The sequence below is a fragment of the Nonomuraea sp. NPDC048881 genome (assembly GCF_040649795.1).
Lineage (GTDB): Bacteria > Actinomycetota > Actinomycetes > Streptosporangiales > Streptosporangiaceae > Nonomuraea.
Genome location: NZ_JBEZGC010000006.1, coordinates 209,485 through 265,006 on the forward strand (window position 1 = coordinate 209,485; position 55,522 = coordinate 265,006).

Below are 55,522 nucleotides of genomic sequence, written 5' to 3' on the forward strand. Positions count from 1 at the left end.
CGCGGCGCTCCGGCTCGCGCGGCGCTCCGGCTCGCGCGGCGCTCCGGCTCGCGCGGCGCTCCGGCTCGCGCGGCGCTCCGGCTCGCGCGGCGCTCCGGCTCGCGCGGCGCTCCAGCTTGCGTGGCGCCCCGACTCGCCCATCTTGCGCGGCGCCCCGGCTTCTCAGTTCGCCCTGCCGGCTCGGTTCTTCGGCTCCTTGGTTTGCCCGGCTCTTGCGTAGCTCGCTTAGTGCCGGGTGATGATTGCTCGGCAGCTTCGTTCGCGTCGAAGTCCCGCGGCTGGGGTCGCGCCTGGCGGGTTCTGTTCAGCCTCGACCTCTTCCCGGGTCGGGCCTCGGGGGGCGGCCCTTCACGTCCCACGCCCTAGGCATCCGTCTCTGGAGGGGTGAGTGGACGCGTTTCACGTGAAACGCCTGCGGGACTCCGGCCGGGGGGGTGTTTCACGTGAAACGGTGGCGGCGGAGGCTAAGGGGTGGCTGTCTTGTGGAGGGCGGCCAGGAAGTCGTCCACATGTTGTTCGGTGGTGTCGAAGGCGGTCATCCAGCGGACCGTGCCTGCGGCCTCGTCCCAGTAGTGGAAGAGGTAGGTCTCCAGGAGGGATTCAGAGATCGCGTGGGGGAGGGTGGCGAAGACGGCGTTGGACTCCACGGGGTAGGCGAGGGTGACGCCGGGGACGTCCGCGAGACCGTCCGCCAGACGGAGTGCCATCTGGTTGGCGTGGGAGGCGTTGCGGTGCCAGAGGTCGTCGGTCAGGAGAGCGGAGAGCTGGGCTGAGACGAAGCGCATCTTGGAGGCCAGCTGCAGCGACTGGCGGCGAAGGTAGGGGACCGCGTCCGTCAGGGACGGGTCCAGGACGACCACCGCTTCGGCGGCCATGGCGCCGTTCTTGGTGCCGCCGAAGCTGAAGACGTCCACGCCTACGTCCGTGGTGATGGCTTTCAGGGAGCAGTCCAGGTGGGCGGCGGCGTTGGCGAGGCGGGCGCCGTCCACGTGGAGGCGTAGGCCGGAGGCGTGGGCCGTTTCGGCCAGGGCGGCGATCTCGGCGGGGGAGTAGCAGGTGCCCAACTCGGTCACCTGGGAGATGGAGACGACCGCCGGTTGGGGCTCGTGGTGCTGGCCGATGAGGTGGAGATGGGCCTTGATGTCGTCCGGGTGGAGCTTGCCCTGAGGGGTGGGGACGGTTCGGAGCTTCACGCCCAGGAGGCGTTCCGTGGCGCCCGTTTCGTGGGTGGCGATGTGGGCGGTGTCGGCGCAGAGGACGGCGTCGTAGCGGCCGAGCATGAGGGCCAGGCCGACCATGTTGGCGCCGGCTCCGTTGAGTACGGCGAAGCCTTCCGCTGCGGGGCCGAACGTTTCCTTGATTTTGTGCTCGAAGGTCGAGGTCCAGGTGTCGTCGCCGTAGGCGGGGGCGTCTCCCTGGTTGGCGGCGGTCATGGCGTTGAGGATGTCTGGGTGCACGCCGGCGTGGTTGTCGCTGGCGAAGCTCTTCGGGTGAGCGGGATTGATCGGCACACCGTAAGGCTATGCAAGGCGCTTGGGCGGAGGCTGTGAGGGGCGCGGCCGCCGGGGCGGTTCTCGCGGATGCCTCGTGAGTCGTTGGCGGTGATGTCTCCCGTCGGCGTCGCGCTGATGCTTCATCCGGTGGCCGTTGGCGAAGGTTCTGGAGCAGTGCGGGTGCGACCGGTCGCCTGTGCGGCATGGCGGCGGTTGGCACGGCGGGGAGGTCGACGGTGTCCGCCAAAGGATCCACGGATGCTGTCCATGAGTTAGCGGCCGCAACCAGTCGAGGCATCGAAAGGAGGGCGGGGCCGCCCCGTCGGGGAGTGGGGCGGCCTGTGGGGAGGGGAGGAGGAGCGGTCAGGTCGAGGCATGCGGCTCCGGCGCAGTAGAGCACAAGGGAAGCAGGCCCTCAAGAAGGCGCCGTCAGTTCGGCGCGCGAGATGGTGGGCGCGGGGACAGGAGCAGCATCATGCGGAGCACGCGAGCGGTAGTGGCCTGGCGGACGAAGAGAGTTGTCGTGCGGCGGATTACGGGAGGCACGACGCGGGCGACAAGAGAGTGGCAGCCGTGTGGGAGAAGCGAGCGGTGGTCGCCTGGTGGGCGAGGGGAGGCCGCCGCACAAGGGGCGAGAAAGCAGCAGCCCCGCAGCGGGACGGTAGTGGTAGTCGCCTGACGGAAAAGGGGGGGCTGTCGTGTGGCGGGCAACGGGCGGCGCTCACGGCACGACAAGAGGGCAGCAGCCGCGCGGGGATGAGGGGACAGCTGTTCAGGAGACGAGGGCGGTAGTGGCCTGGCGGGAAGAGAGCTGCCGTGCGGCGGATTACGGGAGGCGCCGCGCGGGGGACAAGAGAGCGGCAGCCGTGTGGGAGAAGCGAGCGGTAGTCGCCTGACGGAATAGAGGGGCTGTCGTGCGGCGGGCAACGGGCGGCGCTCACGGCACGACAAAGGGCAGCAGCCGCGCGAGGATGAGGGGACAGCTGTTCAGGAGACGAAAGCGGTGGTCGCCCGGCGGACGAATAGAGCTGTCGTGCGGCGGGCAACGGGAAGCGCAGCACAAGGGGCCAGGGAGCGGCAGCCGCGCGGCGGGACGGGGGCGGTAGTTCCCTGACCGACATGGGGCTGTTGTGCGGCGGACAATGGGCGGCGTAGCACGAGGGGCGAGGGAGCGGCAGCCGTGCGATGACGGGAGCGGTCATCGCCTGACGGGCCAAGGGGGCTGTCGGGCCGCGGGCAATGGGTGGCCCCCGCGGCCCGACAAGAAGGCAGCAGCCGCGCGGCGGAGAAGACCAGTCGCCGTGCGGCGGAGGAGAACATCCGCCGTGAGAGGAGAGGGGTTAGGGGCGGGGGCGGTGGGCGGCGTTTTGGAGGAGGGTGCGGCAGAGGTCGCCGAGGTCGCGCCCCGCTGCCTCCGCCGCCATCGGCAGCAGCGACGTCTCCGTCATCCCCGGCGCCACGTTCACCTCAAGGAAGTGCGGATCGTCGGACGCGTCCACGATCAGGTCGGTACGGGAGATGTCCCGCAGCCCCAACGCCGTGTGCGCCGTCACGGCCATCCGGGCGCAGGCTTCGGCGGCGGCCGCGGAGAGGCGGGCGGGGGCGAAGAACTCGGTGTGCCCGGCGGTGTATCGGGCGGCGTAGTCGTAGACGCCGGCGTCGGGGACGATCTCCACGGCGGGCAGCGCCACCGGCCCCTCACCGAGGTCGACGACCGAGACCGACACCTCGACGCCCTCGACGTACCGCTCGATGAGGGCGGTGTCGCCGTAGGCGAAGCAGCCGACCATGGCGGCGGGCAGCTCTTCGGCCGTGCGGACGATGGACGCGCCGAGCGCCGAGCCGCCGCGGGCGGGCTTGACGAACAGGGGAAGGCCGAGCCGGTCGATGATGCGGCCGAGCACGACGGTGGCGCCGAGGTCGTGGAAGGTCTCCCTGGGGAGGGTGACGGACTCGGGGGTGCGCAGGCCGACCGAGCGTACGACGGCCTTGGCGGTGGGCTTGTCGAAGGCCACGCGACAGGCGTCGGGGCCGGCGCCGACGTAGGGCACGTCGAGGAGTTCGAGCACGGAACGGATCGCGCCGTCCTCGCCCGCGCCGCCGTGGAGGGTGACGAACACCGCCTCGGGCGGGTCGGCGAGGATGGCGGGCACGAGGGAGGCGTCGGTGTCGCGGGCCTCCACGTCGATGCCCGTGGCGCGCAGCACCTCGCTCACCCGGCGGCCGGAGCGCAGGGACACCTCCCGCTCATAGGAGAGGCCCCCGGCCAGCACGAGCACGTGGCCCAGATCGCTCATCACATCTCCTCCGCTGATCGTACGCGTCCAACCGTACCGGCGGCTGGCGGCGAATGGTGTAGGTGAGGCCCGCACACGAGTACGGCCGGCGTCCCCGTCCCCGGGGAGCGCCGGCCGTACCGAGGAAAGCTAGGCCAGTTCGGGCCCCGGCGTGTCAACGCCGGCCCGCTCGGGACCGGAGCCGGTGCCGAACATGTCCCGGAGCTGCATCTCCTGCTCGATCACCCCGGACAGGCGCCGGACGCCTTCGCGGATGCGGTCGGGCTCGGGGAAGCAGTAGGACAGTCGCATGTGCCGGGCGCCGCTGCCGTCGGAGAAGAACCCGGTGCCGGGCACGAACGCCACCCGCTCGGCCACGGCCCGCGGCAGGATCGCCTTGGAGTCGAGCCCTTCGGGCAGGGTCGCCCAGACGAAGAAGCCGCCGGCCGGCCGGGTCCAGGTGACCTCGGGCGGCATCAGGGCCTCCAGGGAGTCCAGCATGGAGTCGCGCCGTTCGCGGTAGAGCTCCTTGAAGGACTTGATCTGCTCCCGCCACGGCTGCGTGGCCAGGAATTGGCCCACGGCGAGCTGCGTGAACACCGAGTGCGACAGCACGGCCGACTCCATGGCCAGGATCAGCTTGTCGCGGATGGCGTGCGGCGCGAGCGCCCAGCCGACGCGGAAGCCGGGGGCGAGCGTCTTGGAGAACGACCCCAGGTAGACCACGCCGTCGGGGTTGTCGGCGCGCAGGGCGCGCATGGGCTCGCCGTCGAAGCCGAGCAGCCCGTACGGGTTGTCCTCGATGATGAGGATGCCGGCACGCTGGCAGATGTCGAGCACCTGCTGCCGCCTGGCCAGGTTGAGCGTGACGCCGGCCGGGTTCTGGAAGGTCGGGATCGTGTAGAGGAACTTGACGGGAGCTCCGGCGGTCTCCAGCGCGTAGATGGTCTGCGCCAGCGATTCGGGCACGATGCCCTGATCGTCCATGGCGATGTGGACCACTTTGGCCTGGTAGGCGGAGAACGTCCCGAGGGCCCCGACGTACGAGGGGCCTTCGGCGAGCACGACGTCGCCCGGGTCGATGAAGATCCGGGTGATCAGGTCGAGCGCCTGCTGTGAACCGACGGTGACGACGACGTCGTTCGCCCCGGCCTCGATCCCCTCCAGCCGCATGACCTCGCAGATCTGCTCGCGCAGGTGCGGGTCACCCTGGCCGGAACCGTACTGCAGCGCGACCGTGCCGCGCGTGGTGACCAGGTCGGAGACCAGCTCGCCGACCATGTCGAGGGGGAGCGCCGTGACGTACGGCATGCCGCCGGCGAGCGAGACCACCTCGGGTCTCGACGCGACGGCGAAGAGAGCTCGGATCTCGGAGGCGACCATCCCGGTAGCTCGCGCGGCATACCGGTCGACGTAGGCGTCGATGCGCGACCCTTGGGTCGCGGGTGTCTGACCGTGATCCAGCTCTTCCGTCACGGCCCACCTCCTAGGTGTCATATCGGACCGAAATACCAGATTACGCCAGTCGGACATGTCCTTCGTGACCGGGCTCGACCGTCGTGGTATCCGCTGGCTGCATCTTCACTGAGCTACCATGCCACCAACGGACGCGGTTTTCGCGCGCTTTTCTGGGTCGACGATAGGGGCCGTAGTTGTCGCGCCGGCTGGTCAACATAACCCTGGACAATCTCGAAGATCTGCCACGCCGCTGCCGGCGGTGCGTGTTCTGGGAGCTCGATCCCGTCAGCGGCGAGCGTGCCATCCATTCCGGCGACTCCGGGCTGGAGAAGGAGGCCTGGATCTCCGGCACGCTGCTGGAATGGGGGAGCTGCGGGAAAATCGTCTATGTCGACGGGGTTCCGGCCGGGTTCGTCCTCTACAGCCCGCCGCTCTACAGCCCGCGTTCGCTGGCCTTCCCCACCTCGCCGGTGAGCGCCGACGCGGTGCTGCTGATGACGGCCCACATCATCCCCGAGTTCTCGGGCGGCGGGCTGGGCCGGATGCTGATCCAGGGCGTGGCGAAGGATCTGACCCGGCGCGGGGTGAAAGCCATCGAGGCGTTCGGCGACCTGAAGTGGGAAGAGCCTAGTTGTGTAGTTCCTGCTGAATACTTGCTTTCTGTGGGTTTTAAGACGATTCGACCGCATTTGCGGTTTCCGCGCCTGCGTTTGGAGCTGAAGAGCGCCATCTCGTGGCGTGAGGACGTCGAGGTGGCCCTCGAACGCCTTCTGGGGTCCATGAGCCCGGAGCGCGCCCTTCGTCCCGTCTGACGGCTCTTGGGGGCCGAAGAAGGGCAAACGAAAGCCCCCCGCGGGCACCGCCGCAGGGGGCTCTCACATGAGGGCGACTAGATGATGCCGTCGAGCTCGCGGAGCAGCATGGCCTTCGGCTTGGCGCCGATGATCTGCTTCACGACCTCGCCCCCCTTGTAGACGTTCATCGTGGGGATCTGGAGCACGCCGTACTGGCGGGGAACCTCGGGGTTCTCGTCGATGTTCAGCTTGACGATCTCAAGCTTGTCGCCGTGCTCGTTCGCGATCTCCTGCAGGATGGGCGCGACCTGACGGCACGGGCCGCACCACTCGGCCCAGAAGTCGACCAGCACGGGCTTGTCGCTCTTGAGGACCTCGGTCTCGAACGTGGCGTCGGTAACTGCCTTCACGGTGCGCTCCTTACTTCTCGTTGTTGGCCAGCCAGCGCTCGGAGTCGAGCGAGGCGGCACAGCCGGTGCCGGCCGCGGTGATGGCCTGGCGGTAGGTGTGGTCGACGACGTCGCCGGCCGCGAACACGCCGTCGATGTTGGTGGCGGTCGACGGCGAGGCGACCTTGACGTACCCGTCGTCGTCGAGCTCGACCTGGCCCTTGACCAGGTCGGTGCGCGGGTCGTGACCGATGGCCAGGAACAGCGCGTCGGTCGCCAGCTCGCACTCCTCGCCGGTCTTGACGTTGCGCAGCTTGACCGCCTCGACCTTGGTGTCGCCGAGCACGTCGACGACCTCGGAGTCCCAGACGAACCGGATCTTCTCGTTGGCGAACGCGCGCTCCTGCATGATCTTGCTGGCGCGCAGCTCGTCACGGCGGTGGACGACCGTCACCATGCGCCCGAACCGGGTCAGGAACGTCGCCTCCTCCATGGCGGTGTCGCCGCCGCCCACGACCACGATGTCCTTGTTGCGGAAGAAGAAGCCGTCGCAGGTGGCGCACCAGGACACGCCGTGGCCGGACAGGCGCTTCTCGTTCTCCAGGCCGAGCTCGCGGTAGCCCGAGCCCATGGCCAGGATCACCGACTTGGCGTAGTAGGTGTCGGTGTGGGTCTTGACGACCTTGGGGTTGGCCTCCAGGTCGACCTCGACCACGTCGTCGGCCACCAGCTCGGCGCCGAAGCGCTCGGCCTGCTTGCGCAGGTTGTCCATCAGGTCGGGGCCCATGATGCCGTCGGGGAAACCGGGGAAGTTCTCCACGTCGGTGGTGTTCATGAGCGCACCGCCCGCCGTCACGGAGCCCTCGAAGACCAGCGGCTTGAGTTCGGCGCGCGCGGAGTAGACGGCCGCGGTGTAGCCCGCAGGGCCCGACCCAATGATGATCACGTTACGAACGTCGCTCAACGCTCCCACGCCTTCCTCGTCTGCTGTTTGCTTCGGGCTCAACAGATCCTAGGCCGCGCTGATTCCCGGCCCTGCCCGCAAAACGAAAGAGCCCGCCGAAGCGGGCTCTGACGTGGGCTTTCGATTACCAGCGGCCCAACGTGGGCTTGCGCAGGTTCTTGCAGTTGAACGGGTCGACGATGTCGATGCGCAGCTTCTTGGCGGCCTGGTCCTTCCAGGAGGCCACGATCAGCGCCTCCTGGCCGTTGTACTGGCCCTGGTCGACCGCGAACGTCTTCAGCTTCGATCGGGCGGCCACCTTGCCGACGCATCGGTCGACCCTGGCGGTGTCCGTGGGGCCTTCGAGGGCCGGAGCGGCGCCGAAGTACCCGAGCAGCGGCTGGCGCAGCTCCCGGTCGCTGTAGTTGTAGTTGCTGTCGGTCAGCGCGTAGGCCCTCGCCCGCTGGTGGGACGGCTTCGACGGCGACATCGGCTGCGCCACCGTGGGCCCGGACGAACCGCCCGGTCCGCCCCCGCCGGCCAGCAACCCGCCCGAGACCGCCAGCGTGCCGACCACCACCGCGGCCGCCGCCGACGCCGCCACGGCGGGCATGGCCCACCTGCGCCGCCGTACCGACCTGGTCCGGGCCGGGACGATCGTGCCGTCGTCGGAGACCACCCCGAGACGTACCGGCTCGGGCGTCTCCGCCGCCGGCTGCTCCCACGGGGAGTCCCGCATGAGCCTGTCCCAGTCCGGTGCCTCCACGAGGTCGACGCCCCCGCGGCGGGACTCCGCCTCGGCGGCCAGCGCCTTGTCGATGCGCAGTGCGACGCCCATCGGCATGGCCGGTGTTGGGGTCGCCGCGAGCACCTCGCGAACCGCCGCCAGGTCTGCCAGCAGCTCCCCACAGGGGTCGCAGACCGCGAGATGCTCGCGGACCCGGCGTGCCGTCGCGGCGTCCAAGAGATCCTCTGCCAGCTCGGCCAGGACCTCAAGATCGTAGTGCGTATCACCCGTCACGAAGTTCTGCTCCCTTCGCGGATGAGACGCGATTGAGGTCCGAACGGTTCCGCAGATGCGAAAGAATTGGGGCAAGTTTCGCGCGCCCCCGCGCGCATCTGCTCTTCACGGTGCCGCTGGGCACCTGAAGCACCTGAGCTGCGTCTTCGACGGAATACCCCATCATGTCCACGAGCACGAGAGCCGCCCGCTGGTCGGCGGGCAGCAGTTTCAGAGCGGCCGAAACCTCCATCGAGACCTCGCGCTCGACGGTCTGGTCGGGGAGCGGGCTGTCCCGCTCGGCGGCCTCGATCAGTTCGTCGTCGGCCACCGGACGGACGGACTTGCGCCGCATCCGGTCGAGGCAGGCGTTGACGACGATGCGGTGGAGCCAGGTGGTGACGGCCGCCTCACCTCGGAACGAGGCGGCCTTGCGATATGCGGAGACGAACGCGTCCTGAACGGCGTCCGCCGCCTCGTCAGGGTCACCGAGAGTACGCAGCGCCACCGCCCACATGCGGTCACGGTGCCTTTTGACGATCTCGCTGAACGCGTGTGGATCCCCGTTGATGTGCGCGGTGAGCAGCTCGGCGTCTGTGATCGCCGGCCGCTCCGCTGGTGAGGGTGTCTCGGGTGGGGAGTTCACAAGAGAGATTCCTGATTTATGCCGATCCGGGAGAATGCACCACTACTTCATAGATGGTGCCACGAAACTGGCCCGCATCTGCCGGAACGCGCGTAAACCAGATCAAAACGTACCGACCGCTTGCCGGGTCGTCGGGGGTCAGGGTGGTCTTGCCCGAGGCGCTCTTCTGGGTCGCCACGGTCTTGAGCGAGCCGAGCTCGGGGGAGTCGCCGACCTTCAGCTCGACGCTCGCGCCGCCGGCCTTGCCCAGCGTAGCCACCACGTCGCTGATCTGCATGGACTTGCCCATGTCGAGCAGCAGGCCGACGCCCTTCTTGAGGTTTCCCAGCTCGGCGTTGCCGTAGCTCTGGGTCGTCCAGGCCGTGCTGGGCTTGCCGTCGATGGCCAGCTCGGCGATGTCGGACTTCTCGTCGCCGTCGTCGCCGAGCGGGTCGAAGCCCTTGGCCTTGTCGGGCTTGACGGCCTGGGCCGAGGCCGAGGCGGAGGACTTGCCGGTGGTCGGGCTGACCGACGCCTCGGGGGTGGCGGGGCTGCCGAGGCTGCGGCCTATCGTCCAGGCGCCGACGCCCACGGCGGCGATGACCAGCAGCACCACCAGCGTCATCAGCACCCGGTTGAGCACGCTGCCGCCGCCCTGGTTGGGCGGCCGGCGCGGCACGGGCGGCGGTGGCGGCATGGTGCGCTGCTGCCGGTGGGCGACGTCGAGGCCCTCGGTGTGCGAGGCGGAGGCGACCGCCGGCGTCGAGGGGTAGGAGATGGCGATCGGCATGGGCCGGGCCACGTCGGCCAGCGCCTCGGCGACCTCGGACGGGCTCGACAGCGCACCCTGGCCCTTGCGCGACTCGGGAAGGCAGGCGCGGACCGTGACGGTGTCCAGGTAGTTGGGGACGCCGGCGGTGACCTGCCGCGGCGAGCAGAAGTGCCCGTCGATCATGGGAGCGGCGGGCAGGCCGCCCTCCTCCTCGTCGCCGGGCCAGTGGCCGGTCAGACCGGCGTACAGCAGCCTGCCCAGCCCTTCGGCGTCGTCGAGGGCGGGCTGGTCGGTGGTGAGCCCGGACAGCGCGGCGTCGACGGCCACGCCGAGCACCTTGACCGTGTTGCCCGTCGTCCAGACCAGGTGGGACGGGCGCAGGCACAGGTGGTAGAGCTTGGCCTCGTGGGCGTGCGCCAGCGCCTCGGCGGCCTCGGCCACCAGACCGGCCGCGCGCTCGGGCTCCAGCGGGCCGGCGGCGAGCAGGTCGGTCAGCGTCTCGCCGGTGACCCACTCGCTGACCACGTAGGAGTGCTTGTCGTCCTCGGCGGCGTCGAACACCTGCGTCAGGCGCGGGTCGGTGAGCCGGCTCGCGGCACGGGCGGCGGTGACGACCTCGTGCACGCGCGGGAAGTCGGGACCGAACGTGTGCACCGCCACCGGGCGCGCGAGGATCTCGTCGATCGCCTTCCACAGGGTCGCGCCGTCGGACTCGCTGACGCGGTCCTCCAGCCGGAAGCGCTCGGCCAGTCGGGTGCCGGGTTCCACGGCCGACGTGCTCACAGGCTCTCTCCGCTAGGCCGATCGGGCGTGCTCATGACTCGACTCACCTGCGTGGTGGTGTCCCACGTAGGCACGCTATGCCGGGTGGATCCGCCCACGCCCCTCCTGCTTCCATTCGCGCGTGTCGGGCACCATGGTAGTGCCGAGTCGATTCCGCCCGCGTTCTTTGCCAACGGGAAACTCGTCAGCCGTCGTGGTCAAGTCCGTCCATATGCCGGATTTCCCAATTACTACCGACCTACGCGTCTGGCGACCATACCAACGAGTGAGTTGACCTCCGCTATGCGCATCCTGTGGGCGACGGCGAGATAGAGCAACAGTCCCAGCCCACCACCCACGGCCAGGACAATCAGCGAGTTGACGAAACCGAGACCACCGAACAGCTGAGTGACCACCCAGACCGTGAGCAGCCCCAGCACGGCCGTGGGCAGCGAGGCCAGGTACATCCTGGTCAGCGCCGTGCCGATGGTCCAGCCGCCCAGGCCCTGGACGCGGCGGCTGGCCAGCGTCCAGGCCAGGACCGCGCCCAGCCCGTACGCGACGGCGTACGCCAGCGCCAGGCCCATCACCGCGTAGCGGGCGGGCAGCAGCACGAAGAAGATCACCATGAGCAGCGCGTTGACCGCGGTCGTGCCGGCCCCCACGAACACCGGCGTACGGGTGTCGCCGAAGCTGTAGAACACCCGCAGCAGGAGCTGGAACACCGCGAACGGCACCAGCGCCAGGCCGTAGACCTGCAACACGTTCCCGATGTAGACGGCGTCGGCGACGCTGTTGGCGCCGTGGCCGTAGATCGGCACGGTGATCGCCGGGCCGAGCACCATCAGCAGCAGCGAGACCGGCACCATGAGCGAGCAGATGAGCCGCACGCTCGACCCGAACTCGCTGCGCACGTCGTCGAGCCGGCCCTCGCCCACCGCCCGGCTCATCCGGGGCAGCATCGCCGTGATCACCGACACGCCGATGATCCCGTACGGAAGCTGGAAGAGCTGGAACGCCAGCGTGTACGGGCTGATGCCGTGGCCGGCCACCTCGTTGCCCGCCGAGCTGGCCAGGTTGGTCGTCAGCATGAACCCGAGCTGGGTGACCACCACGTAGCCGATGGTCCAGACCCCGGCCCTGCCCATCTCGCCCAGCCGGGCGTTGCGCACGTCGAAGCGCGGCACGAACGAGAACCCCACCCGCTTCAGCGCGACGATCAGCACCACCGCCTGGGCGACGATGCCCGCCGTGGTGCCGAGACCGAGCAGCGCGAGGTCGCCGGTGGTGACCGCCTCGATGTCGGACCCGCTGCCGACCACGGCGTAGGCCACGAACACGCAGATGACGACCAGGTTGTTGAGCACCGGCGCCCACATGGGGGCGCCGTAGCGGTCGCGGGTGTTCAGGATGGCGCCGGCGACCGCGCCGATGCCGAAGAAGGCGAGCTGCGGCAGGATGAACCGGGCCAGCATGACCCCGGTCTCGAACTTGATGCTGCCGCGGTCCCAGTCGGTGTACAGGTCGATGAGCAGCGGCGCGCCCAGCACGGCCAGCACGGCCACCACGACCAGCACGGCGGTGGCCAGCGTCAGCAGGCGCTGCTCGTAGGCCCGGCCGCCGTCGGCGTCGTGCTGCTGCGCCCGGACGATCATCGGCACCACCACGCTGCTCAGCACGCCCAGCAGCAGCAGGTCGAGGATGCTGTACGGGATCGCGTAGGCCGCGTTGTAGGAGTCGCCCAGCGCCGCGGTGCCGATGGCGTAGGCCAGCACCATCGTGCGGGCGAACCCGGTGACCCTGGACACCATCGTGCCCGCCGCCATGATGGCACTGGCCCGCAGCATGCGGCTCATACGGTCTCACTCTCCCGGGATTTGCCCGCTCGCGCGAGCCGTCGCTCGGACCGGCGGCGCAGGATCCGCGTCACGACGGCGGCGAGCATCACCGTCAGCGCGGCGCCCACGATGACCAGGGCGATGCCGGTGTAGCCGGTGGTGCGGATGGTCAGTCGCTCCGGCTTGCCGTAGGGCAGGCCGTCGATCGTGCGCAGCTGCACGGTGACGGTGGCGTCGCCGCTGGTGCTGGCGTCCATCTTCACCTGCAGCGTGCCGCTCTGGTTGCCGCCGATCACCAGCGGATCCGGCGGCACGGGCTGGATCTGCAGCCGCCTCCGGTCGTTGGACTTGACGTCGATGTACAGGGTGACGGGCTTGTCCAGCGAGTTCTTCACGCTGATGGGGACCACGCCGTTGCTGCCGGCCAGCGTCCGCGGCGCGTCGGTGATCTGGATCTTGTCGATGCGCTCGTCCACGGCCGTGCCGACGAGCTTGGTCACCGCGCGGCCGGCGCGGGTGTTGTTGCGCCAGGCCGACGAGGTGAGCCTGAGCACCGCGGCGTCGAAGGCCGAGGGCGTCCTGGTCCCGGCGACCGAGGCGGTGACGGAGGCGGTGAGCTGCGCCTGCGTGGCGACCTCCTTGACGGGGGCCAGGTACTTGGCGCTCAGCTCCTCCTTGCGGTCCTGCTCGGTGTAGGTGAGCTCGGCCCGCGGCGTGGCCGCCTTGCTCGGCTTGATCGATTCGAGCTTGGTCAGCGAGAGCCACGGCAGCTTGTCCGCGGTCTTCAGCAGGCTGGTGACCAGCGTCGGGTTGGGGTCCCAGCGGCGCGACGGCGCGACGACCAGCGACCGCGGCTCGACCTGCCCGGCCTCGGCGGCGATCATCGCGGTCTCGGCGATGAAGCGCTGCGTGCTGAGCAGGACCGTCGTGGGCGCGGTCGGCTCGAACAGCCGGCTCAGCTCGGCGTCGGCGACCAGGGCCTTGATCGGGCCGGCGACGCTGTCGACGGTGGCGGCGGCGTCGGGCGTGTGGGCGACGGGCGGCTGCGGCGGCAGGTTGGTGGAGTTGAGCAGGACAGTGGTGACCTTGCCGGGGCTGACCGAGAGCAGGTCGAGCGCGTCGGCGTCGAGCACGCCCGCGGGCGGCCAGTTGATCGAGGTCTGCGCGTTGCGGTTGAGCAGCGCCCGGGCGGTCTGGCCGCCGAGCTCGATCGCCCGGCCGGGCTGCGCGTCGAGCCCCTGATGGGCCAGGGCCGCCACGTCGGGGTCGCCGTAGGGGGTGGCGATGACGGGGGAGGAGGCCAGCGCCGTGCTCATGGTGGACAGCCAGGTGCCGGCGGTGTCGTTGGCCGGTTTGCCTTCTGTGCCGTTCTTGGTCTTGACGTGGTAGCCCTTGGTCATCGCCTTCAGGTCGTCGAGCAGCGACGGCTCGACGAACCAGGTGACGCTCTTCGGCGCCGTCTGCGCGATGCGGGCCAGGTCGGCCAGGCGGCCCTTGCCGCTGAGCGACTGGCTCAGCTTGTCGTCGACGAACAACGTCTCGTCGGAGCCCCGGTGGGGCTGGTCGATGACGGGCAGGGCGACGGCCAGCTTGTTGCGCGGCAGCTTCGGCGTGGTGGGCGGGGCATGGGTGAGGAATGTGCGCTGCGCCGAGATCGGCACTTCGTTCTGGGAGACGTCGACGGCGATCCGGTAGACGCCGAACGCGCGGTAGCCCAGCTGGATCGGGGTCGCCGTGAACGTCCAGGTGGCCTGCCCGCCGACGGCCAGGGCCGGGATGTCCATGGCCGAGGTGCGGGAGACGTTTCCGGGCAGCGTGGCGTTGTTCTGGTCGCTCTGGTACGCCGCCATGGAGGCGCGGTCGTAGAAACGCTCGCTGGTGTAGCGCAGGCGTACGCGGAGGGGGCCGAGCGCGGTTCCGGTGTCGTTGCGGACCGTGCCGGTGAACTTGATCTCGTCGGTCGGGCTGCGCGTCACCTGTGGCGTGATCGACGTGATGGAGACCGAGAGCGTCTCCCGCGCCGCCTCCACCGTGGCAGCAGAGTTCGGCGCCGCCGCCACCATGGGGGCGAGCGACGCGACGGACATCACGGCGAGCAGCGCGATCTTACGGATCACACGCATGCCAGAGCTGGGGTACGACGGCGCACGCCCGCAATGGTACGGGTTCAGTGCCGCGGCGCGACCGCCTCGCGTGTTCCCCGCGGTCGGGGCGTACGCAGGTCGACGGTCTTGCCGGTGAGGACATTCAGCAGGTCGAGCGCACGAAGACAGAGCGCGGTGTGCCGTTCGCCGGTGGCGGTGAAGACCGCCATGTCGTCGGCGACGAGCCGGTCGTCGATGAGCACCGGAAGCGACTCCGGCAGCAGCAGCGGGCAGACGAGCCCGTCGGTGTAGTCGGTGGCCGAGTTGACCAGGAAGGCCGGCGCCGGCCGCACCTGGCGGGCGCCCAGCAGGCCCCCGACGACGCCGGGCTGGGGCGGGGTCGCCGCGGTGGCGACGACGGCGACGACGACCTCGCTGCCGATCCTGGTGGCGACGTCGAACACGGTGACCACGACGCACCGCCCGGGCTCCGCGCGGACCGTCTCCGGCAGTTCCTCCGCGCAAGTCATGGGGCGCGGAAGGCGTACGATCTCATGATGGACCTGGTGTGCGAGGAGCCAGCGGTGGATCGCGAGGGCGTCCTTCATGAAGTCCTCCTCCGTCTCGCCCTGTTCCATGGCCCCCGACGGTCCCCAGACCGAAGGTAACCCGGACCTGATGTGGCTCGGGGGATATGTTCCGGAATCGAAGGACCGACAGGGTTTGTCCGACTCAACAATGACCGAAAGCCAGCAGCGGGCGATGCACGACCTGTTCCGCAAGATCGCACCGGTGGCCGACGAGCTCGGCCGCCTGTTCGCCGACCACGGCCACGAGCTGGCCCTCGTCGGCGGCCCCGTGCGCGACATCCTGCTGGGCCGCGTCGGCAACGACCTCGACCTGACCACCGACGCCAACCCCCACAGGGTGCTCGACGTCGTCAGGGACTGGGCCGACTCCGTGTGGACGATCGGCATCGACTTCGGCACCGTCGGCCTGCGCAAGGGCAACTGGCTGATCGAGATCACCACGTACCGGAGCGAGTCCTACGACCCCAAGTCGCGCAAGCCCGAGGTCGTCTACGGCGAGACGCTGGAGGCCGACCTGGAGCGGCGCGACTTCGCGGTCAACGCGATGGCGGTGCGCCTGCCCGGCCACGAGTTCGTCGACCCCTACGGCGGTCTCGACGACCTGCGCGCCAAGCGGCTGCGCACGCCCGGCACCCCCGAGCGCTCGTTCGCCGACGACCCGCTGCGCATGCTCAGGGCCGCCCGGTTCGCCTCCCAGCTCGGCTTCGGCGTCGACCGGGCCGCCCTGGCGGCGATGACCGCGATGGCCGAGCGCATCGAGATCGTCTCGGCCGAGCGCATCCGCGACGAGCTCGACAAGCTGCTCTGCGGTGCCAACCCGCGCGAGGGCCTGCGCCTGCTGGTGGAGACGGGCCTGGCCGCGCACGTGCTGCCCGAGCTGCCCAAGCTGCGCCTGGAGATCGACGAGCACCACCGGCACAAGGACGTCTACGAGCACAGCCTGACCGTCCTCGACCAGGCCATCGCCCAGGAGGAGGACGGCAAGCCCGACCGCATCCTGCGCTGGGCCGCGATCATGCACGACATCGGCAAGCCCAAGACCCGGCGCCACGAGGCCGGCGGGCGGGTGTCGTTCCACCACCACGAGGTCGTCGGCGCGCAGATGACCAAGAAGCGCATGACCGAGCTGAGGTTCCCCAAGGACGTCGTGGCCGACGTCTCCCAGCTGGTCGAGCTCCACCTGCGCTTCCACGGCTACGGCACGGGCGAGTGGACCGACAGCGCCGTGCGCCGCTACGTGCGCGACGCCGGCCACCTGCTCGGCCGCCTGCACAAGCTGACCAGGGCCGACTGCACCACCCGCAACAAGCGCAAGGCGGCGGCGCTGTCGCGCACCTACGACCAGCTCGAAGAGCGCATCGCCCGGCTCGCCGAGGAGGAGGAGCTGGCCAAGATCCGGCCCGAGCTCGACGGCAACGAGATCCAGGCCGTGCTCGGCGTGGGCCCTGGGCCCGTGGTGGGCCGGGCGTACAAGTTCCTGCTCGACCTCAGGCTGGACAAGGGCGTGCTCGGCAAGGAGGCGGCCACCCAGGCGCTGCTCGACTGGGCGCGGTCAAACGGCCTGGGAGCGTGACGACGACGTCGTGACCATCCGGTAGGCCAGCGCCGCCACGGGGTAGCCCACCGTGATGATCACGACCGCCGGGTACGACTTGCCGTTGGGCGGCAGGATCGCCGCCGAGAGCGCGGCGGCCAGCACGTACATGCCGTTGAAGAGCATGTCGTAGAGCGAGAAGGCACGGCCGAGATAGGCGTCCTCGACGTCGCGCTGGACGGTCGTGTCGGCGCAGATCTTGACGCTCTGCCCGGCCACGCCCAGCACGAAGCCGGCCACCGGCAGCCCCCACGTCTGGAACGGCAGGACCAGCGCGCCCGCCAGCACGCCGGCCGAGGACAGCGCGATGACCACCCAGGGGCCGATGCCGAACCGCTCGGTCGCGTACGGGGTGATGATCACCGCGAGGAAGTAGCCGAAGCCGGAGGCGGCCACCACCAGGCCGATCCCGCGCAGGGCGGCGTCGGGGTCGCCGTCGGTGAAGTAGTAGCGGTAGAGGATGATGCCGAGGGCGGTGGCCATTCCGTACAGGAAGCGGTGGGCGGCCATCGCGCCCATGGTCGCGGCTGCCTCGCGGTGGCGTGCCAGGTGCCGGGCGCCGTCGACCAGGCCCACGACCACGTTGCGCAGGGCCTCGCGGGCCTGGGGCTGGTCGGGGTCGTAGGAGGGGCCGAGCAGCGCGCGGTCCATCGTGCGGGCGACCAGGGCGCTCAGCCCGAACATCACGCCGGACACGGCCAGCAGCAGCCCGATGCCCCGGTCGCCGTCGCCGAGCACCTCGCGCAGCAGGAACCCGACGCCCGCGCCGACGAACGTGACCACGGTGCCGCAGGTCGGCGTCACCGCGTTGGCCGCCATCAGCCGGTCGGACGGCACCACGTGCGGCAGCGAGGCGCCGAGCGCGGCCAGGAAGAACCGGTTGACCCCGAGCACGCCGAGCGCGGCCGCGTAGAAGACGGGATCGGGCGCGTCGGAGGCGACCAGTGCCGCCGCGACCAGCAGCAGCCCACCGCGCACGAACGGCGCTATGACCAGGATCTGCCGCCGCGACCACCGGTCGATGAACACCCCGACGAACGGCCCGAGCACGCTGTACGGCAGGAACAGCACGGCCAGGCCGGCGGCCACCGCCAGGGCCGTCGTCTGCTTCTCGGGGCTGAAGAAGGCGAAGTTCGTGACGCCGAACTGGAAGATCCCGTCGGAGAACTGGGAGACCAGCCGCGTGCCGAACAGCCGTCGGAAGTCACGGCCTTGGAGGACGACGCGGAGATCGGCGACGAATGACACCCCGTCAGCCTAGCCGTGCGCACCGCGGCATAGGATGCGCCGGAGGCGGCCGGGCGGGTTCCGAACGCGCATGGCGATCTCGTACGCTTCAAAGCGTGACCACTGAGGAACACGTTGTGCTGGTCGACCGCGAGGGGCACGCGCTCGGCACCGCGCCCAAGACGTCGGTGCACGGCCGGGAGACCCCGCTCCATCTAGCCTTCTCCAGCTACGTCTTCGACCCCGAGGGCCGCGTGCTGCTCACCAGGCGGGCCAGCCACAAGATCACCTGGCCCGGCGTCTGGACCAACAGCTGCTGCGGCCACCCGCTGCCGGGCGAGCCGCTCGGCCGGGCGGTCATCCGCAGGCTTTCCTACGAGCTCGGCCTGCACGCCGGCGGCGCCGATCTCATGCTGCCCGGCTTCTCCTACCGCGCCGTCATGGGCAACGGCATCGTCGAGCACGAGCTGTGCCCGGTCTACCGCGTCACGGTCGACACCCCGGTGGCGCCCAACCCCGACGAGGTGGGCGAGGTGCGCTGGATGCCGTGGAAGGAGTTCGCCGAGGGCGTGCGCAGCGGCCTGCTGGCGATCTCACCGTGGTGCAGGGAACAGGTGCCGCTGCTCAGCGAGCTGGGCGCCGACCCGATGGCCTGGTCTCCCGCCTCCGACGACGAACTGCCCCCCGCCGCGCGCGGCTGAAGCCGCGGCCGCGAGGGGCCCACAGGTCAGCGCTCGACCTCGCCCCTGATGAACTTCTCGACGTACTCGCGGGCCTCGTCGTCGGAGTACTGCTCCGGCGGCGACTTCATGAAGTACGACGACGCCGACAGGATCGGGCCGCCGATGCCCCGGTCAAGAGCGATCTTGGCCGCGCGCACGGCGTCGATGATGATGCCGGCCGAGTTGGGGGAGTCCCAGACCTCCAGCTTGTACTCCAGGTTCAGCGGGGTGTCGCCGAACGAGCGGCCCTCCAGGCGCACGTACGCCCACTTGCGGTCGTCGAGCCACGGCACGTGGTCCGACGGGCCGATGTGCACGTCGGCCTTGCCCATCTCGTGCGGGATCTGCGAGGTGACCGACTGCGTCTTGGAGATCTTCTTCGACTGGAGCCGGCTGCGCTCCAGCATGTTCATGAAGTCCATGTTGCCGCCGAAGTTGAGCTGGTACGTGCGCAGCAGCTCGACACCGCGGTCCTCGAACAGCTTGGCTAGCACGCGGTGCGTGATGGTGGCGCCGACCTGCGACTTGATGTCGTCGCCGACGATCGGCACCCCGGCCTCGGTGAACTTCTCGGCCCACTCGGGGTCGGAGGCGATGAAGACCGGCAGCGCGTTGACGAACGCCACCTTGGCGTCGATGGCGCACTGCGCGTAGAAACGGTCGGCCTCCTCCGAGCCCACCGGCAGGTACGACACCAGCACGTCGACCTGGTTGTCGCGGAGCACCTTGACCACGTCGACGGGTTCCTCGTCGGACTCCTCGATGATCTCGCGGTAGAACTCGCCCAGACCGTCGAAGGTGTGGCCGCGCAGCACGGTCACCCCCGTGGGCGGCACATCGGTGATCTTCACGGTGTTGTTCTCGCTGGCGACGATCGCCTCGGACAGGTCGCGGCCGACCTTCTTGGCGTCCACGTCGAAGGCGGCGACGAACTCGACGTCGCCCACGTGGTACTCACCGAACTTCACGTGCATCAGGCCCGGCACTCGTGCGGCCGGGTCCGCATCCTTGTAGTAGTGGACGCCCTGGACCAGCGAAGACGCGCAGTTGCCGACGCCGACAATGGCCACGCGAACCGAACCCATCGCACTCGCTCCCTTACTCATCAGTTGACGTGGTATCTCTCTCGGGCCCTTCCGAGGCCCGCCGCTCCGTGGCGATCAGCTCGTTCAGCCAACGCACCTCGCGTTCGACCGACTCGAGCCCATGGCGCTGCAGCTCGAGCGTGTAGCTGTCGAGCCGCTCCCTGGTACGGGCCAGCGCCGTGCGCACGCTGTCGAGGCGCTCCTCCAGGCGGCTGCGGCGGCCTTCGAGGATGCGCAGGCGCACCTCGGCCTCCGTGTGCCTGAAGAAGGCGAAGTGCACACCGAAGCTCTCGTCCTCCCAGGCTGACGGGCCGGCCTGGGTCAGCAGCTCCTGGAGGCGTTCCTTGCCCTCCGCGGTGAGCTTATAGACGATTTTCGACCGGCCGCCGACGATCGTGGCGGGAGCGGGCTGCTCCTCCACGATGAGGCCCTGGGCCAGCAGTGATCGCAGACAGGGGTACAGCGATCCATAGGAGAACGCACGGAACATGCCCAACAGGGCGTTGAGCCGTTTGCGCAGCTCATAGCCGTGTAGCGGCTGTTCGTGCAGCGACCCGAGCACGGCTAGCTCCAGAACTCTGCCTTGTCCGCTGGCCACTGGAACCGCCCCCTCTCGCGTCGATGTATCGAGTCGATACATCCAGAGGATACGTCGATTCGCTATAAGGCCGCAATCAAAGGATTTGCCAAGCCGTTGGGATGATTCGGTAAAACGCCGTAGTCTGGCGCTCATGTGGTCACAGCGGAGGGTGGTGGACTACGGCCTCGCCAAGCGGGCAGCGGTCCGTTCCCTGGAGGTGGGCCGTGCCTCGCGCGGGGACCTCTGTGACGCACAGCCGTACCTCCTTCGCGCGGCCCGCGTGTTCGGCGAGCCGACCGAACGTCTCTGCCCGGTGTGCGAGAGGGAGAACGTCACCAACGTGACCTATGTCTTCGGCGATTCGCTGGGACGGCATGCCGGTCAGGCAAAGGCCACGTCAGAGCTTGTCGAAATGGCCCATGATTACGATGAGTTCCGGGTGTACGTCGTCGAGGTCTGCCAAGGTTGTTCCTGGAACCACCTGACGGTCTCGTTCGTCCTCGGCAACGGACCGCCAGACCTCGTCGGCCAACCGTGAACACCGAGGGCGGCGAGTCACCTCACGCCCATACGCCGTTTTTATCCGACGACGATGCGAGGACGTGTGAGTAACAGCATGAATGAGGGGACGGCCCGCCCGGGAAGGCGCCGTCGCTCCAACTCATCCCGTTCTGTGCCCCCAGGTTCTCCTCCCCAAACCGGCGATTCCGATTGGGGTGCCTCGCAGCAACAGCGTCGTCCTGAAGCCGCGTACGAGCAGACGGGCGCGATGTCCGCGCAGCCGTACGGCGACCCCGCCTCCGGGCGGCAGCCCCAGCGCGGGGCGCCCCAGGGGCGCGAGGAGCCGGCGCCGCGCAGCCGCTCCCGGGCCCGGCAGGACACGCGTTCGCTGAGCAACCAGGAGACGATGGTCAGCGACGCGCCGCCCAGGCGCTCGCGCCGGGCGAGCGGGCAGGGCGAGCCCCCCGAGCCGCCCGGCCCGCCGGACAGGAAGCGCGGCGGCTGGCGCCGGTTCGTGCCCAGTTGGAAGATCGTCGTGGCCAGCGTGGTCGTGCTGGCGGCCGGCATCTTCGGCATGATCATGGTCGCGTACAACCTCACGCCGGTGCCCGAGGGCACGCAGGCGTCGGCGGTCGCGCAGCAGAGCACGCTCTACTACCGCAACGGCAAGGTCCTCGCCAAGCTCGGCGTGCCCCGGCAGACCGTCACCATCGACAAGATGGCGCAAACGGTCAGGGACGCCACGGTCGCCATCGAGAACAAGACGTTCTACGAGGACTCCGGCGTCTCCCTCTCGGGCATGGCCCGTTCGGTGTGGATGACCGCGACCGGCCAGCAGCTCCAGGGCGCCTCGACCATCACCCAGCAGATGGCCCGCGGCTACTACGACGGCCTCAGCCAGGAGGTCTCCGTAAAGCGCAAGCTCAAGGAGATCTTCGTCGCGGTCAAGCTCAACCAGTCGCTGTCCAAGGAAGAGATCCTCGCCCGCTACCTCAACACCGTGAACTTCGGCCTCGCCTACGGTGTCGAGGCCGCCTCGCAGGCGTACTTCGGCAAGAGCGTGCACGCCAAGGACCTGACCCCCGAGCAGGGCGCCTACCTGGCCGCCCGCATCCAGCGCCCGAGCTGGGGCCCCGACGACCCCGGCCTGCGCGACCGGTGGAGCACGACCATCAAGTACATGGCCGAGCAGTGGCCCCAGAAGTACGGCGACCTGCCGGCGAAGGCGAAGTTCCCGAAGATCCGCAAGGGCGAGACCAAGGAGGTCTACGCGGGGCTGCGCGGTTACATGATCACGCAGGTGCTGGAGGAGCTGAAGCAGCGCAAGCTCACCCCCGACATGGTCAGGAGCGGCGGCTACCAGATCACCTCCACCTTCGACGAGAACCTCATGAAGGCCGCCAAGACGGCCGTCGAGGCCACGACGGCGAACATGTCGAAGGAGTTCCACGCCGGTCTGGCCGCCGTCGACCCGAGGAACGGCCGCGTCCTGGCCTTCTACGGCGGCTCCGACTACCTCACCGACCCGTTCAACGAGCCCTTCGACGCCGAGAAGCAGGCCGCGTCCGCGTTCAAGCCGTACGTGCTGGCCGCCTGGCTGCAGGCCGGTTACTCGCTCAAGAGCTACGTGCCGGGCAACCAGACCGTGCCGAAGGTCATCCCCGGCCAGCAGGACGGCGGCTTCCGCAACAGCCACAACGTCGGCCAGGCCGTCGATGTGGTCAAGGCCACGGCCGAGTCGGTCAACACCGCGTACGTGTCGATGGCGTACAAGCTGCCCAGGAAGCTCGACGAGGTCAAGGAGCTCGTGGAGAACGCCGGGTTCGACAAGGGCCGCATGGACAAGGACGTCGAGGACCACCAGTTCCAGTTCGCCATCGGCAGCGCCCCGGTGACGCCGGTCGAGCAGGCCGCCGGATACTCGATCTTCGCCAACGGCGGCAAGTACACCAGGTACCACGTGGTCCAGGACGTCAAGCTCAACGGCCAGGTCGTCTACCCCGAGCAGCGGACCTCGACCAGGGTCATCGACGCCGAGGTGGCCGCCGACGCGACGACCGCCATGCAGGAGGTGCTGAGGAGCGGCACCGCCCGTGGCCAGGGGCTCGGCAACCGGCCCGCGGCCGGCAAGACCGGCACCAACAACAACGAGAAGGAAGCCTGGTTCGTCGGTTACACGCCGCAGATCTCCGCTGCTGTGGGGTTCTACCGCGAGCGGTGCGTGACCAAGACGGGCAAGACCGTTCAGCCCCGGCACTCGAACTGTCCCGAGACCCCGAACGAGAAGAAGCCGAGCAAGAAGTACGGCCCGAACAACCGGTACACCACGGCCGTAGAAGCCCCGCTCGGCTTCGAGGGCGCCGGCCCGCCCACCGCGACCTGGCGGCGGTTCATGCTCGCCGCCCACGAGGGCAAGCCGATCGAGCAGTTCCCGCAGAAGGCCGACATCGGCCTGCCGGAGAACATCGTGGAGCGCCCGGTGCCGACGCCGACGCCGACCGCCACGAACCCGTTCGACGACGGCGCGGACAACCCCTTCGACGACGGCAGCGACCAGAACTGCCTGGTCGCGCCGTGCAACGACGACAGCGGTGACGTCACCGACGACTCCCAGGACACCGGCATCCCCGAGGCCGACGACCACGGCATCCTGAGCGGCGGCGGAGGCGGCAAGGTGCCCGACTCCCGGCCGACGGGAAGCTCGCAGATGAGCGCCCGACACGAGGAGTGGTGACCACGACCGAGGCACGCGTCCCGCTGGCGGCGCGTGCCGTGCCGTACCTGCCCCTGGGGCTGATCGCCGCCCTGGGGGCCGTCCTCGGCTACGTCGTGCGGCTGCCGTGCCGGACCGGTGGATGGAACGACCAGGTCCAGACGTACACGAACTTCTGTTACACCGACATCTACCCGCTGTACTTCGACCGGCAGCTCGCGACCCAGAACCCGTACTTCGCCGACGTGCCGTTCGACAAGCAGGTCGAGTACCCCGTGGTGCTCGGCGAGGTGATGCAGGTCATCGCCTGGATCTCGCGGAAGCTGGAGCTCGACCAGGTCGCGCAGGCCGTCCGGTTCTACGACCTCACGGTCCTGCTGCTCGGCGTCTGCCTGGTGGCCGGCGTCCTGCTGATGGCGGCGGTGGCCGGGCCCACCCGCCGGTGGGACGCGTTGTGGTACGCGATCTCGCCCGCCGTGATCCTGGCCGCGTACATCAACTGGGACCTGGTCGCCGGCGCGCTGTCGATGGGCATGCTGCTGGCCTGGGCGCGCAGACGGCAGGTGCTCGCGGGCGTGCTGCTCGGGCTGGCGATCGCGACCAAGTTCTACCCGCTGATGTTCCTCGGCGCGCTGTTCCTGCTCACGCTGCGGACCGCGCGCTGGCGGCCGTTCCTGGTGACGCTGGGGTCGGCCGCGGGGGCCTGGCTCGTGGTGAACGTGCCCTTCATGGTCTTCGCCTGGGACGGCTGGCGCCGGTTCTACGTCTTCTCCCAGGAACGCGGGATCGACTGGGGCTCGCCGTGGCTGTTCTTCCAGCGCAAGGGCTGGGGGGTCCTGGGCGAGGCCGACGTCAGCACCCTCGGCATGGTGACGCTGGCCGCGCTCTGCCTGGGCATCGCCGTGCTCGCGCTCACCGCGCCGCGCCGGCCCCGGCTGGCGCAGCTCTGCTTCCTCGCCCTGGCCGCTTTCATGATGACGAACAAGGTGTGGTCGCCGCAGTTCGTGTTGTGGCTGGTGCCGTTCGCGGTGCTGGCCAGGCCCAGGTGGAAGCCGCTGGCGTTGTGGCAGCTCGCCGAGGTCTGGTACTTCGCGGCGATCTGGCTCTACCTGCTCGCCCAGCCCCCGCTCAGCAGGGACGACCTGGGCATCGGGGACGACACGTACTTCACCGCCGTCTGGGGACGGGTCATCACCATCGGGATCATGATGGCGTTCGTCGTCCGTGACATCCTGCGTCCGGAACGCGACGTGGTGCGCCAGGGCGACATCGACGACCAGGGGGGCGGGGTGTTCGACGACGCCCCCGACAGGTTCGTGCTGAAGACAAGATGATCACCCGCTCGACCGCCCGGGACGCGCTGCTGCTGTGGCTCGGATCGCGGGCCGGGCTCCTGCTGTCGACGCTGCTCGGCCTGACCCTGGCCGAGTACGCCGGCAAGTGGCGCCAATGGGACGCCGGCCTGTTCGTCACCATCGCCCAGTACGGCTACGACGGCGAACCGGGCAAGCCACGCGACGACGGCCTGCCCGCGTTCTTCCCCGGCCTGCCGGTCGTGCTGCGGGTGGTGCATCTCGTGGTCCCCGACTGGGCGATCTGCGGGCTGCTGATCTCGCTGGTCGCCGGGGCGGTGGCCATGGTCGCGCTGGCCCGGCTGGCCGAGGTCGAGGGCGCGACCAGCTGGATGGCGGTGCTGGCGCTGCTGCTGTTCCCGATGGCCGTGTTCCTGGCGGCGGGCTACAGCGAGTCGCTGTTCCTGGCCTTAGCGATCCCCGCGTGGCTGGCCGCCCGGCTCGGCCGCTGGCCGCAGGCCGTCCTGCTGGCGGCGGGGGCGTCGTGCGTGCGGATCACCGGCCTGTTCCTGGCGGTCGCGCTGGCGGTGGAGTTCGTCAGGAGCAGGGAGTCGTGGCGGCGGGCCGGCTGGCTGGCGGTGCCGTTCCTGCCGCTGGCGGCGTACTCCTTATACCACTACCGGCGGTCGGGCGACTGGCTGGCGTGGAAGCACGCGCAGGAGGCCGGCTGGGGACGCGACTTCGTCTGGCCCTGGGAGGCGTGGCGCACGACGTGGAACTCGGCCATGGGCACCGACGACTTCGCGGTGGCCTTCCGCATGGAGATCGCCGGGGCCGTGCTGGCGGTGGGCGTGCTGGTGTGGCTGCTGGCGCTGCGCAGGTGGAGCGAGGCCGTCTACTGCGGGTTGCAGGCGGCGGCGCTGATGACCTCGGCGTACTACCTGTCGATCCCGCGCTCGCTGCTGCTGTGGTTCCCGCTGTGGGTCCTGGTCGCCAAGGTCGCGACCAGGAAGCCGTGGGTGATCGTGCTGTACGCGATGATCTGCGGGCCGCTCATGTACCTGAACGCGGCCCGCTTCCTCACGGGCGCCTGGGCGGGCTGAAGTCTCTACCCGTTTCTTCGCCTCGGTAATCCAGGGAAGTTATCCACAGGCTGTGTGCTTTCGGTCCGGAGACGTTCAGAGGTTCTTGCGCAGGAACGCGATGTCGTCGGCCTGGCCCTCGCCCGGCGTCTCCACCACGACCGGGGCGCCCGCCGCGCGGCAGACCGCCAGGATCAGCTCCGGGTCGATCTTCCCCTGACCCAGGTTCGCGTGCCGGTCGGCGCCGGAGTCGAAGTCGTCGCGCGAGTCGTTGCAGTGGACGAGGTCGATCCGGCCGGTGATCGCCTTGACCCGCTCGACCAGGTCGACCAGCTCCTCGCCGCCCGCGTGCGCGTGACAGGTGTCGAGGCAGAAGCCCACGTCGAAGCCGTCGAGCGCATCCCACAGACGGGCGATGCGCTCCAGCTTGCGGGCCATGGCGTTGCCGCCGCCCGCGGTGTTCTCGATGAGCACGGGGATCGGGCACTCCATGCGCTCGAACACCTTGCGCCAGTTGTCGAAGCCCACCTGCGGGTCGTCGCTCTTGTTGACGTGGCCGCCGTGCACGACCAGGCCCTTGGCGCCGAGCCCCGCGGCCGCCTTGAGGTGCTGTTCGAGCAGCTTGCGGCTGGGGATCCTGATGCGGTTGTTCGTCGTGGCGACGTTGATCAGGTAGGGGGCGTGGATGTAGACGTCGACGCCCTCGACCGGCTTGTCCGGCAGCACCGGCTTGGCGTAGCCCTGCGGGTCGCCGAGGAAGAACTGCACGACCTCCGCCCCGACCCGTTCGGCGTGAGCGGCGGGATCGTCCTGGTCGACGTGAGCTCCGATACGCACCATGTCAAGGAGCTTATCCGTTTGGCGGAACCGCCTCCGGGAAGACGCCCGGCACCCCCTACCCCCGAGGAGAGCGCACATGACACGCTGGCGGCTGCGGGCGCTGATCTTATTGGTCTACGTGATCGTCGGAATCTACGTCGCCTGGATCTACGACTACATCACCCCGGGTCTCCTCCGGGACGTCGCCGAGGCTCTGCTCGCGGTGTTCCTCTGGTTCCTGGTGCTGCTCGGCATCGACCTGCACATCGGCAGGTGAGTCACATGTACCCGACGGCCCCGGCGTCACCGGGGCCGTACGCCGGGCGAGAGGCCCGTCAAGGATGCGGCAGGAAGCCGCCGTGGGCGATGCCGAGCACGGCCCCCACGAACGAGGCCACCAGGCCGACGATGTTGACCGAGCGCTGCGGCGTGGTCACCGAGATGTACTGCGAGTAGAGCCCGGTCCCGAAACCGAGCGTGCCGATCCAGGACGAGATCACGTGGGCGGCGGGGAAGAACGCGGCGACGAACGCCACGAGCCCGCACACCAGTGTCGCGATCGCCAGGCCGTTCTCCACCGGGTGAGAGCGTCCGTCGGTGTTGAGCGTGAGCCTGAACCGCTCCCTCTCTGAGGGATGAAGCACATGTGGCACAGCCGCCACCCCCTTGGTTTCCTACAGGCCTTCCCACCTACTCGTGGCTGGTAACCTGGGCAGCGCTGCGTTGTGATGGGTGACCCATCGCCCCGGGGCGCCGAAATGGGGCGCCGCGGCCTGACGTCAGCGTCCTCCTGTCACGGCAGAGTGTCGTGACCGCAAAAGTCCAGAGGAGGTTGGAGTCCCGCATGCGTCGTTACGAAGTAATGGTCATTCTGGACCCTTCGCTCGATGAGCGCACTGTCGCGCCGTCCCTCGACCAGTTCCTCACCGTGGTCCGCAACGACGGCGGCACCGTGGAGAAGGTCGACGTCTGGGGCCGTCGCCGTCTCGCCTACGACATCGACAAGAAGTCGGAAGGCATCTACGCCGTCATCGACCTGTCCGCGGAGCCCGCGACGGTCAAGGAGCTCGACCGCCAGATGAACCTCAACGAGGGCATTCTGCGCACCAAGGTCCTGCGCCCGGACGTGCACTAGCCACAGGAAAGCCGCGAAGCGGGCCGTCCCTCCGGGAGGCGGCTCAACGAGCGGGTTTCTTGTTGACGACCACCGGCTTTTTGTCGGAGAGCACCCGTACTCTGAGCCGTAACCCAAGCGAAGGCGTGCAGGAAGGCGAGCGCTAGCCATGGCAGCAGGCGACACCGTAATCACCATCGTCGGCAATCTTGTCGACGACCCGGAGCTGCGCTTCACCCCGACGGGTCAAGCGGTGGCTCGATTCCGCATCGCGTCCACTCCGCGGTTCATGGATCGCCAGACCAACGAGTGGAAGGATGGCGAAAGCCTCTTCCTGACCTGCAACGTGTGGCGGCAGGCGGCGGAGAACGCCGCCGAGAGCCTCCAGCGCGGCATGCGGGTCATCGTGCAGGGGCGGCTCAAGCAACGGTCTTACGAGACCAAGGAAGGCGAGAAGCGCACGGTCTATGAGGTCGAGGTCGACGAGGTCGGCCCGTCCCTGCGCAACGCCACGGCCAAGGTCAACCGCACCACCCGCCAGGGTGGCGGCGGTGGCGGCGGCTTCGGCGGCGGTCCCGCCGACGACCCGTGGGCCTCTGCCTCGCCCGCCCCGCCCCAGGGCGGCGGCTACCAGGGCGGTGGCGGCGGCTTCGGCGGCGGCGGTGGCGGCAACCAGGGCGGCGGCTTCGGCGGCGGCAACGACTTCAGCGACGAACCGCCTTTCTAACACCTGTCCACAAGCCCGAGTCCATTCCCGCCCGAAAGGCGGGGCTCTGAGAGGAGCACCACGATGGCTAAGCCGGCACTGCGCAAGCCCAAGAAGAAGGTTTGCCTGTTCTGCCACGACAAGATCTCATACGTCGACTACAAGGACACGGCGCTGCTGCGGAAGTTCATCTCCGACCGCGGCAAGATCCGTGCGCGCCGGGTGACGGGCAACTGCACCCAGCACCAGCGCGACGTGGCGACCGCGATCAAGAACGCCCGTGAGGTGGCTCTGCTGCCTTACACGAGCACCGCGCGCTAAGGAGGTCTGTCGACATGAAGCTCATCCTCACCAACGAGGTCTCCGGCCTCGGCGCCCCTGGCGACGTCGTCGAGGTCAAGGACGGCTACGGCCGTAACTACCTCATCCCGCGCGGCTACGCCATGCGCTGGACGCGTGGCGCCGAGCGCCAGATCGAGACCATCAAGAAGGCTCGCGACGCTCGCGAGATCCGCGACCTCGGCACCGCCAAGGAGGTCGCCGGCCAGCTCGGCGCCCTGCGCGTGCGGCTGTCCACCCGCGCGGGCGAGTCGGGCCGGCTGTTCGGCTCGATCACCACGGGCGACATCGCCGACGCCGTCAAGGCGGCCGGTGGCCCGATCCTCGACCGCCGTCGCATCGAGATCCGCAACCCGATCAAGAGCGTCGGGTCGCACAAGATCACCGTCAAGCTCCACCCCGAGGTGTCGGCGTCCGTCGACGTCGACGTCGTGGCTGGCTGACGAACGCTGATCAAGCCCCTCTCCGTCAGGAGGGGGGCTTTTTCGCGTTCCGGGGGACCGGCTGCCACGGTGGCGCGTTCCCCTGCGGGACCGGCTGGCCTGGTGACCTGCGCACTTCATTCCTATGGGGGCCGCGTAGAATGCCTGCGTTCTTTGTGTGTGTTTCCCCCTGGAGGCTCTGCCATGGCCCGTTCCACGATGCTGCTTGCGATCGGTGTGCTCGCGGTAGGGGCCGTCGCATGTGCCCCTGCCGACCAACCGGCCGCCACGGCGACCGGTTCCGCCCCGACCGGCTCCGCGGCGGCCGACGCCTGCGCCAAGGACCAGCTCAAGCTCGTCAACGGCGGCAAGCTGACCGTCGGCACGGACAAGCCGGCCTACGAGCCGTGGTTCAAGAACGACGACCCCAGCAACGGCCAGGGGTTCGAGAGCGCGGTGGCGTTCGCGGTGGCCGGTGAGCTCGGCTTCGACCGGACCGAGGTGGAGTGGAGCACGGTCAAGTTCGACTCCGCGTTCGCGCCCGGCGCCAAGCAGTTCGACTTCGACGTCAACCAGGTCTCGATCAACCCCGACCGCGCCAAGGCGGTCGACTTCAGCAAGGGCTACTACACGGTCAAGCAGGCCGTCGTGGCGATCAAGGGCAGCAAGTTCGCCGAGGCCAAGAGCGTGGCCGAGCTCAAGGACGCCAAGTTCGGCGTCCAGGTGGGCACCACGTCGCTGGCCGGCGTCAACGACGTGATCAAGCCGTCCGCCGAGCCCAACGTCTACAACGACCAGGTCGACGCCGTGAACGCGCTGAAGAACAAGCAGGTGGACGCGATCGTCGTCGACGTGCCCACCGCGTTCTACGTGACGGCCGCCCAGGTGGAGAACTCCAAGATCGTCGGCCAGTTCAGCTCGACCGGCGGCACGCCGGAGGAGTTCGGGCTGGTCATGGAGAAGGGCAGCGCGCTCAAGCCCTGCGTCGACAAGGCCGTCGACTCGCTGAAGTCGAAGGGTGAGCTGACGAAGATCGAGCAGGAGTGGCTGGGCTCGGCGGCGGGCGCGCCCGAACTGTCGTGAGCCCGACCGGTAAGCCCGTGAGCGAGCACGTCCCCTCGCAACGTCAGCTTGAGCGCGAGCGTGTCCGCAGGTCGCGGGCGCGCCGCTCGGCCTCGATCGCGACGGCCTCGACGATCGTGTTCATCGTCCTGGTCGTCGTCCTGGTCACGAACTCGCCCGGCTGGCCCCGGGTGCGGGAGGCGTTCTTCTCTCCCGAGTGGTTCGTCGCCGCGCTGCCCAAGGTGCTGGAAGGGTTCCTGCTCAACATCAAGATGTTCCTGATCGCCGAGCCGCTGATTTTGATCATCGGGCTGCTGGTGGCGCTGGCCAGGGGCATCACCGCGCCCGCGTTCTTCCCGATCAGGGCCCTGGCCACGCTCTACACCGACGTCTTCCGCGGCGTGCCGACGATCCTGGTCATCTACCTCGTCGGATTCGGGCTGCCCGCGCTGCGGTTGCAGGGCATCCCGACCGACCTGGCGACGCTGGGCGTGATCGCGCTGACGCTGTCGTACGGCGCGTACGTGGCCGAGGTGTTCCGCTCCGGCATCGAGTCGGTGCATCCGAGCCAGATCGCCGCCGCCCGCTCGCTGGGCCTGAGCCACTTCAAGGCCATGCGGTTCGTGGTGCTTCCGCAGGCCACCCGCCGGGTCGTGCCGCCGCTGCTCAACGACTTCGTCTCGCTGCAGAAGGACACCGCGCTGGTGGCCACCATCGGGCCGCTGGAGGCGCTCAGGCAGGCCCAGATCATCGCCACCAGCAAGTTCAACTACACCCCCTACCTGGTCGCCTCGCTGGTGTTCATCCTGCTCACGATCCCGATGGCCAGGTTCACCGACCACCTGGCCGCCCGTACGCGCAGGAGGCGTGGCGCATGAGCCTGCTGACCATCGAAGGGGTGTGGAAGAACTTCCACGGCCACAGCGTGCTGCGCGGGATCGACCTTGAGGTGCAGCCGCACGAGGTCGTCAGCCTGATCGGCGCGTCCGGGTCCGGCAAGTCCACCCTCCTGCGCTGCGTGAACCTGCTGGAGACCGTGGACGACGGCGCCATCCACCTCGACGGCCAGGAGATCACCGACCCCCGCGTGGACGTCGACGACGTGCGCAAGAGGCTCGGCATCGTCTTCCAGGCGTTCAACCTGTTCCCGCACATGAGCGTGCTGGACAACATCACGCTCGCGCCGCGGCGGGTGCTCAGGACGTCCAAGGAACAGGCCGAGGAGCAGGCGCACGAGCTGCTGGCCAGGTTCGGGCTGGCGGCCAAGGCTGGCGCGTACCCCGACCAGCTCTCGGGCGGGCAGCAGCAGCGGGTGGCGGTCATCCGGGCGATGGCCATGCAGCCGAGGCTCATGCTGCTGGACGAGGTCACTTCGGCGCTCGACCCCCAGCTGGTGGTGGAGGTGCTGGGGATCATCAAGGAGCTCAAGGAGACGGGCATGACGATGATCCTCACGACCCACGAGATGAGCTTCTGCCGCGACATCTCCGACACCGTGTGCTTCCTCGACGACGGGGTGCTGGTGGAGAAGGGCCCGCCGGAGAAGATCTTCGCCGCACCGGAGCAGCCGCGGACCAGGGAGTTCCTGCGCAGCGTGCTCGAATCCGGACGCCTCTAGCGGCGGTGACGGCCCCGGCCGGGTTCGGCCGGGGCCTCCCGCGGGGTGGCCAGCAGGCTGTTGCGGCGGCCGTACAGAAGGTAGACCAGCAGGCCGAAGGCCATCCACAGGACGAACCACGCCCAGGTGAGCAGGCGCAGGTTGAGCATCAGCCACAGCGTGGCGACCAGCGAGAGCGCGGGCAGCAGCGGCGAGAGCGGCACGCGGAAGCCGCGTTCCAGGTGCGGCATGCGCCGCCGCATCACGATCACGCCCGCCGCCACGAACAGGAACGCGAACAACGTCCCGATGACGACCAGTTCCTGCATGGTGAGCACCGGGACGAACTCGGCCAGCACGATCGCGATGAACCCGATCACCAGCGTCACCCGCGACGGCGTGTGGTACCTGCGGCTGACCGTGGCCAGGCCGCGCGGGATCAGCCCGTCGCGGGCCATCGAGAACAGCACCCGCGTCTGACCCACGATCAGCACCAGGATCACGGTGGTCAGCCCGAGCACCGCCCCCGCGTCGATGACGTGCACCATCCAGTCCACGCCCACGGCCCGGAACGCGGTGGACAGCGGCGCGTCCCCGCTGATCTTCGTGTACGACACCATGCCCACCATGACCAGCGCGACCGCCAGATAGATGACCGTGGCGATCACCAGGCTGCGGATCATGCCCTTGGGCACGGACTTCGGCGCGTTGACGCTCTCCTCGGCCGAGGTCGCGACGATGTCGAAGCCGATGTAGGCGAACGCGATCGCCGAGGCCGCGGCGAAGACCCCGAACCAGCCGAAGGCCATGCCGTGCCCGGCGAAGAGCTCGATGACGGTCTGCGGGCGGACGGGCAGGGCCTTGGGCTCGACGTAGAAGTCGCCGTAATTGGCCACGTCGATGTGGGTCAGGCCCACGACGATGACCGCCCCGATGGCCAGCAGCTTGGCCGACACCATGATCCACAGTGCCCGGAGCCCCACCCGCGCGCCGAGGGCCACGATGCCCGTCAGCAGCACCAGGATGACCAGGACGAGCACGTCGTCCACGCCTTGCGGCACCCGTACGCCGAAGTCGGCGACCGCCTTGACCGCGATGGACGCCCACGCCCTGGCCACCACCGCGGCGGCGAACTGCAGCTCCAGGATCAGCGCCCAGCCGATGATCCAGGCCCAGACCTCGCCGAAGATGACGTACGTGAAGGTGTAGGCGCTGCCCGACGTCGGCATCGTGGACGACAGCTCGGCGTAGCACAGGCAGGCGAGCAGGCAGGCGATACCGGCGATCATGAACGAGAGGATCACGCCGGGACCGGCCATGGTGTGGGCCTGCTCGCCGGCGATGCTGAAGATGCCGGCGCCGATGATCACACCGAGACCGAGAACGACGAGGTCGGCCGGGCGGTAGACCTCGGACAGGCTGTGCCGGGCGCCGGTGCGTAACCCGGTCGCCTCTGACGGTGGCAGTCGTCGAAGAATCGTGGACACGGAACACCCCGCTCAGGGAACTCGCCCACTCTGTCTCACCACTTGGACAACGGCAAGCACAGGACGATTACGGTGGCCCGGCGTCCGGGCGTTCGAAGGGGTGACGCGGCTGGTCGGATCGGCTACGCGCCGGTCACCAGCCAGGCCGTGCCGGCCGCGCGCCGCCCGAGGGTGATCAACCGGGCGATCATCCACACCCCGAGCGCGCACCAGAGCGCGACCACGCCGAACCCGGCGGCCAGGAACGCCGCCGGCAGGTACGCCAGCGTCGTCCACACCCCGGCCCAGGCCAGGTAGCGCTGGTCGCCCGCGCCGATGAGCACGCCGTCGAGCACGAACACCACCCCGCAGATCGGTTGGAACAGCGCGACCGGCCACAACACGGCCAGCAGCTCGCCGGTCACGGCCGGGTCGGCGCCGAACAGGCCGGGCAGCAGCGGCCTGGCCGCCACGACCACCACGCCGAGCGCCAGGCCCGACCACAGGCCCCACTGCATCATCCGCCTGGTCGCGGCCCTGGTGGCGACCGTGTCACCGGCGCCCAGCGAGCGTCCGGTGATGGCCTGGCCGGCGATCGCGATCGCGTCCAGGGCGAAGGCCATCAGGTTCCACACCTGGCCGGCGATGGCGTACGCGGCCAGTTCGGCCTGGCCCATCCTGGTGGCGACCACCGTGCCCACGATGAGCACGATCCGCAGGCACACCGTACGGATGAGCAGGGCGAAACCGGCCGTACCGGCCTGCCGGACGCCCGCCAGGTCGGGCATGAGCGGCGTGCCGAGCCGTCGCGCGCCCCGGACCACCACGACCAGGTAGACGGCCGCGCCCAGCGTCTGGGCCAGCGTGGTGCCCCAGGCGGACCCGGCGATGCCCCAATGCAGCCCGAGCACGAACCAGGCGTTCAGCGCCGCGTTCAGCGCGAACGAGCCCACGGCCACCACCAGCGGCGTGACGGTGTCCTGAAGGCCGCGCAGCACCCCGGTGCCGGCCAGCACGACCAGCATGCCGGGCGCGCCGAGCAGGCTGATCCGCAGGTACGTCACGGCCAGCGCGGCCTGGTCGGGACCGGCGCCGAACAGGTCCACCATGGCCGGTGCGAGCGGCCAGCCCAGGGCGATGAGCGCGACGCCGATGGCCAGGGCGAGCCAGATGCCGTCCACGCCGTTGCGCATGGCCCGCCCGTGGTTGCCGGCGCCGCTCTGCCGCGCCACGGACGCCGTCGTGCCGTACGCCAGGAAGACGCAGAGGTTCACCAGCGTCGCCAGGACGGCCCCCGCCACGCCCAGCGCGCCCACCGCCGTGGTGCCGAGGCCGTGGCCGACGATGGCGTAGTCGGCGAGCAGGAAGAGCGGCTCGGCGACCAGCGCGCCGAACGCGGGCAGCGCGAGCCGCAGAATCTCCCGGTCCCGGGGTGTAATGGGCATTTGTCTATTATGGCCATTACACGGCGTGTCGGGCCAACTTTCTTTCCTCCACAGTCGGTGGACACTGTTTGCCCAGGTCAGACGATGATCGGTGCATATCCGAAAGAGTTATCCCCAGGCTCGTCCACAGAGCTTTCACACCCTGGGCGCGATAGTGCACAGCTCACCCACAGCGTTGTCCACAGGCCGCGTTGCCCTCACGCGCCGAACGAGCGAAACTGTCACACCGGTCGGCTACAAGTGGGGGTGGTGCGACCGCCTGCGAGGTTGTTCGAGGGGGCGCGGTGAGCATTGACGAAGAGGGCGGCGGAGGCCCCGGTTTCGAGCGCACCCCGCCGCACAACATCGAGGCCGAGCAGTCGGTGCTCGGCGGCATGCTGCTGTCGAAGGACGCCATCGCCGACGTCGTCGAGATCCTGCGGTCCGACGACTTCTACCGGCCCGCCCACCAGATGGTCTACGACGTCATCACCGACCTCTACGGCCGCGGCGAGCCCGCCGACGCCGTCACCGTCTTCGACGAGCTGCAGAAACGCGGCGAGATGGCCCGGGTGGGCGGCGCAGCCTACCTGCACACGCTCACGGCGGTCGTCCCCACGGCCGCCAACGCCGGCTACTACGCCAAGATCGTGCGCGAGCAGGCGATCCTGCGCCGCCTCATCGAGGCCGGCACCCGCATCGTCTCCTTCGGCTACGGCGGCCAGAACGAGGAGGTCGACGACCTCGTCGACCGCGCCCAGGCGGAGATCTACAAGGTCACCGAGCGCCGCACGTCGGAGGACTACGCGCCGCTGGCCGACATCATGCCGGGCGCCCTCGACGAGCTGGAGGCCATCGGCAGCCGCGGCGGCCAGATGGTCGGCGTCCCGACCGGCTTCCAGGACCTCGACCAGCTCACCAACGGCCTCCACCCAGGCCAGATGATCGTCGTGGCGGCCCGCCCGGCCATCGGCAAGGCGCTGGCCCTGGACACCCCGCTGCCCACGCCGACCGGCTGGACGACGATGGGCGAGGTCGAGGTCGGCGACGAGCTGATCGGAGCCGACGGCAGGCCGACCAGAGTGGTCGCGGCGACCGACGTGATGCACGGCAGGCCGTGTTACGAGGTGGAGTTCAGCGACGGCACGGTGATCGTCGCGGACGCCCAGCACCAGTGGCGTACGTCCACGCGCGCGGCCAGGAAGGCGGCCGGCACGCTGCCGTCCTTCCACTGGACGGCGGAGGCGGTCCGGCGGGTCGAAGAGGCCCGCGACGCGGCGTCCGCACATCCGGACAGGCTGGTGACGCATCGCGAGGCCCTTGAGACCGTGGGGGAGGAGTTCCGCAATGTCCTCCACACCGTCCAGCGTCAAGTGGGCCCCATGGAGAAGGTTCTCACCGCTGTGGGCGGCCCGATCAGGAGCTACTCCTGGCATGCCCCCGCCTATCGGGCGGGCGAGCTCTACAGCGCTCTGCACACGCGGATCACCACGCCGAAGAACGCCGCCACCACCGCGGAGCACCAGCAGGTCGTGACGACGGAGGAGATCGCCGCCACCCTCCGCTGCGCGACCGCCGACCGGCGCCCCAACCACGCGGTGGCGGTGGCCGCGCCGTTCGCGCTGGAGGAGCGGGAGCTTCCGCTGTCCCCGTACGTGCTCGGCGTGTGGCTGGGCGACGGCCACAGCGCGGCCGCGCGGTTCTCGACCATCGACCCGGAGATCATCGAGAACATCGAAGCCGAGGGCGTCCGGGTCACCCGCGTGGGATCCTCGATCTCCTACCAGCTGACCCTTCCGGAGCCGCCGCCGTCCCGGCGGACATGCGTGGTGTGCGGCGCCGGGTTCGTGCCCAAGACCTCGCAGGTCCGCACCTGTGGCAGGAGCTGCGGAGCGAGGGCCCGTTCGCTCTCCGAGCCGGTGGCCGCGCCCACGTGTCCCGACTGCGGCGGCCGTTCAAGCGGGCTGCGGCGGTGTCAGGCCTGCCATTTCGAACACGGCACCGTCCAGGGCATCCTTCGTACTCTGGGCGTTCTCGGTGACAAGCACATCCCCGCGAGCTACCTGCGGGCCTCCGAGGGGCAGCGACGAGCCCTGCTGGCCGGGCTGCTCGACTCCGACGGTTACGTCAGCGCCGCGGGGCAGATCCAGTTCGCCGTCACCAGCAAGAGTCTCGCCGCCGACGTGCACGAGCTGGTGCTGAGCCTCGGCTACAAGGCGACCATGCGTACCAAGCCGGTCAGAGGCAGGTCCGAGGAGAGCTCGACCTGCTACATGATCAATTTCACGACCTCCGACAAGCTCTTCCGGCTGCCGAGGAAGGCGGCCAGGCAGGTCGACGCCACCCATCCCAAGACTCTGGTCCGCTACATCGTCGATGTGCGGAAGATCGACAGCCGTCCGGTGCGCTGCGTCGAGGTCGACAACGCGGATCACATGTACCTGGCCGGCCGGGCCTGCATTCCCACCCACAACAGCACGCTGGGCCTCGACTTCGCACGTTCTGCGGCGATCAAGCATGGAATGACCACCGTCATCTTCTCGCTGGAGATGTCCCGTAACGAGATCACCATGCGTCTGCTGTCCGCCGAGGCCAGGGTCGCCCTGCACGCGATGCGCTCGGGCATGATGGGCGACGACGACTGGACGCGCCTCGCGCGCAGGATGAGCGAGGTGGCCGAGGCGCCGCTGTTCATCGACGACTCGCCCAACATGTCGATGATGGAGATCCGGGCCAAGTGCCGGCGCCTCAAACAGCGCAACGACCTGCGGTTCGTGGTCATCGACTACCTCCAGCTCATGAGCTCGCCGAAGAAGACCGAGAGCCGCCAGAACGAGGTCTCGGAGATCTCCCGTGCGATCAAGCTGCTGGCCAAGGAGCTGGAGGTGCCGGTCATCGCGATCTCCCAGCTCAACCGAGGCCCCGAGCAGCGCACGGACAAGCGCCCAGCGGTCAGCGACCTTCGCGAGTCGGGCTGCCTGACCGCCGCCACCCGCATCATGCGCGCCGACACCGGCGCCGAGGTGTCGATCGGCGAACTGCTGGAGAGCGGCGCGCGCGACATCCCGGTGTGGTCGCTCGACGAACGGCTGCGGCTCGTGCCGCGCACGATGACACACGCCTTCCCGAGCGGGGTCAAGGAGGTCTTCCGCCTGCGTCTGCGCTCCGGACGTGAGATCGAGGCCACCGCGAACCACCCCTTCCTGACCTACGACGGCTGGCGGCCGCTGGGTGAGCTGACCACCGGGTCCCGGCTGGCGGTCCCACGCCACGTTCCGGCCCCGCAGGGTCTCCAGGAGTGGCCGGAGGCGGAGATCGTGCTGCTCGCGCACATGATCGGCGACGGCTCCTTCGTCAAGCGTCAGCCGATCCGCTACGCGAGCACGGACGAGGCCTGCCTGACGGCGGTGACGCGGGCGGCCGAGCACTTCGGGATCAGTGCCGTCCGCGATGAGTACGCTGCCGCACGGGTCACCACCTTGAGGTTGCCGGCTCCCGACCGGCTGACTCACGGCAGGCGCAACCCCGTCGCCGCCTGGCTGGACGGCTTGGGGCTCTTCGGGTTGCGGAGCCATGAGAAGTTCGTCCCTGATGGAGTCTTCTCCCTGCCCAAGAAGCAGATCGCGCTGTTCCTGCGGCACCTGTGGGCCACCGATGGCTGTGTGTGGTGGGACGCGAAGAGCGGTCAGTCGAGGATCTACTACGCCTCGACGAGCCGCAGGCTGGTCGACGACGTGGCTCGGCTGCTCCTCCGGTTCAACGTGATGACCCGCGTGAAGGAGGTCCGGAAGGACGGCCACAGGCCCGGATACCAGTTGGTCGTCTACGGTGCCGAGAACCAGCTGCGGTTCCTGGACGAGGTGGGCGTGCACGGCGAGCGGTCGGCGCAGGCGGACGCGTCCGCGGGCCGGCTGCGGGAGATCAAGGGCAACACCAATCTGGACACGGTTCCCCGCGAGATCTGGGACCGCGTGCGCGGCGTGCTGTCGGAGCGCGGCATGACTCACCGGGAGTTCTCCGCCCGGCTCGGCACCCAGTTCTGCGGCAGCACGTTGTGGAAGCACGCGCCGAGCCGGGAACGTCTGGGCAAGGTGGCTTCGATCCTCGACGACGCCGACATGGAGATGCTGGCGACGAACGACGTGTTCTGGGACGAGGTCGCATCGATCGAGAGCCTGGGCGACCAGCCGGTGTTCGACGCCACGGTCCTCGGCACCCACAACTTCGTCGCCAACGGCATCGCGGTGCACAACAGCATCGAACAGGACGCCGACATGGTCATCCTGTTGCATCGCGAGGACGCCTACGAGCGGGAGTCCCCCCGGGCCGGTGAGGCCGACCTGATCGTGGCCAAGCACCGTAACGGTCCCACCGCCACGGTGACCGTGGCCTTCCAGGGGCACTACAGCCGTTTCGTGGACATGGCCCAGCACTAAGGCGTGAAAGCCCGGTCAAGGTGTGACAAACCAGACAGCGCGGAAGGGATGGCGATCGATCATCGGGGCGCTTTACCCGATGACTGAAGCAAAGGGGAGAACGCCATGACCATCCTGATCGCCTACGACGGCTCGGCCGACTCGCGCAGCGCCATCGAGTTCGCCGCCAAGCACCTGGCCGCCCAGCCGACCGTCGTCGTCACCGTGTGGGAGCCGCTGCTCGTGCAGCTCAGGAAGCACCCGCTGGCGGCGGGGGCGATCTCCCCCGAGACCGAGACCGAGGGGCAGGCCCAGGCCGAGTACTACGCCAAGGAAGGCGCCGAGCTGGCCGCCGCCGCCGGGCTGCCCGAGGTGAGCTACCGCGCGGTCGCCGACAACGAGTCGATCTGGAAGACGATCGTCGACGTGGCCGACGAGCTGGACGCCTCGCTCATCGTGACCGGTTCGCGTGGCCTGGCGGGGGTCAGGTCGGTGCTGCTCGGCAGCGTGTCCAACCATGTGCTGCACCACGCCCACCGGCCGACGCTCATCGTTCCGCCGGTTGCGCAGCCGAAGGCGTGACGCAGCAGACCTTGGGCGGGGACAGCCGGGTGTCCATGCGACGGGCGCCCGGTCCCTCCTCGCCGAGCCGGTCGCGGGGGTTGGCCACCGGGCACCGGTCGAGCGACAGGCAGCCGCAGCCGATGCAGTCGGTCAGGTCGTCGCGCAGCCGCTGAAGCTGTTCGATGCGGTCGTCGAGCTCGCCGCGCCAGGCGGCCGACAGCCTGGCCCAGTCCTCCCGGTTGGGGGTGCGCCCGTCGGGCAGCTCGGAGAGCGCGTCCTTGATGGTCGCGAGAGGGATGCCGAGGCGTTGGGAGAGCCGGATGAAGGCGACCCTGCGCAGCGTGTCGCGGTGGTAGCGGCGCTGGTTGCCGGCCGTGCGGCGGCTGGCGATGAGCCCCTTGGCCTCGTAGAAGTGCAGCGCGGAGACGGCCACGCCGCTGCGCTCGGCGAGCTGTCCGACCGTCAGTTCTCTGCTGTTCCAGGCGACCATACCTGAAGCTTACTTGAGGGTTCGTTCGAAGAACGTCTCCAGCACGACGACGGTCTGGGTGCCGGTCACGCCGTCCACCTCGAAGATCTGGCGCAGGACGTCCTGGAGCTCCTTGGTGCTGGACGTGCGCACCTTGAGCAGCAGCGACGCGGGCCCGGCGATGACGTGGGCCTCCTCGACGGCGGGGATCCGCGCCAGCAGGCCGGCGCTGTCGCCCATCCAGCTCGCGCCGTCCACCAGCACGTAGGCGGTCACCGTGCGGCCGAGGGCGTCCTGGTCCACCTCGATCGTGGTGCGCCTGATCACGCCGCGCTCGCGCAGCTTGCGTACGCGTTCGTGCGCGGCCCCGCTGGACAGCCCCACCGCCTTGCCGAGCGCGGCGTACGACTGCGTGGCGTCTTCCAGCAGCAGCCCGATCAGTGTCCTGTCGATCTCATCCATGACCGAATGCTATCTGGTGAAATGTGGCAATGGTCGAATGCCGTATGGTGGCCGCCATGGACACGATCCCCACCGAGTTCGAGGTTCTGGACGAGCGTTTCGCCACGATCGGCGGCGACGACCGGATCGAACGCCTCCACACCGGCACCCGCTGGGCCGAGGGCCCGGTCTACTTCCCGGCCGGCCGCTTCCTGGTCTGGAGCGACATCCCCAACGAGCGCATGCTGCGCTGGGACGAGATGACCGGCGCCGTCGGCCCGTTCCGGCAGCCGTCCGGCTACACCAACGGCAACACCCTCGACCGCGAGGGCCGGTTGATCTCGTGCGAGCAGGGCAACCGCCGCGTCACCCGCACCGAACCCGACGGCTCGATCACCGTCATCGCCGACCGCTGGCAGGGCAAGCGCCTCAACAGCCCCAACGACGCGGTCGTGCGCTCCGACGGCTCGGTCTGGTTCACCGACCCCCCGTACGGCATCACCAGCAACTACGAGGGCGTCGTGGCCGAGCAGGAGATCGACGGCTGCCACGTCTACCGCGCCGACCCGGTGACCGGCGAGGTGCGGGTGGTGGCCGACGACTTCGTCCGCCCCAACGGCCTGGCCTTCTCCCTCGACGAGAAGCTCCTGTACGTCGCCGACACCAGGGCCAGGCACCTGCGCGTCTTCGAGGTGCGCGAGGACGGCACGCTGTCGGGCGGCCGGGTCTTCGCCGAGGGCACCCAGGCCGACAACTTCGACGGCATGCGCCTCGACGACACCGGCCGCGTCTGGGCCGCGGCCGGCAAGGCGCTGCTCTGCCACGACCCCGACGGCACCCTGATCGGCCGGCTCAGGCTGCCGGAGTTCACGGCGAACCTGGTGTTCGGCGGGCTGAAGAGGAATCGGCTGTTCATCGCCTCCTCCTCTTCGCTCTACTCCCTGATGACCAACGTCACCGGCGCCCGCCCGGTCTGGGCCCGCCGCTGACGTCCCTACTCCCACCGGAACAGCCGCACGGCCAGGCCCCCGAACACCGCCAGCCCCGCGGCCATCACCACCAGGTGCAGGAGCTGGGGGCTCTGCCCCGCCCAGGTGTCCTTGAGCGCCTGGGCGAACGGCCCGGCCACGGAGAAGTCGCTGACCTTGCGCAGGGCGTCCGGCATCATCTCGCGCGGCAGCCACATGCCGCCGACGAACATGAGCGGGAACATCACCGCCGACCCGATCCCCGAGGCCGCCTTCCCGTTGGGCGCCAGCGCCGCGATCACCAGGCCGATGGCCATCAGCGCGGCGGTGCCGAGCAGGAAGACCAGCACGAACCCGAGCCACTGCCTGGGCGCCGACGTGCCGAACGCCGCCATCCCGGCCACGATCAGCACGACCGTGGACACGGCCCCGACGGTCAGGTTGACCAGGAGCTGGACGGTCAGCAGCCGTCCTGGATGCACCGGCGTGGTGGACATGCGCCTGAGCACGCCCTGCTCCCGGTAGCCGGCCAGCACGGTGGGCAGCACGCTGCAGGCCAGCGTCAGCAGCGCGAGCAGGGTCATCATGGCCGGCATGTGCGCGTCCACCGACCGCAGCCCGGAGGCGTCGGGCTTGGTCATGTCCGGCACGCTGAGCCCCAGCACCAGCAGCAGGCCGACCGGCAACCCGATGGTGAAGATCATGAACGGCCAGTCGCGCAGGTGCAGCTTGGCCTCCACGAGCAGGATCTTCCTCATGAAATCTTCCTTCCGGTGAGCGCGAGGAACGCGTCGTCCAGGGTCGCCTGCTCGATGCGCAGGTCGGCCGGGATGATCTGGTGCTGCGCCAGGGCCAGCGTGACCACGTGGGCGAGGTTGCCGGTGCCGGACACCGAGACCTGACCGCCGTGCCGGACGACCTCGCGCACCTCGGGCAGCGCCAGCAGCACGGCGTCGTCCAGCGGGCCGGAGGGGCGGAACCGCACGTGCTGCTCGGCCCCCACCTGGGCGATCAGCCCCGCGGGCGTGTCGGTGGCCACCACCTTGCCCGCGTCGATGAGCGCGAGCCGGTCGCAGAGCCGCTCGGCCTCCTCCATGAAGTGGGTGACCAGCACGATCGTCACGCCCGAGTCGCGCACCTGCTCGATCAGCTCCCAGGTGTCCCTGCGGGCCTGCGGGTCGAGGCCGGTGGTCAGCTCGTCGAGGATCGCCACCCGCGGCCGGCCCACCAGCGCCAGCGCGACCGACAGCCGCTGCCGCTGGCCGCCGGAGAGGCTCTTGAAGGCGGCGTCCCGCTTGTGCGCCAGACCGACGTGTTCGAGCAGTTCCCGCCAGTCGGCCGGGTCGGGGTAGAAGGAGGCGTACAGGTCCAGGGCCTCCCACACCTTGATCTTCTCCGGCAGCGCGGCGCTCTGCAGCTGCATGCCGAGCACCTGGCGCAGCTCGTCCCGGTCGCGCCGCGGGTCCAGGGCCGCCACGCGTACGGTGCCGCCGTCCGCCGGGCGCATGCCCGCCACGCACTCCACGGTCGTGGTCTTGCCGGCGCCGTTGGGGCCGAGGATGCCGAAGATCTCGCCCTCGGCCACCTCGAAAGACACGTCGTCCACCGCGAGGTGGTTCGGATACTGCTTGCGCAGGTTCCGCACTTCGATCACCTTCATGGCATCGACGCTAGGAGCTGCGGGTTTTTCGGGGAATCTCGGTAGATGCCGAGCAAGGGTGTATCTAGGTGCAATGTCCCCGGCGGCGACGGTGGCGCAGACTGGGGGCATGCTTCAACGGTTCGGGCAGGTCGCGGTCTTGTTCGCGCTGCTGCTGGTCGAGGTGGCGCTGATCCCCTTGGCCGGCGCCATGATCATGCTGTCGTTCGCCCTGGGGATGGTCTTCTTCTTCCCGTGGCAGGCCAGGCTGGTCAGGCGGGCGGCCGAGCAGCACCGGCGCCTCCTGCGCGCCTGGACCGGCGTCGAGATCGAGGCGCCCTACCTGCCCGAGCCGCCGCCGCCGGTCCCCATGGCTGACGGCCTCTACCGCGTCGACCGCACGCTGTACAAGTCGCCGCGCATGCCGGCCTGGAACGACCGGTTCAAGTGGCTGCTCACCGACCCGGCGACCTGGCGCGACACGCTCTGGCTGACGCTGGACCCGATCGTCAAGATCGGCCTCCTGCCGCTGTTCGTCCTGCTCCCGGCGCGCGGCCTGCGTCTGTACGCCCTCACCGTCCGCCTGCTGCTCGGCGCCACCTCCGCCAGCCGCCTGGCCGTCCAGATCACCCATCTGCGGCAGGTGCGCAACCTCGCCGCCGACTCCCAGGCCGCCGAGATGCGCAGGATCGAACGCGACCTGCACGACGGCACCCAGGCCCGCCTGGTGGCCATCGGCATGACGCTGGGCGCGGTCGAGCAGCTCATCGACGACAACCCGGCCGCCGCCAAGGCCCTGCTGGCCAAGACCAGGGACGCCTCCGCCGAGACCCTGACCGAGCTGCGTACCGTCATCCGCGGCATCCACCCGCCGGTGCTGGCCGAACGCGGCCTCGCCGACGCCGTACGCGCCCTGGCCATGGACAGCCCGCTGCGCGTCAAGGTGGACGTCGAGCTGCCCCACCGCCTGGAACCCCCGGTGGAGGCGGCGGCCTACTTCGCGATCAGCGAACTGCTCGCCAACGCGGCCCGGCACAGCGGCGCCGAGTCGGTGGCCATCGACATCAGCGTCAACGGCGCGGCCCTGCGCGTCACCGTCAGCGACGACGGCATGGGCGGCGCCGTCCCGGCCAAGGGCAGCGGCCTGACCGGCATCGAACGCCGCCTGGCCGCCTTCGACGGCGTGCTGGCCCTGCACAGCCCGCCGGGCGGCCCCACCACCGTCACCCTGGACATCCCGCACGTCCTGCCCGAGCAGGCCGACCAGGCGAAGCTGCCTCCCAGGAAGGCCGCAACGATCGCCGTCCTGTACGGCACGGCCTGGTGCCCGATCTTCCCCCAGGGCCTCGTCACAGCCGTCTTCAAGGCGTTCCACATCGACGAGCGGAGCTGGTTCCTGGCCCTCTACCTGCCCGAGCCCCTGCAGTGGCCGGTGATCGTGGCCAACATCGCCCTCGGCACGCTCATGTACATTGCGGCCATGCGCATCCGGCTCGTCCACAACAGAAGCCTCGTACTCGGCCGCGTCGGCGGTCTGGGGTCCTGCTGATGAAGCGGGTGCTCGTCGCCGAAGACCTCTACCTGCTCAGAGACGGCCTGGTCCACCTGCTGCAGGCGCACGGCTTCACGGTCGTCGCCGCCGTCGAGAGCGGGCCGGAGCTGCTGAAGGGCCTGCTGGAGCTGCGTCCCGACGTCTCGGTGGTCGACGTACGGCTGCCGCCCACGTTCACCGACGAGGGCCTGCAGGCCGCGCTGGCCGCCCGCGCGCAGATTCCAGGGCTGCCCGTTCTGGTGTTGTCGCAGCACGTCGAGCAGCTCTACGCCCGCGAGCTGCTGGCCGACGGCTCGGGCGGCATCGGCTACCTGCTGAAGGACCGGGTGTTCAACGCGGAGCAGTTCGTCGACGCCGTGCGCAGGGTGGCCGAAGGCGGCACCGCGATGGACCCCGAAGTGATCGCCAAGCTGCTGGCCAGCAACGCCAGGAACGAGCCCCTGGCCGCGCTCACGCCCCGCGAGCGCGAGGTGCTGGAGGCCATGGCGGAGGGCCGCTCCAACGCCGCGATCTCCCAGCGGCTCTTCCTCAGCGAGAGCGCCGTCGCCAAGCACACGGCCGGCATCTTCACCAAACTCGGCCTGGCCCCCTCCGACGACGACAACCGCCGCGTCCTCGCCGTGCTTGCCTACCTGAACAGCCGCGCCTGACGCCCTTCCGGTCCCACCAGGCCCATTGTGCACAGGGCGCCCAACCGTGCCCGGACACAGCCGGAGTTGTCGGTGGGAGCGGCTATTTTCATAGAGGCACGGCGCGACGAAAGGGTGGATCCTCGTGAAGATCCGGGTTAACCGCGATGTACTGGCAGATGCGGTGGCATGGGCCGCCAGAGTCCTGCCCAGCCGCCCGGTGGTGCCCGTACTCTCCGGGTTGCTGCTGGAGGCCGGCGACGAGCTGAGCCTGTCCGCCTTCGACTACGACGTCTCCGCGCGCGCCCTGGTCGACGCCGACATCGTCGAGTCCGGAAGCGTGCTCATCCCCGGCCGGCTGCTCGCCGAGATCAGCCGCAGCCTGCCGGCCGAAGACGTCGAGATCGTCACCGAAGGCGCCGAGGCCGTGCTGACCTGCGGAAGCGCCGAGTTCGGGCTGATCACGATGCCGGTCGAGGACTTCCCGGCCCTGCCGACGATGCCCCCGAGCATCGGCGCGATCGGCGGCGGCGTGTTCGCCTCCGCGGTGAACCAGGTCGCGCCCGCCGCCAGCCGCGACGACACGCTGCCGATGCTCACCGGCATCCGGGTCGACATCGAGGGCGAGTCCGTGGCGATGGCCTCCACCGACCGCTACCGCATCGCCGCCCGCGACTTCACCTGGCGTCCGGCCGCGCCCGACGTCGCCGTCTCGGCCATGGTGCCGGCGAAGGTGCTGGTCGAGGTGGCCAAGTCGCTGCGCGGCGGCGAGGTGTCGGTCGCGATGGGCGACGGCGTGGCCGGGTTCGAGAGCGTCGGCCGCAGCACCACCGTGCGCCTGCTCGACGAGCAGTTCATCGACTACCGGGCCAGGCTGACCTCCGACTGGTCGATCAGGGCCGACGTCGCGGTGACTGCGTTCGTCAACGCGATCAAGCGGGTGGCCCTGGTCGCCGAGCGCAACACCGCGATCCGGCTGTCGTTCACGCAGGGCCAGGTGCTGATCCAGGCGGGCGGCGGCGACATCGGGCGCGGCACCGAGGTGGTCCCCTGTGAGCTGCGCGGCGACGACATCCAGATCGCCTTCCAGTCGCAGTTCCTGCTCGACGGCCTGACCGGCATCGAGGGCGAGCTGGCCAGGATCAACATGGAGTCGCCGACCAGGCCCGCCCTCATCCAGGACGTGCCGGGCGATGCCCAGCCCGCCTTCCGCTACCTCGTCATGTCGTTGCGCCTGACCTGAGCGGCCGTCACTCCGCCGCGAGCGTCTGCCGCTCGGCGACCAGCTTGAAGACCCTCTTGAACTCCGCGTACGCCTGCTCGCCCACGGCCCGTGCGTGCGCGGCCTCCATCTCGGCGATGATCGCGTCCGACTTCACCATGTGGTCCAGCGCCTTGTCCGTCGGCACGATCAGCTTGGCCCGCCGGTCGGCCGGGTCGGGCTGCCGCTCCACGTAGCCGAGCGCGACCAGCTCGTCCACCAGCGTGCCGATCACCTGCTTGTGCTGCCCCGACTGCGCGGCCAGGTCGGTCGCCCTGCTGCCCTCCTCGTCCAGGTAGGCCAGCACGGCGCCGTGCCGCGGCCGCAGCCCCGGATGGCCCTGCTCGGCCAGCTTGGCGAACAGGTCGCGCTGCAGGGCGAAGAGCGTGCGCCCCGCCAGGACGCCGAGATCTGGTTCGTCCTGCTTGCGATGACTCCTGCGCACGTGCGGCCCTCCAATTAGTCACTGATTTTGACTGTCACTGATTCTTACTATATCGTCATGCCATGACCACGACGGTGGAACTCACCAGATTCAGAGTGTCCCCGGAACGCGCCGGCCAGTTGCTGGCGGCTCGTCCGGGCATGCTCGCCGACTTCGCGGCCGACCGCGCCGGCTTCCTCGGCGCCCGGCTGGTCCGCCTGTCCGACGACGAGTGGCTGGACATCGTCGACTGGCGCTCGGGCGACGACTTCGCCGCCTCCCGTGCCAAGGGCGCGAACCTGCCCGGCATCCAGAAGTTCTTCGACCTGATCGACGAGTTGATCTCTGCAGAAGAGGGGACATTGCGATGACCATCCTGATCACCGGTGCCACCGGCACCGTCTCCGGGGCCGTGCTGAAGTCGCTGGGCGACCTGAGCGACGTGCGCGTCCTGGTGCGCGACGCGGCCAAGGCCCCCGAGGGCGTCGAAGTGGCCGTCGGCGACCTCGACCAGCCTGCCACGCTCGACGCGGCCTTCGAGGGGGTCGACACCCTGTGGCTGCTGACCGCCATGGGCCCCCAGGCGCCCCATGCGAGCATGAACGCCCTCTGGGCGGCCCGGAAGGCGGGGGTGCGTCACGTCGTGCGCCTGTCGGCCATCGGAGCCGCGCACGACGCCCCCACGCGCAACGGCCGCCTTCACGCGCTCTCCGACGTCGAGCTGGCCGCCTCGGGCCTCGACTGGACCGTCATCCGCCCGGCCTTCTTCATGCAGAACCTGCTCGGCTCGGTGGCCGGCGACACCCTCTACGGTGGCACGGGCGAGGGCCGGATCGGGCTGATCGACGTCCGCGACATCGGCGACTTCGCCGCCGCGGTGCTGCGCGACCCGGCGCCGCACAAGGGCCGCACCTACACCCTCACGGGCCCGGCCAGCATCTCGATGGGGGAGGCGGCCACCGCCCTGACCGAGGTCTACGGCACGCCGATCGCCTACCAGCCGGTCGCCCCCGACGACGCCTACCGCTCGATGCTCGACGCCGGCCTGCGCGAATGGGACGCGGCCGTCACCAGGGAATACCTCACGGCGTACGCCGCGAACTGGGGCGACCTCACGACGACGGCCTTCACCGACGTGACCGGCCGCCAGGGCCGCAGCTTCATCGAGTTCGCCAAGGACCATGCGGCCGAGCTGCGCCCCGCCGCATGAGGGCCGGTCAGGCGTCGGTGAGGGCGATGAGGATGTGCTCCATGCACGCGTGCCCGGCCCGCTCGGCCGCGGTGGCGTCGCCGGCGGCGATGGCGCGGGCGATGGCGTCGTGCGGGATGTAGCTCTTGTTGAACGACGTGCCCGCGGCCGTGATGCTGGCCCGCAGAGCCGCCGAGAAGTCCTCGTAGAGGTCGATGAGCACGAGATTGTGGGTGGCGTGCGCGACCGCCATGTGGAAGGCGAGGTCGGCCTCGACGAAGAAGTCGGGGTCGTCCAGCTCCCAGGCGCGGTCACGTTCGGCCAGCGCGGCCTCGATGCGGCGGATGTCCTCGTCGGTGCGGCGGGTCGCGGCCAGCCGGGCGGACTCGACCTCCAGCGCGCGCCGCACCTCAAGGATCTCCAGCTGCTCGGCCTGGCGCAGCCGGCGCAGCATCGCCCCGGACAGCTCACTGGTCGCCCGGACGTAAGTGCCGTCCCCCTGACGGCACTCAAGCAGCCCGGCGTGCGTCAACGCGCGCACGGCCTCGCGAACGGTGTTGCGCCCCACTCCGAGCTGCTCGGCGAGCACGGTCTCGGTGGGGATCTTGCCGTTCATCTGCCACGACCCTGAGGTGATCTGCTCCTTGAGCTGATCGATCACCTGGTCGACGAGCGAAGCCCGCTGCGCCGTACGCAGACTCACAGTCCGCCTCCTCCGGGGAAACCAATCATCCTATGAGTCAATGACTGGTCGACCCTAATTATTCCAGACTCAAAAGTCCAAATCTGGAGCTCCCGGAGGTTCAGTGCGCGACCGTGGCCTCGACCGTCACCCCTGCCAACGCGGAGCGAACTCCGGCAGCTTCAAGGGCTTTACGATATGCGGCGGTCTGTTGTGCTCTTGCCCCGACCCTCCCGTAAAGGTCACCCAGCTCGCGCCAGCAGCGGGCGGCCTGCCTGTCGGACCCGAACACCGGACGGTCGAGCGAGTCGAGCAGTTCGTGCGCGGTACGGAGCTGCGTCGTGGCACTGCCGTCGAGGTCGAGCGCGACGGTGGCGAGCACCAGGTTCGCCTCGGCCGGCGTGGTGCCCGAACCGTCGTGGGCCAGCCCCAGCGCCGTGGTGGCCAGCTCGGCGGCACCCGCCTGGTCGCCCGCCCGCAGCCGCACCCGAGCGTGCGCGACCAGGCTCTCGCCGTGCTCGCGGACGCTGCCGGGGGAGGACGCGAACGCCCGCGACGCGGCGGCGGCCAGCCGCTCGGCCTCGTCGAGCGGCGCGGTGACCAACCTGGACCAGTGCATGGCCGCCCGCGCGAGCTGCAGCGCGAGCCGGGACTGACGACCGGCCATGATGGCGTCGTCGGCCAGGCGCACGGCCAGCGCGGAGTCCTCACCGGCGGCGGCGGCGGAGCTCGCCTGCCACAGGGCGTGGATCTCCTCGGAACGGTCCATAACTTCAGGAACGCCGCTGTTGTCCAGCACCCGCTTGACGTACTCGAGCTCGGGGGAGTCGCCCTGACGCTCGCTGCGCGCCTCGACCAGAGCGGTGGCCAGGTCGATCGCGATCTCGCCCTGCGAGATGGACAGCCGCTCGGCCTGCTCCAGCGCGGCCGCGGCCAGGTCGCGAGCCCTCAGCCGGTCGCCGGCCCGCTGGTAGCAGCGGCTCAGCGCGATCGTGAGCGGCAGGTCGGCCAGCCGCTCGGGATGCGCGGCGGCCTCCCTGCGCAGCCGTTCGAACGCCTCGACGGCCTGGCCGAGACGCCCCTGGACCTCCAGCGCACGGGCCCTGCCGAAGCGGGCGTGCGCGGTGAGCATGGCGTTCTCCTCGTCGGCCGCCTTCACGATCTCCGTGAAGCGGTCGGCCGCCACCGCGGGGTCGCCGTGCTGAAGCTCCAGCTCGGCATGGCGAAGACCCAGCTCGGTGTCGATGCGTTGCCGCGGCTCGATGCCGTGCAGGAGGAACTCGGTGGTGCATCCCAGCCGCTCGGCGAGGAGGCGGGCCACGACAGGAGTCGGCGTACGCTTGCCCGACTCGATGAGCGAGACATAACTGTCAGACAGGTCGGGTCCGGCCAACTGGGCCTGAGACATCCGCCTGTTCAGCCGCAGTCCACGGACGCGGTCACCGATGGTTCCCTGACTCGGCATCTCATCTCTCAAGGCGGGGAAGGGTCAACAACACGCAATGATTGCATGAAGTAGCCGAATCTGGTATCCCCGCGTGAAGAATTTGCCGCGCGGAGATTAATCGTCGCTGTCGTCCTTGCTGGGGAAAAGCATCTGGCAGACCTCCAGGTAGAGGGTCTCCGGATACGGAATGTACTCGACCGTTGACAGAGCCTGGTCCTGACCAGCGGACTCGAGGATGAACTCGCCGTAACCGAGCATGCGGCCCAGGAGAGATCGCTGGAAGCTCATGTCGGTGACCTTGCCGAGCGGCATCATCGCGACCTTGCGCGTGATCAACCCGGTGGTGAGCAGCATCCGCTTGGACGTCACCACAAAGTAATCGACCGACCACTCCGCGACTTTCCACACGAAACGCACGAGCAGCAGCAGCCACAGCCACCACACCACGACGAGCGCCGTGCCGCCGGACTCCCCTCCACCGAAGAACTTGCTGAGGAGCCCGGCGATGACCAGGCCGCCGAAGACCTCGGCGACCGGGCGCAGCAGCACGGCGGGATGACGCCGCACCATGATGACCTGTTGTTCGTTGGGGAGGAGGTAGCGGTTGACCGACGACGGAGCAGAGTCCCCGTGGGTCACCAGTCTCATGCGAGGTTGTTCACAAATTGGGCCAGAGAGTCGGCCGCGTTGAACACCGTGTCGAACGCCCCCTTCACCGCGTCTGCGGCATCAGCTGGTCGTGCGAACAGGTAGTACGCCACAAATGCGATCCCACTGTATGTGAGGACTTTTTTGACCTGCACTGTCGCCTCCGTGCCACTAACCCACTCCACCCGCCGTATACATTACCCACCCGGTAGCCGGGGTAAAGGTAACTTGGCGGGTTAGTTTTGATCTTGCTTAGCCACGTTCGCTGGCGACCAGCGCCAGGACGTGAAGGTGCTTCCGGGCGATGCGCTCCACAAGGCTCGGATGCGCATAGCCGGTGACCTCCAGCGCGCCGTAGTGCGCTGCTTCCACACAGCGGGTTACGGTGGTGGAGGAATGCACGCCGGCGAACTCGTCGCGCAGCGCGGCCTCGACCTCCGCGTACGGGGTCGGGTCGGCCTCGGTGTGCTCGCTCATGCGCCCTCCTGTGCTGGTCGCATGAGACGGGGCGCTGCTGTTGCCGGTCGGTCGCTCGTTCACGAGGACTCCTCGGCACCGGGCATGTCGCTCATCGTGCTTCCCCCACGCGCATGCGGAAGTTCCCTTCCTGTCTCTTCGTACCCACCCAACCACAGTATGTAACGAAGTGACGACCCAGCGTAAGGAGAAGGGGGGCCGATGGAAGGGTCAGACCACGCCGTAGAGGCGGTCGCCGGCGTCGCCGAGGCCGGGGACGATGTAGCCGTTCTCGTTGAGGCGCTCGTCGAGGGCGGCGGTGACCACGCGGATGGGCTTGCCGGAGCCGGCGAACACCTTGTCCATGTACGCCAGGCCCTCGGGGGCGGCCAGCAGGCAGATGGCCGTGACGTCGACCGCGCCCCGGTCGAACAGGAACTGCACGGCCGCGGCGAGCGTGCCGCCGGTGGCGAGCATCGGGTCGACGACGAAGCACTGACGCCCCGACAGGTCGTCGGGCAGGCGGGTGGCGTACGTCTCGGCCTGGAGGGTGGACTCGTTGCGGATCATGCCGAGGAAGCCGACCTCGGCGGTGGGCAGCAGCCGGGTCATGCCGTCGAGCATGCCGAGCCCGGCGCGCAGGATGGGCACGACGAGCGGCTGGGGCTTGGCCAGGCGCACGCCGTGGGCGGGGGAGACCGGGGTCTGGACGGTGACGTCGGTGACCCGGACGTCGCGCGTCGCCTCGTACGCCAGCAGCGTCACCAACTCGTCCGCGAGCCTGCGGAAGGTCGGGGAGTCGGTGCGGACATCGCGCAGCGTGGTGAGCTTGTGGGCCACGAGCGGATGGTCGACGACGAGGGTTTCCATAGCGCCCAACGGTATCCGGTGACCGGAGTGGTGGCATCCCGGGCCTTTGGTTTTGATCACAATTTGGTCGGAGAAGCACACGCCGCGTGGCCTGTTCTGGAACGATTGGGGTCTGGTGCGAACCTGTCGTGTCAGAGGCTCGGGTGGGGATGGCGATGACAGACGAAGATGCGCTCGACTTCGCCATAGTGATTTACCGCGAGGACGAGCGGTGGCACGCTGAGCTGCTGCCCGTCACGCTCACGTCCGACCTCCAGGGCCTGATCCAGGCCCTCAGGCAGCAGCCGAGCGAGAGCGGCACCATCGGCCTGATCGCCGTCGGCGACGAGTTCTTCGTGGCGCTGCGCGTGCTCGGCGAGCGTGTCGACGTCTTCCTGTCCGACATCGCCGCCTCCTGGGACTTCCCGCTCGCCCGCCAGGTGCTGCACTACCTCGACGTGCCGGTCCCCGACGAGGAGGAGCTCGACGAGATCCTCCAGGACGAGGAGACCGTGCTGCCGGCGGGAGATCTGTCGATCTTCGCCGATCTCGGATTGGACGAGATGGAGCTGGGCATCCTCTCCGGCGACATCGATCTCCTCCCCGAAGATGTGCTGTCCAGCATCGCCGCGCGACTCGGCTTCTCCGAGCCGTTCGAGCGTGCCATCGAATCGGTCTTCGGCTGAACCCCCTGGAGTGCGGGCATGGCGTCCAACACCTTCTCTGCGGCTTTTGTCAGGACTTCCGACGGCTGGACCGGCGCAGAGGTCGATCTGCGCCACGCGGAGATCGTCGACGACTTCGGTGACGCCGTCATCGAGACCCTGGGCCTGACGGGCGACGAGCTGGCTCTGCTCTGCGTCGAGGTCGAGGACGAATGGTTCGCCATCGCCCGCTATCGCGGCGAGGACGAGCCCCGGGTGTTCCTGTCGGACGTGCACGCGATCTCCTCCAACAGCATGGGCGAGCTGTTCGCCGAGTTCGCCGGCGTGGCCCCCGACAAGGAGGGCAACGGGCTCGGCGTGCGTCCCGCCGGTGACTTCGAGCTGCTCAGCGACCTCGGCGTGAGCTCGGAGGAACTGCTGGAGCTGAGCATGGAGGAGGGCCTGCTGCCCGCCGACGTCCTGTCGGTGATCGCCGAACGGCTGTCGTTCGCCGACGAGCTCGACCGGTTGCGTTGACCCACGAGGAAGCGATGCGCCTGGCCCTGGCCGAGGCCGTCGCGGCCGGCGGCAGGGGCGAGATCCCCGTCGGCGCCGTCGTGCTCGGCCCGCTGGGCGAGGTGCTGGCCGCGGCCGGCAACGACCGCGAGTCCGCCGCGGATCCCACCGCGCACGCCGAGGTGCTGGCGCTCAGGCGGGCCGCCGCGCTGCGCGGTGAGTGGCGGCTGAGCGGCTGCACGCTGGTGGTCACGCTGGAGCCGTGCACGATGTGCGCGGGCGCGTCCGTGCTCGCCCGGGTCGACCGGATCGTGTACGGCGCCGTCGACGCCAAGGCCGGCGCCGTGGGCTCGCTCTGGGACGTCGTACGCGACCGCAGGCTCAACCATCGGCCCGAGGTCGTCATGGGCGTCCTGGCCGAAGAATGCTCTGCCGTCCTCAAGACGTTCTTCGCTACTCGGAGAATCCGGTAAGCTCGTCCGCGGTGGTGTCGCCTAGTGGCCGAGGGCGCACGCCTCGAAAGCGTGTGATGGGGCAACTCATCCGTGGGTTCAAATCCCACCACCACCGCCAGCGGGCCTCCGACGACCTCGGAGGCCCTTTTCTTTTGCCCTCAGGGCTGCTGGGTGGGCCCGTCGGCCGGCGGATTCAGGTTGAGCTGGACGTCCGGCGGGCTGTCCTCGACGACCTGCGTCTGGACCGTCCCGCCGCCGCGGGTATCCGGACGGCCGTCGTCGGTCAGGACGAAGAACAGCGCGCCGCAGGCGCTCAGGAGCAGCAGCGGCAGTCCGACGGCCAGCAGCACGATCAGGTTGCGATTGTCGAGCGGCCCGGGCTCCTCGACGTACTCGTGCGCCGGCGGCTGCGCGTAGTGGGGCGGCTGCGAGTAGTAGGACGGCGGGCCGTATCCGGGTGGCGGCCACGACCCGTGTGGCGGTGGATACGACACGGCATTCTCCGAACGATGTTGAAAGACGCGGACGTGACACACGGCACGTCGATCAGGTTGACACATGAAAAAGGGAGCCGCGAATGGCGGCTCCCTTTTCCGGCGCGTTTCAGTTGGGCAGATCCAGGACCCTGGCGTGCAGGATCGACCGTTGGTGCAGGGCCGCGCGCAGGGCCCGGTGGAGGCCGTCCTCCAGATAGAGCTCGCCCTGCCACTGCACCACGTGCGGGAACAGGTCGCCGTAGAAAGTGGAGTCCGCGGCGAGCAGCGAGTGCAGGTCCAGCATGGCCTTCGTGGTGATCAACGAGTCGAGCCGGACCTGCCTGGGAGGGATCTGCGCCCACTCTCGGTTCGTCAGACCGTGTTCGGGATAAGGGCGTCCGTCGCCGACGAGCTTGAAGATCACCCACCTCATTTTAGGAGAGAATTCGACCTGCTGCGTTGTCCAGGGCTATCGGCCCAGCTCAGACTGTTCACACTCGCCCGGCCGGCCGTTTTGGTAGCCGCGCTGGAAGGCGTTGACGCGTTGCTCGGACGAGCCGTGCGTAAACGATTCGGGATCGATTCTGCCGCTCGTGCGTTGCTGGATTCTGTCGTCGCCCACGGCGGCCGCGGCGTCCAGTGCCTCGGCGATTTCCGTCTGGGTGAAGGCCTTTTCGTAGAAGCCGGTGCGGACGGCGTTGTGCGCCCACACGCCCGCGTAGCAGTCGGCCTGGAGCTCGACGGGGACCGAGCTGCCGGTGTCCGACTGGAGGGCCCCACGCAGGTCCTGGACGTGATGACCGTATTCGTGGGCGATCACGTACGCCTGGGCGAAGGGGCCGCCCTTGGCGCCGAACTGGCTGTGGAGCTGGTCGAAGAAGCTCAGGTCGAGGTAGACGCGCTGGTCGCTTGGGCAGTAGAACGGCCCGACGGCGGAGCTGGCCGCGCCGCAGCCGGTGCGGAGGCTGCCGGAGTACAGGATCGTCTTCGACGTCCGGTAGTCGGGGATCTCCTGCTTCCAGTAGTCCT

At 69.4% G+C, this 55,522-nt stretch carries 57 protein-coding genes and 1 tRNA gene (1 of these 58 cut by a window edge); 27 read left to right on the plus strand and 31 right to left on the minus strand.

The genetic code is table 11. The features are described 5' to 3' along the window. Positions 1-464 precede the first annotated feature (464 nt). The 3 genes from AB0C33_RS23055 to AB0C33_RS23065 form a co-directional block, all read right to left on the minus strand. Positions 465-1,511 carry an aminotransferase class V-fold PLP-dependent enzyme gene (locus tag AB0C33_RS23055; protein ID WP_358291208.1) on the minus strand — a complete coding sequence of 349 codons (1,047 nt, stop codon included), beginning with the start codon at positions 1,509-1,511 and terminating at the stop codon, positions 465-467. 1,322 nt (positions 1,512-2,833) lie between these two features. After that, complete coding sequence (locus tag AB0C33_RS23060) at positions 2,834-3,790, minus strand: D-alanine--D-alanine ligase (protein WP_352362290.1); 957 nt, start codon at positions 3,788-3,790, stop codon at positions 2,834-2,836. A 129-nt stretch (positions 3,791-3,919) separates the two neighbouring features. Beyond that, positions 3,920-5,152: a PLP-dependent aminotransferase family protein gene (locus AB0C33_RS23065; RefSeq protein WP_352362288.1), complete on the minus strand. Its 1,233-nt coding sequence runs from the start codon at positions 5,150-5,152 to the stop codon at positions 3,920-3,922. A gap of 269 nt (positions 5,153-5,421) precedes the next feature. Between AB0C33_RS23065 and AB0C33_RS23070 the strand changes: the two genes are divergently transcribed. Further along, entirely contained in the window at positions 5,422-6,039 is a 618-nt protein-coding gene (locus AB0C33_RS23070; RefSeq protein ID WP_358291210.1) for a GNAT family N-acetyltransferase, read from the plus strand. 77 nt (positions 6,040-6,116) lie between these two features. On the opposite strand, the gene trxA is transcribed toward AB0C33_RS23070, so the two are convergent. From trxA to AB0C33_RS23110, 8 genes are all read right to left on the minus strand, one after another. Continuing rightward, positions 6,117-6,431 (minus strand): thioredoxin, encoded by a 315-nt coding sequence (gene trxA, locus AB0C33_RS23075; protein WP_352322961.1) that lies wholly within the window; start codon positions 6,429-6,431, stop codon positions 6,117-6,119. A gap of 10 nt (positions 6,432-6,441) precedes the next feature. Continuing rightward, positions 6,442-7,374, minus strand: a complete 933-nt coding sequence (gene trxB / locus AB0C33_RS23080) for a thioredoxin-disulfide reductase (RefSeq protein ID WP_358291212.1) — start codon at positions 7,372-7,374, stop codon at positions 6,442-6,444. Positions 7,375-7,498: 124 nt separating this feature from the next. After that, positions 7,499-8,374: a zf-HC2 domain-containing protein gene (locus tag AB0C33_RS23085; protein WP_358291214.1), complete on the minus strand. Its 876-nt coding sequence runs from the start codon at positions 8,372-8,374 to the stop codon at positions 7,499-7,501. Beyond that, on the minus strand, positions 8,364-8,999 hold the full coding sequence (gene sigM, locus AB0C33_RS23090; RefSeq protein ID WP_352322958.1) for an RNA polymerase sigma factor SigM: 636 nt from the start codon (positions 8,997-8,999) through the stop codon (positions 8,364-8,366). Before sigM ends, AB0C33_RS23085 begins: the two co-directional genes overlap by 11 nt. A 16-nt stretch (positions 9,000-9,015) precedes the next feature. Continuing rightward, positions 9,016-10,533, minus strand: a complete 1,518-nt coding sequence (locus AB0C33_RS23095) for a protein kinase family protein (protein WP_358291216.1) — start codon at positions 10,531-10,533, stop codon at positions 9,016-9,018. A gap of 230 nt (positions 10,534-10,763) precedes the next feature. Continuing rightward, the gene (gene murJ, locus AB0C33_RS23100; RefSeq protein WP_358291217.1) at positions 10,764-12,368 is read right to left on the minus strand and encodes a murein biosynthesis integral membrane protein MurJ; all 1,605 of its coding nucleotides are present in this window, start codon (positions 12,366-12,368) and stop codon (positions 10,764-10,766) included. Continuing rightward, positions 12,365-14,473, minus strand: a complete 2,109-nt coding sequence (locus tag AB0C33_RS23105) for a DUF6049 family protein (protein WP_358291218.1) — start codon at positions 14,471-14,473, stop codon at positions 12,365-12,367. Before AB0C33_RS23105 ends, murJ begins: the two co-directional genes overlap by 4 nt. A 44-nt stretch (positions 14,474-14,517) precedes the next feature. Continuing rightward, the gene (locus AB0C33_RS23110; protein WP_358291220.1) at positions 14,518-15,042 is read right to left on the minus strand and encodes a YbaK/EbsC family protein; all 525 of its coding nucleotides are present in this window, start codon (positions 15,040-15,042) and stop codon (positions 14,518-14,520) included. A 130-nt stretch (positions 15,043-15,172) separates the two neighbouring features. Between AB0C33_RS23110 and AB0C33_RS23115 the strand changes: the two genes are divergently transcribed. After that, positions 15,173-16,597 (plus strand): CCA tRNA nucleotidyltransferase, encoded by a 1,425-nt coding sequence (locus AB0C33_RS23115; RefSeq protein WP_358291222.1) that lies wholly within the window; start codon positions 15,173-15,175, stop codon positions 16,595-16,597. Here AB0C33_RS23115 and AB0C33_RS23120 read toward each other — a convergent pair. Beyond that, entirely contained in the window at positions 16,577-17,866 is a 1,290-nt protein-coding gene (locus AB0C33_RS23120) for an MFS transporter (protein WP_358291224.1), read from the minus strand. The two genes, AB0C33_RS23115 and AB0C33_RS23120, sit on opposite strands and share 21 nt — an antisense overlap. Before the next feature lie 95 nt (positions 17,867-17,961). Between AB0C33_RS23120 and idi the strand changes: the two genes are divergently transcribed. Continuing rightward, positions 17,962-18,546, plus strand: coding sequence for an isopentenyl-diphosphate Delta-isomerase (gene idi / locus AB0C33_RS23125; protein WP_358291226.1), 585 nt, complete (start codon positions 17,962-17,964; stop codon positions 18,544-18,546). 26 nt (positions 18,547-18,572) lie between these two features. On the opposite strand, the gene AB0C33_RS23130 is transcribed toward idi, so the two are convergent. Then, positions 18,573-19,652: an inositol-3-phosphate synthase gene (locus AB0C33_RS23130; protein WP_352362269.1), complete on the minus strand. Its 1,080-nt coding sequence runs from the start codon at positions 19,650-19,652 to the stop codon at positions 18,573-18,575. A 13-nt stretch (positions 19,653-19,665) separates the two neighbouring features. Further along, a complete protein-coding gene (locus AB0C33_RS23135; RefSeq protein WP_352322949.1) occupies positions 19,666-20,250 on the minus strand; it encodes a PadR family transcriptional regulator in 585 nt (194 codons plus the stop codon). 133 nt (positions 20,251-20,383) lie between these two features. On the opposite strand from AB0C33_RS23135, the gene AB0C33_RS23140 reads away from it, so the two are divergent. The 4 genes from AB0C33_RS23140 (at position 20,384) to AB0C33_RS23155 (ending at position 25,841) form a co-directional block, all read left to right on the plus strand. After that, entirely contained in the window at positions 20,384-20,770 is a 387-nt protein-coding gene (locus AB0C33_RS23140; protein ID WP_352322948.1) for a DUF5318 family protein, read from the plus strand. Positions 20,771-21,001: 231 nt separating this feature from the next. Continuing rightward, positions 21,002-23,467, plus strand: coding sequence for a transglycosylase domain-containing protein (locus AB0C33_RS23145; RefSeq protein ID WP_358291228.1), 2,466 nt, complete (start codon positions 21,002-21,004; stop codon positions 23,465-23,467). Continuing rightward, positions 23,464-24,780 (plus strand): glycosyltransferase 87 family protein, encoded by a 1,317-nt coding sequence (locus AB0C33_RS23150; protein ID WP_358291230.1) that lies wholly within the window; start codon positions 23,464-23,466, stop codon positions 24,778-24,780. Before AB0C33_RS23145 ends, AB0C33_RS23150 begins: the two co-directional genes overlap by 4 nt. Then, positions 24,777-25,841, plus strand: coding sequence for a mannosyltransferase family protein (locus AB0C33_RS23155; RefSeq protein ID WP_358291232.1), 1,065 nt, complete (start codon positions 24,777-24,779; stop codon positions 25,839-25,841). The genes AB0C33_RS23150 and AB0C33_RS23155 overlap by 4 nt, the downstream gene beginning before the upstream one ends. Before the next feature lie 75 nt (positions 25,842-25,916). Here the strand turns inward: AB0C33_RS23155 and AB0C33_RS23160 are convergent, their stop codons facing one another. Continuing rightward, positions 25,917-26,660: a deoxyribonuclease IV gene (locus AB0C33_RS23160; RefSeq protein WP_357973988.1), complete on the minus strand. Its 744-nt coding sequence runs from the start codon at positions 26,658-26,660 to the stop codon at positions 25,917-25,919. Positions 26,661-26,736: 76 nt separating this feature from the next. Here AB0C33_RS23160 and AB0C33_RS23165 point away from each other — a divergent pair, with 76 nt between their 5' ends. After that, complete coding sequence (locus AB0C33_RS23165) at positions 26,737-26,916, plus strand: hypothetical protein (protein ID WP_357973985.1); 180 nt, start codon at positions 26,737-26,739, stop codon at positions 26,914-26,916. Between the two features lie 58 nt (positions 26,917-26,974). Here the strand turns inward: AB0C33_RS23165 and AB0C33_RS23170 are convergent, their stop codons facing one another. Continuing rightward, complete coding sequence (locus AB0C33_RS23170) at positions 26,975-27,217, minus strand: hypothetical protein (protein WP_358291234.1); 243 nt, start codon at positions 27,215-27,217, stop codon at positions 26,975-26,977. Between the two features lie 266 nt (positions 27,218-27,483). Between AB0C33_RS23170 and rpsF the strand changes: the two genes are divergently transcribed. From rpsF to AB0C33_RS23205, 7 genes are all read left to right on the plus strand, one after another. Beyond that, on the plus strand, positions 27,484-27,774 hold the full coding sequence (rpsF, locus tag AB0C33_RS23175) for a 30S ribosomal protein S6 (protein WP_026214314.1): 291 nt from the start codon (positions 27,484-27,486) through the stop codon (positions 27,772-27,774). A gap of 148 nt (positions 27,775-27,922) precedes the next feature. Continuing rightward, positions 27,923-28,480 (plus strand): single-stranded DNA-binding protein, encoded by a 558-nt coding sequence (locus AB0C33_RS23180; protein WP_352322941.1) that lies wholly within the window; start codon positions 27,923-27,925, stop codon positions 28,478-28,480. Positions 28,481-28,543: 63 nt separating this feature from the next. Beyond that, positions 28,544-28,780 (plus strand): 30S ribosomal protein S18, encoded by a 237-nt coding sequence (gene rpsR, locus AB0C33_RS23185; protein ID WP_020543048.1) that lies wholly within the window; start codon positions 28,544-28,546, stop codon positions 28,778-28,780. A gap of 14 nt (positions 28,781-28,794) precedes the next feature. Then, a complete protein-coding gene (gene rplI, locus AB0C33_RS23190) occupies positions 28,795-29,241 on the plus strand; it encodes a 50S ribosomal protein L9 (RefSeq protein ID WP_352322940.1) in 447 nt (148 codons plus the stop codon). Between the two features lie 183 nt (positions 29,242-29,424). After that, complete coding sequence (locus tag AB0C33_RS23195; RefSeq protein WP_358291237.1) at positions 29,425-30,303, plus strand: ABC transporter substrate-binding protein; 879 nt, start codon at positions 29,425-29,427, stop codon at positions 30,301-30,303. A gap of 17 nt (positions 30,304-30,320) precedes the next feature. After that, positions 30,321-31,160 carry an amino acid ABC transporter permease gene (locus AB0C33_RS23200; protein ID WP_358291239.1) on the plus strand — a complete coding sequence of 280 codons (840 nt, stop codon included), beginning with the start codon at positions 30,321-30,323 and terminating at the stop codon, positions 31,158-31,160. Then, the gene (locus AB0C33_RS23205; protein WP_358291241.1) at positions 31,157-31,900 is read left to right on the plus strand and encodes an amino acid ABC transporter ATP-binding protein; all 744 of its coding nucleotides are present in this window, start codon (positions 31,157-31,159) and stop codon (positions 31,898-31,900) included. The genes AB0C33_RS23200 and AB0C33_RS23205 overlap by 4 nt, the downstream gene beginning before the upstream one ends. Here AB0C33_RS23205 and AB0C33_RS23210 read toward each other — a convergent pair. Together AB0C33_RS23210 and AB0C33_RS23215 are read right to left on the minus strand one after the other, a co-directional pair. Further along, positions 31,897-33,366, minus strand: a complete 1,470-nt coding sequence (locus AB0C33_RS23210) for an amino acid permease (RefSeq protein WP_358291243.1) — start codon at positions 33,364-33,366, stop codon at positions 31,897-31,899. The two genes, AB0C33_RS23205 and AB0C33_RS23210, sit on opposite strands and share 4 nt — an antisense overlap. Before the next feature lie 122 nt (positions 33,367-33,488). Next, positions 33,489-34,790 carry an MATE family efflux transporter gene (locus tag AB0C33_RS23215; RefSeq protein ID WP_358291245.1) on the minus strand — a complete coding sequence of 434 codons (1,302 nt, stop codon included), beginning with the start codon at positions 34,788-34,790 and terminating at the stop codon, positions 33,489-33,491. Between the two features lie 284 nt (positions 34,791-35,074). Here AB0C33_RS23215 and AB0C33_RS23220 point away from each other — a divergent pair, with 284 nt between their 5' ends. Together AB0C33_RS23220 and AB0C33_RS23225 are read left to right on the plus strand one after the other, a co-directional pair. Then, positions 35,075-39,205: a replicative DNA helicase gene (locus AB0C33_RS23220; protein WP_358291247.1), complete on the plus strand. Its 4,131-nt coding sequence runs from the start codon at positions 35,075-35,077 to the stop codon at positions 39,203-39,205. Positions 39,206-39,310: 105 nt separating this feature from the next. After that, positions 39,311-39,766 (plus strand): universal stress protein, encoded by a 456-nt coding sequence (locus AB0C33_RS23225; protein WP_358291249.1) that lies wholly within the window; start codon positions 39,311-39,313, stop codon positions 39,764-39,766. On the opposite strand, the gene soxR is transcribed toward AB0C33_RS23225, so the two are convergent. Both soxR and AB0C33_RS23235 read right to left on the minus strand, forming a co-directional pair. After that, entirely contained in the window at positions 39,732-40,238 is a 507-nt protein-coding gene (gene soxR, locus AB0C33_RS23230; RefSeq protein ID WP_358291251.1) for a redox-sensitive transcriptional activator SoxR, read from the minus strand. The two genes, AB0C33_RS23225 and soxR, sit on opposite strands and share 35 nt — an antisense overlap. 9 nt (positions 40,239-40,247) lie before the next feature. Continuing rightward, complete coding sequence (locus AB0C33_RS23235) at positions 40,248-40,679, minus strand: Lrp/AsnC family transcriptional regulator (protein ID WP_352362236.1); 432 nt, start codon at positions 40,677-40,679, stop codon at positions 40,248-40,250. A 56-nt stretch (positions 40,680-40,735) separates the two neighbouring features. Between AB0C33_RS23235 and AB0C33_RS23240 the strand changes: the two genes are divergently transcribed. Then, positions 40,736-41,647 carry an SMP-30/gluconolactonase/LRE family protein gene (locus tag AB0C33_RS23240; RefSeq protein WP_358291253.1) on the plus strand — a complete coding sequence of 304 codons (912 nt, stop codon included), beginning with the start codon at positions 40,736-40,738 and terminating at the stop codon, positions 41,645-41,647. A gap of 5 nt (positions 41,648-41,652) precedes the next feature. Here the strand turns inward: AB0C33_RS23240 and AB0C33_RS23245 are convergent, their stop codons facing one another. Both AB0C33_RS23245 and AB0C33_RS23250 read right to left on the minus strand, forming a co-directional pair. Next, positions 41,653-42,384, minus strand: a complete 732-nt coding sequence (locus AB0C33_RS23245) for an ABC transporter permease (RefSeq protein ID WP_358291255.1) — start codon at positions 42,382-42,384, stop codon at positions 41,653-41,655. Next, positions 42,381-43,286, minus strand: coding sequence for an ABC transporter ATP-binding protein (locus AB0C33_RS23250; protein ID WP_358291257.1), 906 nt, complete (start codon positions 43,284-43,286; stop codon positions 42,381-42,383). The genes AB0C33_RS23245 and AB0C33_RS23250 overlap by 4 nt, the downstream gene beginning before the upstream one ends. A gap of 109 nt (positions 43,287-43,395) precedes the next feature. Between AB0C33_RS23250 and AB0C33_RS23255 the strand changes: the two genes are divergently transcribed. From AB0C33_RS23255 to dnaN, 3 genes are all read left to right on the plus strand, one after another. Continuing rightward, positions 43,396-44,814, plus strand: coding sequence for a histidine kinase (locus tag AB0C33_RS23255; protein WP_358291259.1), 1,419 nt, complete (start codon positions 43,396-43,398; stop codon positions 44,812-44,814). Beyond that, positions 44,814-45,467: a response regulator transcription factor gene (locus AB0C33_RS23260; protein WP_358291261.1), complete on the plus strand. Its 654-nt coding sequence runs from the start codon at positions 44,814-44,816 to the stop codon at positions 45,465-45,467. The genes AB0C33_RS23255 and AB0C33_RS23260 overlap by 1 nt, the downstream gene beginning before the upstream one ends. 124 nt (positions 45,468-45,591) lie before the next feature. Then, positions 45,592-46,689, plus strand: coding sequence for a DNA polymerase III subunit beta (gene dnaN, locus AB0C33_RS23265; protein WP_358291263.1), 1,098 nt, complete (start codon positions 45,592-45,594; stop codon positions 46,687-46,689). A 7-nt stretch (positions 46,690-46,696) separates the two neighbouring features. On the opposite strand, the gene AB0C33_RS23270 is transcribed toward dnaN, so the two are convergent. Then, positions 46,697-47,152, minus strand: coding sequence for a helix-turn-helix domain-containing protein (locus AB0C33_RS23270; protein ID WP_358291265.1), 456 nt, complete (start codon positions 47,150-47,152; stop codon positions 46,697-46,699). A gap of 62 nt (positions 47,153-47,214) precedes the next feature. Here AB0C33_RS23270 and AB0C33_RS23275 point away from each other — a divergent pair, with 62 nt between their 5' ends. Both AB0C33_RS23275 and AB0C33_RS23280 read left to right on the plus strand, forming a co-directional pair. Continuing rightward, on the plus strand, positions 47,215-47,502 hold the full coding sequence (locus tag AB0C33_RS23275) for an antibiotic biosynthesis monooxygenase (RefSeq protein ID WP_352318454.1): 288 nt from the start codon (positions 47,215-47,217) through the stop codon (positions 47,500-47,502). Continuing rightward, positions 47,499-48,341, plus strand: coding sequence for an SDR family oxidoreductase (locus AB0C33_RS23280; RefSeq protein WP_358291267.1), 843 nt, complete (start codon positions 47,499-47,501; stop codon positions 48,339-48,341). Before AB0C33_RS23275 ends, AB0C33_RS23280 begins: the two co-directional genes overlap by 4 nt. 7 nt (positions 48,342-48,348) lie before the next feature. On the opposite strand, the gene AB0C33_RS23285 is transcribed toward AB0C33_RS23280, so the two are convergent. The 5 genes from AB0C33_RS23285 to upp all read right to left on the minus strand — a co-directional run bounded on the left by AB0C33_RS23285 (position 48,349) and on the right by upp (position 52,423). Further along, entirely contained in the window at positions 48,349-49,023 is a 675-nt protein-coding gene (locus AB0C33_RS23285; protein WP_357693399.1) for a FadR/GntR family transcriptional regulator, read from the minus strand. Between the two features lie 100 nt (positions 49,024-49,123). Next, entirely contained in the window at positions 49,124-50,467 is a 1,344-nt protein-coding gene (locus AB0C33_RS23290; protein WP_358291269.1) for a helix-turn-helix transcriptional regulator, read from the minus strand. Positions 50,468-50,563: 96 nt separating this feature from the next. Beyond that, entirely contained in the window at positions 50,564-51,097 is a 534-nt protein-coding gene (locus AB0C33_RS23295) for a PH domain-containing protein (RefSeq protein ID WP_352318446.1), read from the minus strand. Between the two features lie 252 nt (positions 51,098-51,349). Next, the gene (locus AB0C33_RS23300; protein ID WP_352318442.1) at positions 51,350-51,574 is read right to left on the minus strand and encodes a hypothetical protein; all 225 of its coding nucleotides are present in this window, start codon (positions 51,572-51,574) and stop codon (positions 51,350-51,352) included. A 210-nt stretch (positions 51,575-51,784) separates the two neighbouring features. Continuing rightward, entirely contained in the window at positions 51,785-52,423 is a 639-nt protein-coding gene (gene upp / locus AB0C33_RS23305) for a uracil phosphoribosyltransferase (RefSeq protein WP_352362215.1), read from the minus strand. Positions 52,424-52,578: 155 nt separating this feature from the next. Between upp and AB0C33_RS23310 the strand changes: the two genes are divergently transcribed. The 4 genes from AB0C33_RS23310 to AB0C33_RS23325 all read left to right on the plus strand — a co-directional run bounded on the left by AB0C33_RS23310 (position 52,579) and on the right by AB0C33_RS23325 (position 54,135). After that, positions 52,579-53,088 carry a tRNA adenosine deaminase-associated protein gene (locus AB0C33_RS23310; protein ID WP_352362213.1) on the plus strand — a complete coding sequence of 170 codons (510 nt, stop codon included), beginning with the start codon at positions 52,579-52,581 and terminating at the stop codon, positions 53,086-53,088. An 18-nt stretch (positions 53,089-53,106) separates the two neighbouring features. Further along, on the plus strand, positions 53,107-53,583 hold the full coding sequence (locus tag AB0C33_RS23315) for a tRNA adenosine deaminase-associated protein (protein ID WP_358291272.1): 477 nt from the start codon (positions 53,107-53,109) through the stop codon (positions 53,581-53,583). Continuing rightward, on the plus strand, positions 53,580-54,035 hold the full coding sequence (tadA, locus tag AB0C33_RS23320) for a tRNA adenosine(34) deaminase TadA (RefSeq protein WP_352362209.1): 456 nt from the start codon (positions 53,580-53,582) through the stop codon (positions 54,033-54,035). The genes AB0C33_RS23315 and tadA overlap by 4 nt, the downstream gene beginning before the upstream one ends. Before the next feature lie 10 nt (positions 54,036-54,045). Then, positions 54,046-54,135 (plus strand) — tRNA-Ser (locus tag AB0C33_RS23325). A gap of 40 nt (positions 54,136-54,175) precedes the next feature. On the opposite strand, the gene AB0C33_RS23330 is transcribed toward AB0C33_RS23325, so the two are convergent. From AB0C33_RS23330 to AB0C33_RS23340, 3 genes are all read right to left on the minus strand, one after another. Further along, a complete protein-coding gene (locus tag AB0C33_RS23330) occupies positions 54,176-54,511 on the minus strand; it encodes a hypothetical protein (protein WP_358291274.1) in 336 nt (111 codons plus the stop codon). A gap of 109 nt (positions 54,512-54,620) precedes the next feature. After that, positions 54,621-54,917: a type II toxin-antitoxin system VapB family antitoxin gene (locus AB0C33_RS23335; RefSeq protein ID WP_352318431.1), complete on the minus strand. Its 297-nt coding sequence runs from the start codon at positions 54,915-54,917 to the stop codon at positions 54,621-54,623. A gap of 45 nt (positions 54,918-54,962) precedes the next feature. After that, a protein-coding gene (locus tag AB0C33_RS23340; RefSeq protein ID WP_358291277.1) for a neutral zinc metallopeptidase crosses the window boundary here: on the minus strand, positions 54,963-55,522 show its 3' portion. Its footprint extends 298 nt past the window's final position; 560 of the gene's 858 nt are visible here — the last part of the coding sequence; its start codon lies off the right edge, out of view; the stop codon is at positions 54,963-54,965.

What these genes read in the sequence shown, in the direction of transcription:
- AB0C33_RS23060 (WP_352362290.1), bottom strand. Translation starts at nt 3,790, where the DNA reads ATGAGCGATCTGGGCCACGTGCTCGTGCTGGCCGGGGGCCTCTCCTAT.
- AB0C33_RS23065 (WP_352362288.1), bottom strand. Translation starts at nt 5,152, where the DNA reads ATGGTCGCCTCCGAGATCCGAGCTCTCTTCGCCGTCGCGTCGAGACCC.
- murJ (WP_358291217.1), bottom strand. Translation starts at nt 12,368, where the DNA reads ATGAGCCGCATGCTGCGGGCCAGTGCCATCATGGCGGCGGGCACGATG.
- AB0C33_RS23105 (WP_358291218.1), bottom strand. Translation starts at nt 14,473, where the DNA reads ATGCGTGTGATCCGTAAGATCGCGCTGCTCGCCGTGATGTCCGTCGCG.
- AB0C33_RS23110 (WP_358291220.1), bottom strand. Translation starts at nt 15,042, where the DNA reads ATGAAGGACGCCCTCGCGATCCACCGCTGGCTCCTCGCACACCAGGTC.
- AB0C33_RS23115 (WP_358291222.1), top strand. Translation starts at nt 15,173, where the DNA reads ATGACCGAAAGCCAGCAGCGGGCGATGCACGACCTGTTCCGCAAGATC.
- AB0C33_RS23130 (WP_352362269.1), bottom strand. Translation starts at nt 19,652, where the DNA reads ATGGGTTCGGTTCGCGTGGCCATTGTCGGCGTCGGCAACTGCGCGTCT.
- AB0C33_RS23140 (WP_352322948.1), top strand. Translation starts at nt 20,384, where the DNA reads ATGTGGTCACAGCGGAGGGTGGTGGACTACGGCCTCGCCAAGCGGGCA.
- AB0C33_RS23145 (WP_358291228.1), top strand. Translation starts at nt 21,002, where the DNA reads ATGTCCGCGCAGCCGTACGGCGACCCCGCCTCCGGGCGGCAGCCCCAG.
- AB0C33_RS23155 (WP_358291232.1), top strand. Translation starts at nt 24,777, where the DNA reads ATGATCACCCGCTCGACCGCCCGGGACGCGCTGCTGCTGTGGCTCGGA.
- AB0C33_RS23160 (WP_357973988.1), bottom strand. Translation starts at nt 26,660, where the DNA reads ATGGTGCGTATCGGAGCTCACGTCGACCAGGACGATCCCGCCGCTCAC.
- AB0C33_RS23165 (WP_357973985.1), top strand. Translation starts at nt 26,737, where the DNA reads ATGACACGCTGGCGGCTGCGGGCGCTGATCTTATTGGTCTACGTGATC.
- rpsF (WP_026214314.1), top strand. Translation starts at nt 27,484, where the DNA reads ATGCGTCGTTACGAAGTAATGGTCATTCTGGACCCTTCGCTCGATGAG.
- AB0C33_RS23180 (WP_352322941.1), top strand. Translation starts at nt 27,923, where the DNA reads ATGGCAGCAGGCGACACCGTAATCACCATCGTCGGCAATCTTGTCGAC.
- rpsR (WP_020543048.1), top strand. Translation starts at nt 28,544, where the DNA reads ATGGCTAAGCCGGCACTGCGCAAGCCCAAGAAGAAGGTTTGCCTGTTC.
- rplI (WP_352322940.1), top strand. Translation starts at nt 28,795, where the DNA reads ATGAAGCTCATCCTCACCAACGAGGTCTCCGGCCTCGGCGCCCCTGGC.
- AB0C33_RS23195 (WP_358291237.1), top strand. Translation starts at nt 29,425, where the DNA reads ATGGCCCGTTCCACGATGCTGCTTGCGATCGGTGTGCTCGCGGTAGGG.
- AB0C33_RS23205 (WP_358291241.1), top strand. Translation starts at nt 31,157, where the DNA reads ATGAGCCTGCTGACCATCGAAGGGGTGTGGAAGAACTTCCACGGCCAC.
- AB0C33_RS23215 (WP_358291245.1), bottom strand. Translation starts at nt 34,790, where the DNA reads ATGCCCATTACACCCCGGGACCGGGAGATTCTGCGGCTCGCGCTGCCC.
- AB0C33_RS23225 (WP_358291249.1), top strand. Translation starts at nt 39,311, where the DNA reads ATGACCATCCTGATCGCCTACGACGGCTCGGCCGACTCGCGCAGCGCC.
- soxR (WP_358291251.1), bottom strand. Translation starts at nt 40,238, where the DNA reads ATGGTCGCCTGGAACAGCAGAGAACTGACGGTCGGACAGCTCGCCGAG.
- AB0C33_RS23235 (WP_352362236.1), bottom strand. Translation starts at nt 40,679, where the DNA reads ATGGATGAGATCGACAGGACACTGATCGGGCTGCTGCTGGAAGACGCC.
- AB0C33_RS23240 (WP_358291253.1), top strand. Translation starts at nt 40,736, where the DNA reads ATGGACACGATCCCCACCGAGTTCGAGGTTCTGGACGAGCGTTTCGCC.
- AB0C33_RS23245 (WP_358291255.1), bottom strand. Translation starts at nt 42,384, where the DNA reads ATGAGGAAGATCCTGCTCGTGGAGGCCAAGCTGCACCTGCGCGACTGG.
- AB0C33_RS23250 (WP_358291257.1), bottom strand. Translation starts at nt 43,286, where the DNA reads ATGAAGGTGATCGAAGTGCGGAACCTGCGCAAGCAGTATCCGAACCAC.
- AB0C33_RS23255 (WP_358291259.1), top strand. Translation starts at nt 43,396, where the DNA reads ATGCTTCAACGGTTCGGGCAGGTCGCGGTCTTGTTCGCGCTGCTGCTG.
- AB0C33_RS23260 (WP_358291261.1), top strand. Translation starts at nt 44,814, where the DNA reads ATGAAGCGGGTGCTCGTCGCCGAAGACCTCTACCTGCTCAGAGACGGC.
- AB0C33_RS23275 (WP_352318454.1), top strand. Translation starts at nt 47,215, where the DNA reads ATGACCACGACGGTGGAACTCACCAGATTCAGAGTGTCCCCGGAACGC.
- AB0C33_RS23280 (WP_358291267.1), top strand. Translation starts at nt 47,499, where the DNA reads ATGACCATCCTGATCACCGGTGCCACCGGCACCGTCTCCGGGGCCGTG.
- AB0C33_RS23290 (WP_358291269.1), bottom strand. Translation starts at nt 50,467, where the DNA reads ATGCCGAGTCAGGGAACCATCGGTGACCGCGTCCGTGGACTGCGGCTG.
- AB0C33_RS23295 (WP_352318446.1), bottom strand. Translation starts at nt 51,097, where the DNA reads ATGAGACTGGTGACCCACGGGGACTCTGCTCCGTCGTCGGTCAACCGC.
- AB0C33_RS23300 (WP_352318442.1), bottom strand. Translation starts at nt 51,574, where the DNA reads ATGAGCGAGCACACCGAGGCCGACCCGACCCCGTACGCGGAGGTCGAG.
- upp (WP_352362215.1), bottom strand. Translation starts at nt 52,423, where the DNA reads ATGGAAACCCTCGTCGTCGACCATCCGCTCGTGGCCCACAAGCTCACC.
- AB0C33_RS23310 (WP_352362213.1), top strand. Translation starts at nt 52,579, where the DNA reads ATGACAGACGAAGATGCGCTCGACTTCGCCATAGTGATTTACCGCGAG.
- AB0C33_RS23315 (WP_358291272.1), top strand. Translation starts at nt 53,107, where the DNA reads ATGGCGTCCAACACCTTCTCTGCGGCTTTTGTCAGGACTTCCGACGGC.